Source organism: uncultured Kocuria sp., assembly GCF_947500125.1.
Lineage (GTDB): Bacteria > Actinomycetota > Actinomycetes > Actinomycetales > Micrococcaceae > Kocuria.
The window spans coordinates 1-56,506 of the sequence record NZ_CANMRA010000010.1 but is presented as its reverse complement, the minus strand read 5'-3'; the positions used below and the strand labels follow the sequence as shown (position 1 = coordinate 56,506).

Below are 56,506 nucleotides of genomic sequence, written 5' to 3'. Positions count from 1 at the left end.
TGCCGCCCCCGCCCAGGACGGCGGCCCGCGGCGCGTCCGGCACCGTGCCGGCCGCGAGCACCGCGCCCACGATGCCCGTGACGTCGGTGTTGTGGCCCAGGACCGTCCCGTCGGGGCGGAACAGCAGGGTGTTGACCGCGCCGACCGCCTCCCCCAGCGCCGTCAGCTCGTCGGCGCACTCCGCGGCGACCGACTTGAGGGGCATCGTCACCGACAGCCCGCGCCAGGCGGGGTCGCCGCGGCGGTCGTCGACGAACGCCGGGAGCTGCTCCTCGACCAGGTCGTGGGCGTCGTAGTCCACGGCCTCGCCCAGCACCCCGTACGCGGCGCGGTGCAGGTCCGGGGACCTCGAGTGGCCGATGGGATGGCCCACCACGGCGGCGCGGGCGGGACTCACCCGCACCGGCCCTCGTTCTCGCTGCACCACTGGTTGTACTCCTCCACGTACTCGAGGTGCTGCGCGTAGGTCTCGGAGAACTTCGTCTCGCCCGTGTCGAGGTTCACGGTGACCCAGAAGTAGTAGTCGTTCTCCTGCGGGTCGGCGGCCGCCGCGATGGCGGCGTCGCCCGGCGAGCCGATCGGGCCCACCGGCAGCCCCGGATTGGCGAAGGTGTTGTACCGGTTGGACTCGTCGCGGCGCTCCTCCTCCGTGAAGTCGTAGCTCCTGCGGTCGAGGCCGTAGGTCACGGACGCGTCGGACTGGATGAACCCGGAGGTCTCTCCGTCGGGGTTGTCGAGGCGGTTCTGGATCGCGCCGGCCACCACGTCGTAGTGCTCGGGCTGGACCTCGAACTCGATGATCGAGCCGATGGTGAGCACCTCGAAGATCCTGTCCTCGCCGCTGACGCCGTTGTCCTCGAGGGTCGCCCGGGTGCGGTCCACCATGTCGCGCAGGATCTGCTCCGCGGTGGCGTCCAGCGGGAACCGGTACTCGCCCGGGTGCAGCCAGCCCTCGAGGGTCGGGAAGCGGCCGGGGATCCCGAACGCCTCCGTGTCCTCCGCGTAGGCCTCGAACTCGGAGACCGGGATGCCGGTGGACTCGCTGAGGACCCCGAACACGTCGGACATGCGCAGGGTTCGGTTGACCGCCGCGTAGTGGGTGGCCTCGTCCTCCTCCATGAGCGCGTCCACGGCGGCCTCGGAGCTCATCTCCGTGCGCAGCTCGTACTCGCCCGGCTGGATGAACTGCTCGGCGTGGTCCTCCTGGTAGGTCTCGACGAACGTCTCGGCGTCGGCCACGATCCCCTGCTCCTGGAGAGCCACGGCGATCTGCCCGGTGGTGGCGCCCTCGGCCACGGAGAAGGTCACGGGATCCTTGCCGTCGCCGCGGTAGTCCCGGACCTCGAACCACCCGAAGGTCGAGCCGAGCACGGACACGGTGATCAGCGCGGCGAGCAGGAACAGGGCGATGGCCGTGGTCAGGGACACGCGGCCGCGGCGCTGCCGCCGCTTGACCTGCTCGGGGGTGAGCTCCTCGTGCTCGAAGACGCCGCGCAGGCCCGTGGCGGGCTCGCGCGACGACGGGGCGTCCAGCAGGCTGCCCAGACCGCCGGCGCCGCCGGACGACTCCCGGGGCGCCTCGGGTCGGCGGGACGCCGACTGGTCGTACGGATCGTCGCTCACGAATGCTCTCCGTCCGGATCGGTGGTCGTCAACGGTGCCGTCCGCGCCCGGTGGGGCGCTCCGGCGGTGTCCTCGGCGGTGTCCTCAGCCGTGTCCTCGGCCGTGTTCCCGGCCTCGGTGGAGGGCTGCCCGCCGCGCGCCGCGACGGGGCCGTGCCCGTCGAGGTCACCCCCATTATGCGCGACGGCGGGTTCCGCGGCGCCGGGGACCGGCGGGTCCACCGGCGCGCCGGGCTCCGCTCCGGTCGCCTTGGCCCGGTCCACGGCGCTCTGCAGGATGGTGGCGGCGGCCACCTGGTCGACCTTGTCCATGTGGTCACGGCGGGAGACCCCGGCCTCCAGGAGCGCCCGGTGGGCGTCCACCGTGCTGAGGCGCTCGTCGACCAGCCGCACCGGCACGTCGCGGCCCTTCACGCGCAGCCGCCGCACGAGGGCCTCCGCGTAGTCGCGGGCCATCGCGGTCGAGGCGTTCTCCCCGCCGTCGAGGCTGCGGGGCAGGCCGACGTAGACCGCCACGACGTCGTGCTCCTGGACCAGCCCGGCCAGCAGCTTCACGTCGAAGCCCTTCCGGGGGTCGCGCCGCAGCGTGGTGAGCGGCGTGGCGAGGATGCCGTCGGGGTCGCACAGGGCCACCCCGACGCGGACGAGGCCGACGTCGACCCCCATCCGCCGTCCCCGGGCGAAGGCGTCGCTCACGCGGCGGCGCCGCCCGTCGCCCGGGCGATGTCGGCCAGCACGGCCTCCAGGGCGGCCCCGCACTGCGCGGGGTCCTGCCCGCCGCCCTGGGCGATGTCGTCCTTGCCGCCGCCGCCGCCGCCGAGGACCTGGGCGGCGGTGCGCACGAGCCGGCCGGCCTGCACCCCGGCCTCCCGGGCGCCCTCGGTGGTCGCCACGAGGACCAGGGGCCGGCCCTTGGCGGTGCCCGTGACGGCGACCACGAACGGCTCGGCCGTCATCCGGCCGCGCAGGTCGAGCGCGAGCGAGCGGACGTCGTCGGCCCCGGAGACCTCGCCCATGTCGTGGGTCAGGACCTTGACCGGGCCGACGTCGCGCACCCCGTCGAGCAGGGAGCCGGCCTGCGACTGGAGCTTCTCGCGGCGCAGGACCGCGAGCTCCTTCTCGGCGGACTTCAGCTTCTCGAGGGTGCCCGCCAGGCGCTCGGGCAGCTCCGCGGAGGACTGCACCTTGAGCATGCCGGTGAGCTGGTTCACGAGGGTGCGCTCGGCGGCGAGGTGCCGGAACGAGTCCAGCCCCACGAGCGCCTCGACTCGGCGGTTGCCCGAGCCCACCGACTGCTCGGTGAGCAGGGTGAGCGAGCCGATCTGGGCGGTGCCGCCCACGTGGGTGCCGCCGCACAGCTCCCGGGACCACGGGCCGTTCAGCTCGACCACGCGCACCCGGTCCCCGTACTTCTCGCCGAACAGGGACATGGCGCCCATGGCCTTGGCCTCGGCGAGGTCCATCTCCTGGGTCACGACCTCGTGGTTGGCGTGGATCGCCGCGTTGGAGACCTCCTCGATCTCCTGGCGCTGGGCCTCGCCGAGGCCCTCGCCCCAGGCGAAGTCGAAGCGCAGGTAGCCCTCCTTGTTGAAGGAGCCGCGCTGGACGGCCTCGGGGCCGAGGATGTCGTGCAGGGCCGCGTGGACGATGTGCGTGCCGGTGTGGGCGGCCTCGGCGGCCCGGCGGCGTGCGACGTCCACCTGGGCGAGCACCGTGGCCCCGGAGAGGGCCTCGCCCTCGCGCACGACCGCCTGGTGCACGGACAGCCCCTTCACGGGCTGCTGCACGTCGGTGACCTCCAGCACGAAGCCCTCGCCGGTGATCGTGCCCCGGTCGGCGGCCTGGCCGCCGGCCTCGGCGTAGAACGGCGTCTCGTCCAGGACGACCTCGACGTGCGCCCCCGCCGAGGCCGCGGGGACGGTCACGCCGTCCTGCAGCAGGGCGCGCAGGACCGTCTCGTGGCCCAGCCGGGTGTAGCCGGTGAACACCGAGCCGCCCTCGTCGACGAGCCGGCGGAAGACCGAGAGGTCGGCGTGGGCCCCCTTCTTGGCGCGGGCGTCCTGCTGCGCACGGTGGCGCTGCTCCTCCATGAGACCGCGGAACGCCGTCTCGTCGACCGCGACCCCGGCCTCGCCGGCCATCTCGAGGGTCAGGTCGATGGGGAAGCCGTAGGTGTCGTGGAGGGCGAAGGCCTCCGCGCCGGAGACCGTCCGGCCCTGCCGCCTGGCGCCGGCCACCGCCTCGTTGAGACGGGTGGTCCCGGACTCGATGGTCTTCAGGAACGCCCGCTCCTCGGCGTAGGCGATCCGGGAGATGCGCTCGAAGTCCTCGGCCACGTAGGGGTAGACGCCGCGCATGGCGTCCCGGGACGCGGGCAGCAGCACGGGCAGGCAGGGCTCGGTGACGCCCATCAGGCGCATTGCGCGGATCGCGCGGCGCAGCAGGCGGCGCAGGATGTACCCGCGGCCCTCGTTGGACGGGCTGATCCCGTCCGCGATGAGCATCAGCGAGGAGCGGACGTGGTCGGCGACCACGCGCATCCGCACGTCGTCGTCGTAGCCCTCCTCCTCCGGCTTCTCCGAGCCGCGGTAGCGCTTCCCGGAGAGCTCGGCCGCCCGATCGAGGACGGGCCGGACCTGGTCGGTCTCGTAGAAGTTCTCGACGCCCTGCAGGAGCATGGCCAGGCGCTCCACGCCGAGGCCGGTGTCGATGTTCTTCTCGGGCAGGTCGCCCAGGATCTCGTAGTCCTTGCCCGTGCCCTCGCCGCGCTGGTACTGCATGAAGACGAGGTTCCAGATCTCGATGTACCGGTCGTCGTCGACGGCCGGCCCGCCCTCCCGGCCGTACCGGGGGCCGCGGTCGTAGAAGATCTCGGAGTCGGGGCCCGCGGGGCCGGGCTGGCCGGTGTCCCAGTAGTTCTCGTCCCGGCCCATCCGCTGGATCCGCTCGGCGGGCACGCCCACCGTGTCCTTCCACAGCGTGTAGGACTCCTCGTCGTCCTCGTAGACGGTGACCCACAGCCGGTCCGGGTCCAGCCCGAAGCGGCCCTCGTCCACGGGCCCGGTGAGCAGCTCCCAGGCCATGGGGATGGCCCGCTCCTTGAAGTAGTCGCCGAAGGAGAAGTTGCCGGCCATCTGGAAGAACGTGCCGTGCCGGGCCGTCTTGCCCACCTCGTCGATGTCGAGGGTGCGGATGCACTTCTGGATGGACGTGGCGCGCCGGTAGGGGGCGGTCTCCTGGCCGAGGAAGTACGGGATGAACGGGACCATGCCCGCGATCGTGAACATGGCACCGGGCTGGGAGGAGATCAGCGAGGCGGAGGGCACCACGGTGTGGCCCTGGCCTTCGAAGTAGTCCAGCCAGCGCTTGGTGATTTCCTGAGACAGCATTACCGGTGCTTTCCTTCGCGGTGGGTCGAGGGGGGTGTCGAGGGGTCGGTGGGGTCCGCAGCGGCCCCGGCCGCGCGGGGGCCGGCGGTGCCGTCGAGCACCGGCGGGGCGGCGTCGCGGGGAGCAAGGCGGGGAGCCGACGGCCGGGGCGCGGCCACGCCGAAGGACTCCCGCAGCTCGGCCTCGCGCTCGTCCATGCCCGCTCGCACGGTGGCGGCGAACCGGTAGAGCCGGGAGCGCCAGTCCCCGGCCCGGGGGGTGCGCGCGGGGCCGGAGCCCTCCCGCACGGAGAGGTCCTGGCCGGGTGACCGGGCGAGCCGCGTGGCGGCGGCGCCGAGCACGCCGCCGGCGGCCACGAGGGCGAGCCTGCCCCAGAAGCTCATGGCCGGTCCTCCCCCGGGGTGCCGGGGACCTGCTCGTCGGCGGCCCCGAAGCGGTCGGCCCGGTGGGAGCCCTCCGGCGCGGTGTCACCCGTGAACGCACGGCGCACGCCGTGGGAGAACGCGGCGACCTTGATCAGCGGCTGCCCCACGGTGGAGGCCACCAGGGAGGACAGCGCGGAGACGTTCGCGGAGGCGTCGGAGACGTTGGTCGTGATGCCGTCCACCTTCTCGAGCTGCGAGTTGGTGGTCGAGACGGTGCGGGTGACCTCGTCGATGAGGGGGACGGTCTCGTTGTTGAGCGAGCGGATCGTCAGCCGCAGCTCGTCGAAGACCTTGCCGAGCTTGAGGATCGGCACCGCGAGCAGGAGCACCAGCACGGCGAACACCCCCGCGGCGAGCAGTCCTGCGATTTCTCCACCGGTCATGGGGCGGCGCGCTCCTTGCTGGTCGGGTCGAGGGGACCGGGGCGGCGGGGCCGCCCGGGCGTGCGGGGACGGGCACCGGCGCGGTGCCCGGGGGTCAACTGTACCGAACGGGAGAGCCCGCGGCGCAGGCGCCGCGGGCTCTCCGCAGGGAAGGCCCTGCTCCCGGGGTGTCCCGGGGGCAGGAGCCCGCAGGATCAGGCCATGCGGGCGTAGTACTCCACCACGAGCTGCTCCTCGCAGGTCACGGGGACCTCGGCGCGCTTGGGCTTGCGCACCAGCTTGGCCTGCAGCTTCTCGATCTGCACGTCGAGGTAGCCCGGGGTGTCGGGCAGCACGGCCTGGTGCGCGCCGGCGGCGGCGACCTGGAAGGGCACCATCTTCTCCGACTTGGCGTGCACGTGGATCAGCTGACCCTCCTTGACCTGGTAGGAGGGGCGGTCCACCCGCTCGCCGTCCACCAGGATGTGGCGGTGCACGACCATCTGGCGGGCCTGGGCCATGGTCCGGGCGAAGCCGGAGCGCAGGACCAGGGCGTCCAGGCGGGACTCCAGCAGGGCGACCAGGTTCTCACCGGTCTGACCCTCCTGGCGCTTGGCCTCGACGTAGGCGATGTGCATCTGCTTCTCGCGGATGTTGTACTGCGCCCGGAGACGCTGCTTCTCGCGCAGCCGGACGGCGTAGTCCGAATCGGCCTTCCGGCGGGCACGGCCGTGCTCACCGGGGCCGTAGGGACGGCGCTCGAAGTACTTCTCGGCCTTCGGGGTCAGGGCGATCCCGAGGGCGCGGGACTTGCGCACCTGGCGGCGCGCACGCGTGTTGTTAGCCACGTTTACCTTTCACAATGCGGTGCTCTCCCCCGTCCGGTCTCCGGTGCGGGGGGAGCGTGTTCTGTTCGGTCCGGCCTCCGAGGACGGGATCGGTCCCGCCGGAGAGGTGAGGATCAGCCGCAATCCTCCGGTCCTACAAGCACCGTGACCGCGCGCCGTGCACCGTGGTTGAGGCGGTGCGCCGGGCGTGCGGGAGCACGGGCCTTGCCGGCCGACGTCCCACTATAGCGTGTGCGGGGCCGTTCCGCGCCCCGGTCCCCCGCGCGCCGGAGCGCCGCCGGGGGACCCCGTGCGGCGCTCCGGCTCCGACCCCCCGGAGGGGACGGCGTCAGTCGACGTCCTCGTCCACCCAGTCGAAGGTCTTGGTGACGGCCTTCTGCCAGTTGCGGAACAGCCGCCCGCGCTCGGCGTCCTCCATCTGCGGCTCCCAGCGCTTGTTCTCGGCCCAGTTCGCGGTGACCTCCTCCGTCCCGGACCAGAATCCGACGGCGATGCCCGCGGCGTAGGCGGCGCCGAGGGCCGTGGTCTCGGTGACCTCGGGGCGGATCACGGGCACCCCGAGCTGGTCCGCCTGGAACTGCATGAGCAGCTCGTTGGCGGTCATCCCGCCGTCCACCTTGAGCTCGGTGATGTCCACCCCGGCGTCGGCGTTCATGGCCTCGACCACCTCCCGGGACTGGTAGGCCGTCGCCTCGAGCGCGGCCCGGGCGATGTGGCCCTTGTTGACGTAGCGGGTCAGTCCCACCAGGGCGCCGCGGGCGTCCGAGCGCCAGTACGGGGCGAACAGGCCGCTGAAGGCCGGGACGAAGTAGGCCCCGCCGTTGTCCTCGACCGACGCGGCCAGGGACTCGACCTGCGGCGCGGAGGAGATGATGCCCAGGTTGTCGCGCAGCCACTGGACCAGGGACCCGGTCACGGCGATCGAGCCCTCGAGGGCGTAGACGGCGTCCTGGTCACCGATCTTGTAGCACACGGTGCTCAGCAGCCCGTTCTCCGAGTGCACCACCTCGGTGCCCACGTTCATCAGCACGAAGCTGCCCGTGCCGTAGGTGTTCTTGCCCATGCCCTTCTCGAAGCAGGCCTGCCCGAACATCGCGGCCTGCTGGTCGCCCAGGATGCCGGCGATCGGCACGTCCTTGAGGAAGCCGCGGGTGCGGCCCTTGCCGTAGACCTCGGAGGAGGAGCGGATCTCGGGCAGCATCGACGTGGGGATGCCCATGTCGGCGCAGATCTCCTCGTTCCAGTCGAGGGTCGCCAGGTTCATCAGCATGGTGCGCGAGGCGTTCGTGACGTCGGTGACGTGCACCCCGCCGTCCACGCCACCCGTCATGTTCCACACCAGCCAGGAGTCGGTGTTGCCCATGAGCAGGTCCCCGCGCTCGGCCCGCTCCCGGGCGCCGTCCACGTTGTCCAGGATCCACTTGACCTTCGGGCCCGAGAAGTAGCTGGCCAGGGGCAGCCCCACCCGGTCCTTGTACCGGTCCGGGCCGGCGTCCCCGCCGAGCTCCTCGGCGATCTTCTGGGTCCGGGTGTCCTGCCAGACGATGGCGTTGTAGACGGGCTCCCCGGTGGTGCGGTCCCAGACCACGGTGGTCTCGCGCTGGTTGGTGATGCCCACGGCGGCCAGGTCCCGGGCGTTGATCTCGGCGGAGGCCTCGGCGTCCGCGACGACCTTGCGGACGTTGCGCCAGATCTCCATCGGGTCGTGCTCCACCCATCCGGCGCGCGGGAAGATCTGCTCGTGCTCGAGCTGGCCGGTGCTGACGATCGTGCCCCGGTGGTCGAAGATGATCGCCCGGGTGCTGGTGGTGCCCTGGTCGATGGCCATGACGTGCTGCGGTTCGATGCTCACAGGTGATACCTCACTTCGTTGTGGTGTGCTGCGGGAAGGACGGGTGCGGGCGGCCGGGCTCAGGCCGGCGGGTTGGAGTAGAGCTGGTAGAAGCCGCCGGCGAGCAGGGCGCCGAGGATCGGGCCCACGACCGGGACCCAGGCGTAGGCCCAGTCGCTGGAGCCCTTGCCGCGGATCGGCAGCAGGGCGTGGGCGATGCGGGGTCCGAGGTCACGGGCGGGGTTGATGGCGTAGCCCGTGGGCCCGCCGAGGCTCGCGCCGATGCCGACCACCAGCAGCGCCACGGCCAGCGGGCCGAGCCCGGAGGGGGTGTTGCCGAAGAGCAGGATCACCGCGACGAGCACGAAGGTGCCGATCACCTCGGTGATCACGTTCCAGCCGTAGGAGCGCACCGCCGGTCCGGTCGAGAACACGGCCAGCTTGGTGGCGCCGAGGACCTCCTCCTCGATGTCCTCGTCGAAGTGCTTCTTGTAGGCCAGGAACGCCAGGACCGCGCCCAGGATGCCGCCGAGGAGCTCGCCGGCGAAGTAGACGAGCGTGCTGACCACGGTGATGGCCACGCCGGGGGCGTACTCCTCGGCCCCGCTGGCCCACAGGCCCACGGTCACGGCGGGATTGATGTGGGCGCCGGACTGGTAGGCCACGAACACGCCGGCGAACACGGCCAGGCCCCAGCCGAAGTTGATCATCAGGAATCCGCCGCCGACGCCCTTGGTCCGCGGCAGCACGGCGTTGGCGACCACGCCGCAGCCGAGCAGCAGCAGCATCGCGGTGCCCGCGACCTCGGACCAGAAGACGGTGGACAGTGGGATCGGGACGGCAGGCGCGACCGCCTGGACCACTACGTTCGACATCGACAGCACTTGCGACTCCTCGGTTGGTGCGGACTGGGTGGACCGGCCGCCCGTCGGGCACGGCCGGGGGTGGGGTGGGTGGGACGGGTTGGGGTTCGGTGGGACGGGCAGCCGCGGGACGCCCGGACGTCTCAGTCCTCGGAGGGGCGCACGAGCTCCAGGACGTCCGGGGCGGCGGCGCGCGCGGCGGCCGCCGCGGTGTCGTCGGCGGTTCCGGCGGCCGCGTCCTCCGCCGCGCAGCGCAGCCGGTAGGCCTCGACCTCGGCCCCGCGCCGCGGCCCGTCCCAGCCGAGGCTCTCGGCCGCGAGGTCCGCGACCTCCTCGACCGCGTCGAGCCCGTGGCGGGCCTGCTCCCACGTGAGGCGGGTGCGGGTGTCGAAGAGGTCCTCGAGGTGCAGCGCGCCCTCGTGCGTGCAGGCGTGCACGATCTCGGCCCGCAGGTAGGCCGGGGCGCCCGCGAGGGGGCGGCCCAGGTCGGGGCGGTCCTCGACGAGCTCGGCGATCTCGGTGATCGCCGAGCCGTAGCGGCCGAGCAGGTGCTGCACCCGCTCCTCGTTCCAGTCGTGCCGGGCGCCCAGGGTGCCGGCCTGACGGCTCAGCGCGAGGTAGCCCTCGGCGCCCAGCAGCGGCGTGCGGTCGGTGACCGAGGGCACCGCTTCGGCCCGCTCCTCGCCCAGCGCGAGGTCCACGGCGTCCCTGGCCATCACCCGGTAGGTGGTGAGCTTGCCGCCGGCGATCGAGATGAGCCCGGGGGCGACCTCGGTCACGGTGTGCTCGCGGGAGATCTTCGTGGACTGCGCGTCCCCGCTGCCCTTCTTCGTCCCGGGCTGCAGCAGGGGCCGCAGCCCGGCGTACGTGCCGATGACGTCCTCACGGGTGAGCGGCCGGTCGAGGACCACGTTGGCGTGGTCGATGACGTAGTCGATGTCCTCCGCGGTGGCCACCGGGTTCACGAGGTCCTGGTGGTACGGGGTGTCGGTGGTGCCGATGATCCAGTACCGCGCCCACGGGATGATGAACAGCACGGACTTCTCGGTCTGCAGGATCAGCCCCTTCTCGCCGCGGATCCGCTCGCGGGGCACGATGATGTGGATGCCCTTGGAGGCCAGCACCTTCAGCCCGCCCTCGGCGTGGGCCAGGTCCTGGGTCTGCTCGGTCCACACCCCGGTGGCGGCGATGACGGTCTTCGCCCGCACCGTGCGCTCCTCGCCGGTCTCGAGGTCGCGGACGGTGGCGCCCACGACGCGACCGGAGTCGTCCTTCGGGAAGTCGACCGCCCGCGTCCGGTTGGCGGCGAGGGCGCCGTAGCGCACCGCGGTGCGCACGATGGTCACGACGAGACGGGCGTCGTCCACCTGGCCGTCCCAGTACTGCACGGCGCCCACCATGGAGCCGGGCTTGACGTCGGGGAAGACGCGCTGGACGCCCTTGAAGCCGTAGTGGCGCTGGTAGGGCAGGGTCGCGACCTTGGCGCCGACGTGGGCCAGGGCGTCGTAGAGGCCGATCCCGGCGGTGACGTAGGGCCGCTCCCAGAAGCGGTGGGTCAGCGGGTAGAGGAAGGGCACGGGCTTGACGAGGTGGGGGGCGAGGAAGTCCAGCAGCAGCTCCCGCTCGCGCAGGGCCTCGGAGACGAGCTTGAAGTCGAGCTGCTGGAGGTAGCGCAGGCCGCCGTGGACGAGCTTGGAGGACCACTGAGAGGTGCCGCCGGCCCAGTCCTGGGCCTCCACGATGCCGGTGCGCAGACCGCGGGTCACGGCGTCCAGGGCGATGCCGGCGCCGGTGATGCCTCCTCCGACCACCAGGACGTCGAGCTCCGGGCCGTCGGAGAGCTCGGCGAGCGCTCGGTCCCGTTCGGTGCGGGAGAGTGTGGGGTGGGCCATGGTGGGGAACTCCTCGGGGCGGTGGTTGCGGTCGGGAAGGTGCTCTGCATCACACTCTGTCCGAGGGTGCACCTATGCTCAAAGCAAATGAACGGACGTGCAGGAGAGGGAGTGCAACATGCACGGTGATGCCGAGCTCCACCACGCGGCGGAGCTGTACTACGTGCAGGGCATGACGATGGAGGCGGTGGCGGACCGCTTCGGTGTGTCCCGTCCCACGGTCTCGCGGATGCTGCAGACCGCCCGGGAGCGGGGCATCGTGCGGATCAGCCTCGCCGCTCCCCCGCACGCGGGACACGACCTGTCCCACCGGCTGCGGGAGGCCTTCGGGGTCACGGTGCACGTGGCGGGCACACCGCGCACGGCCACGGAGCCGCAGCGGCTGGAGTCCGTGGCCCGGGCCGCGGCGGGGCTGCTCGGCGACTGGTTCGGGGACGGCATGACCCTGGCGGTCGCCTGGGGGATCACGACCTCGGCGATCGGGGGCCACCTGCAGCCGAAGGCCACACGGGACGCGGTCGTGGTGCAGATGAACGGCGCGGTCAGTGCCCGCTCCACGGGCGCGGCGCAGTCCTCGGCCCTGCTCGGGCAGATGTCGGCGGCCTTCGGGGCCGCCCTGCTCCCCTTCCCCGCCCCGGCGTTCTTCGACCAGGAGGAGACGCGGAGACTGATGTGGCAGGAGTCCTCGGTGCGCCGGGTGCTGGCGGTGCGCAACGCGGCGGACCTGGCGGTGTTCAGCGTGGGGGCCTTCCGGGGGCCGATGATCTCCCAGGTGTACAGCAGCGGCTACCTGCCGGAGGACGCGCTCCGGGAGCTGGCGGCGCACCGCGTGGTCGGGGACGTGTGCACCGTGTTCCTGCGGGAGGACGGGACCTATGCCGACATCGACTACAACCGGCGGGCGAGCGGGCCCACGCCCATGGAGCTGCGGCGGATCCCGCGCCGGCTGTGCGTGGTCGCGGGGGACCACAAGGTGCCGGGCGTGGTGGGCGCCCTGCGGGCGGGCGTGGTCACGGACCTGCTCCTCGACGAGCGCACGGCCGCGGCGGTGGTCCGCCACCTGTTCGGCCGCTGAGCGCGCCGGTCACCGGCTCCCCCGGGGCGCGGCGGAACCCTGCCGGTGAGCACACCCGTCACCGGCCCCGGACGATGCCCCGCAGGATCTCGAGGCGGTGGGCGATCTCGCGCTCGCGGCCGTGCTCGGTGGGCCGGTAGTAGTCGGTGCCCACGAGCTCGTCGGGCGGGTACTGCTGGGCGGCCACGCCGTTGGGCTCGTCGTGGGAGTAGACGTAGCCGCGTCCGTGGCCGAGCTGGCCCGCGCCGGGGTAGTGGGCGTCGCGCAGGTGGAGCGGGACGGGCCCGGCCCGGCCGGCGCGGACGTCGGCGATCGCCTCGTTGATCGCGGTGTAGGCGGCGTTGGACTTCGGGGCGGTCGCCAGGTGCGCCACGGCCTGGGCGAGCGGGATCCGCCCCTCGGGCATCCCGATGAGCTGGACGGCGTCGGCGGCCGCCACCGCGGTCTGCAGGGCGGTCGGGTCGGCGGTGCCGATGTCCTCGGAGGCGGAGATGATGAGCCGGCGGGCGATGAACCGCGGGTCCTCCCCCGCCTCGATCATCCGGGCGAGGTAGTGCATCGCGGCGTCGACGTCCGAGCCGCGGATCGACTTGATGAAGGCGCTGACCACGTCGTAGTGCTGGTCGCCGTTCTTGTCGTAGCGGACCGCCGCCCGGTCGAGCGCCTCCTCGGCGTGCTCCCGGGTGATCACGGGGACCGGCCGCCCGCGGTCCCCGTCGTCGTCCCCGTCGTCGCCCCTGTCGTGGTCCCCGTCGTGGTCCTCCGGCGCCGGCTGCTCCGAGAACGCGACCCCGGCGGCGGCCTCCAGGGAGGTCAGTGCCTTGCGGGCGTCCCCGCCGCACAGCTCCAGCAGGTGCTCGCGGGCCTCCGCGGAGAGCTCCACCTCGCCGTTCAGGCCCCGGGGGTCGAGGACGGCGCGGTCCAGCAGCGCCCCGATGTCGGAGCGTTCCAGCGGCTGCAGGGTCAGCAGCAGCGAGCGCGAGAGCAGGGGCGAGATCACCGAGAAGGACGGGTTCTCCGTGGTCGCGGCCACCAGGACCACCCACTGGTTCTCCACCCCCGGCAGCAGCGCGTCCTGCTGGGCCTTGGTGAAGCGGTGGATCTCGTCGAGGAACAGCACGGTGGTGCGCCCGTGCAGGTCCCGGTCGGTGAGCGCCTCGTCCATCACCTTCCGCACGTCCTTGACCCCGGCGGTGATCGCGGAGAGCTCCACGAACTTCCGGGACACCCCGCGGGCGATCACGTGGGCCAGGGTGGTCTTGCCGGTGCCCGGGGGGCCCCACAGGATGATCGACGACGGTCCGGCCGGCCCGCGGTCCTCCCCCGCGAGGACCTGCAGCGGGGAGCCGGGCTTGAGCAGGTGCTGCTGGCCCACGATCTCGTCGAGCCGGCGCGGGCGCATCCGCACCGCCAGCGGCGCCCGGGAGCGTCGTCCCGCGGGACGGGTCCCGTCGCGCTGCTCGCCCGCGCTGGAGTCGGTGGGGTCGAGGTCGTCGAAGAGGGAGCTGGTCACGCCGTCCAGACTAGTCCCCGCCCCGGACCCCGTGGCCCGCGTCCAGGCGCTGCGGGGCTGGGGGGATCAGCCCCGCCGGGGCCGTTCCAGCTCGGCGCTGTCCAGGACCAGGGTGAACGGGCCGTCGTTGACGAGCTCCACCTGCATCGCGGCCCCGAAGCGGCCGGTCTCCACGTGCGCGCCGAGGTCACGCAGCGCCTGGACGTAGGCCTCGAACACCGGCTCCGAGACGGGCCCGGGCGCGGCGGCCGACCAGGAGGGGCGCCGGCCCCGGCGGGCGTCGCCGTAGAGGGTGAACTGGCTGACCGCGAGCACCGGGGCGCCGAGGTCGGCGCAGGACCGCTCGCCCGCCAGCAGCCGCAGCGTCCAGGTCTTCTCGGCGAGCTTCGCGGCCGTCGCAGCGTCGTCGTCGTGCGTCACGCCCACCAGGGCCACCAGGCCCGGCTCCTCGATCGCCCCCACGACGTCTCCCCCGACGGTCACGGCGGCCCGGGCCGCTCTCTGCAGAACGATGCGCATGCGCTCCAGTCCACCACAGGCGCGGGCGGCTCCGGGACCCCGGCTAGCCTCGTGCCATGGCAGCAGCGCGCACGACCTCCCGATGGAGCACCCTGGTGGCGGAGGCGTTCGCGCCCGCCCCGCTGGTGCTGTCCCTGCTGGTGCTCGCCGGCTGGTCGGGAGCCGGGTGGCCCGGGGTCCTGTGGGGTCTGGGGACCGCGGTGGTCGTGGCGTCCCTGCCCATGCTCGTGCTGCGGCTCCTGGCCCGGCGCGGGCGGGTGGACGGTCACTTCGTGCGCTCCCGGGCCCAGCGGCTGCCGGTCTACGCCGCCACGGGTCTGCTGACGGGCCTCGTGGTGGTCGCCGAGCTCGCGGTGGGCGCCCCTCCGGTCGTGCCGGTGACCACGGCGTTCGTGCTGCTCGGGATCCTCGTGCTGCTGGTCGTGACGCTGTGGTGGAAGGTCTCCGCCCACGTGGCGATGGCGGCGTGCTGGGCCGTGGCCGTCGGCGCCCTGACCACCCCGTGGGCGGCGCCGGCCGCGGCGACGGTGCCGGTCGCGGTGGCCCTCTCCCGGGTGCGCACCGGGGACCACACCCCGGCGCAGACGGTCGTCGGGGCCGTGATCGGCGTGCTCATCGGACTGGGCTACGCGACGGCCGCCCGCACGGTGCTCTGACCGGCGTCCGCGACCCGCGCGCCCCGGACCCGGGCGCGCGGACCGCGTGCCCCCGGGCTCCAGGTGGTCGTGCTGCCGGCGCTCCCGGGCCCCGTTTGCCCGATCACCCCGCCCGGGCCCCGGTTCGGCGAGCGCCCGTGCCCGGACCGGTTCAGGCCAGGACCGAGAACCCCGGCGGCAGCGGCCGCCGGCCCGTGAGCGCCAGCAGGACCCCGGGCAGGTGCCCGCCGTGGGCGGCGAGCTCCAGCGCCGTCCGCCCGGCGTCGGCCAGGACGTGCTCGGGGGGCCTCCGGTCCAGCCCGCAGGCCTGGGCGACGTCCAGGCCGTGGACGGTCAGCTCGAACGTGCGGGTGGGCACGTAGGCGCGCAGCCGGGTGCCGCCGACCACGGTCCGGATCAGGGGGTCCTCGTCGAGCGGCACCTGCGCCAGGGCGTCCCGGGCCCGGTCCAGCGACGCCCGGACGGTGGCGGCCGGGTGCCGGCCCAGCTCACGGCCGGCGGCGACGCCCCGCGCCGCGACCTCCGCGGGGTCCGTGGCCGCGGCGGCGAGCGCGTAGTACTGGGCAGTGCCGGTGCAGGTCTCGTCGTCGGCGGGGACCGTGAGATAGGTGCCGAGCGTCACGAGCGCGCGGTGGGTGTGCCCCACGAGTGCCCGGACGTCCCACGCGCCCAGGCCCGGGCGCGTCCAGTGGTGCGGGCGGAGCTCGTCGACGAGCTCGGCGAACCATGCCCCGGCGTCGAGGAGGGCGGTGCGGTCGGCGGCGGGATCGCGGCTCATGGGCTCCCCTGAGGTCGTGCGGGCGGGGACGGGACACGGCCCCGGGCGTGACGGAAGCCTACTGCGGGGCGCCGGCGGAGGGGCCGATGTTGCTCCCGGTTGCGCCCGCACACCCCGCGGCTCGGCGCGGGGTGTGTGGGCGGTGCCCGCGGTGCGGACACGGCGCGGACCCGCGGCCCCCGGACGGGGCCGGGAGGTCGTACGCTCGGAGGGACCCGCACGGGCGCGCCCGTGCCACCCGTACCGACCGACCCGTGCACCTCGGCCCCGGCGAGGCCCCTGCCCTGCACGGCCCTCGTCCTGCACAGCCGCTGTCCCGCACAGCCCCTGTCCCGCTCTTGTCCCGGAAGGCCCCGCATGCCGCCCCGCCCCTCCTCACGGACCATGGCCGCCGCCTCGATCGGCGCCCTGACGATCGCCCTGACCGGTTGCGGCCAGGAGGCCCAGGACGTGCAGGAGGTGGACTCCGACTACGCCCAGATCTGTGTCGAGGACCCGGACGGGGAGGGCGGCGCCGAGCCCGTCCGGGTCGACGACGACGAGTGCGACGACGACCGCGGGCCGCGGGTGGGCGGCTTCTTCCCCATGTGGGTGCTCATGAGCTCCGCCCGCGCCGCGACCGTGCCCGCCGTGGGCTCGGCCGTGCCGTCCTCGGCGGGCTGGAGCACCGGGCGTCCGCCGGCCTCGGCCACCGTGGCCCGCGGCCTGCCCCGCGACGGGACCGCCGTGGGCAAGAGCGGGGTCTCCCGCGGCTTCGGCGGGTCGAAGAGCGGCTGGGGCTCCTGATGCGGCGCGTCGACGGCCTCGCCCCGCGCCCAGGCTGGGAGCGCACCATCCGCGACGAGGGGCTCACCTACGCCCTCACGGAGAGGCCCGACGGCCGGCGCTTCTCGTACTGGAACGAGACCGCCGCCTACGTCTTCTCCCCGGACGAGGTGGACGAGCTGGAGTCCGTCACGGACGAGCTGCACCGGATGTGCGCCGAGGCCGCCCGGTACCTGGCCACCGGGGCGCTGGGCACCCTGGGGCTGTCGGAGGCGGCGTTCGAGCTGGCCCAGCACTCCCTGCGGCTGCGGGAGCCCTCGATCTACGGCCGCTTCGACCTGGCCTGGGACGGGACCGGCCCGCCGAAGATGCTCGAGCTCAACGGCGACACCCCCACCGGACTGGTGGAGGGGGCGATCTGCCAGTGGAGCCGCATGGAGGCGCTGTTCCCGGGCCTGGGCGAGGACCACCCGGGGTTCGACCAGCTCAACGGCCTGTGGCCCATGCTCGTGGAGCGGTGGCGTCAGCGGCTGCCGTTCTCGGCCACGAAGACCCTGCACGTGGCCTACACCCGCGAGGAGGAGTCCGGGGAGGACGCGGCCAACGCCGCCGTCCTCGCCAACACCGCGGTCGAGGCCGGCTACCGGGCCGTCCTGCTGCCGGTCGAGGACGTCCGCTACGACACCCGGTCCCGCGGCTGGGTGCACGCGACCGGGGACGTGGACGACCCCGTGGTGGTGGGCCCCATCGAGGAGATCTTCGCCCTGCACCCGTGGGAGCACATGCTCGACGACGGGCCCGGCGCGTTCGTGCTCGAGGACCCCACCCTGATCCACCACTGGTACGAGCCGCCGTGGAAGATGTTCCAGTCCAACAAGCTCCTGCTCGTGGCCCTGTGGCGGTGCTTCCCGGGGCACGAGAACCTGCTGGCCGCCCATCCGGACGGACCTCGGGACCTGCGCGAGTGGGTGCGCAAGCCCGTGTTCGGCCGCGAGGGGGACGGCATCGAGGTGCACGCCCGCGACGTGCGGATCCGCTCGGAGCACCCCCACGCCTCCCCGCTGGACGTGTGGCAGGCCTACACGCCCATCCGGAACTTCCCGGGCTCCGACGGCGCCCCCAACCACCCGGTCATCGGCTCCTGGGTGGTGGGCGAGGCGGGCGCGGCGGGCATCGGGATCCGCGAGTCCGACGGCCCCCTCACCGACTACTACTGCCGCTTCGTCCCGAACGTCATCGACAAGAAGGGTCTGCTGTGACCGCCCACCTGCTCCCCCGGTCGATCTCCACGACGACCTCGGCGGTCATCGGGTCCACCTCGATCGCCCCGCTGTACTCGGCCGTGGTCACGGTCGGGCTGATCCACGCCCTGGTGGGGTCCTGGACCCCGGTGGTGCTGGTCGGCGCCGTGCTCCCGATGGTGGTGGTCTCCCTGTGCTTCGCCCGTCTGGACGCGCTCTACGAGGACCAGGGCACCGTCTACCGGTGGGCCCGGGAGGCCTACGGGGCGTTCACCGGGTTCCTGGGCGGCTGGGGGCTGTGGCTCTCGGCGACCCTCGTGCTGGCCTCCCTCGCCTGGGTCACGGCCGACTCCGCCCTGTTCGCCCTCGGGATCGGCGCCGGGCCCTGGACCACCACCGCCGTGGCCGTCCTGCTCATGGCGGTCTTCGCGGCGGTGTCCTCGACCGGGATCAGGGTCTCGGCCGCCGTGCAGTGGGTCCTGGCCGTCCTGCAGCTGATCGGGGTGGGCGTGCTGGTGTGGGCCGTGCGCACCGCCCCGGCCCTCCCGCCCGGTGCGAGCGCGGAGGACGGGGAGTGGACCGGGTTCTACGGCGCCGCGGAGCTCGCGACCGGAGCCGGCGTGACCGCCGGGGACGTGGCCGCCGCCCTGCTGCTGGCTCTGTTCCTGTACTGGGGCTGGGACTCCACGTTCTCGCTCACCGAGGAGTCCACCACCCAGCGGGCGCCCCGGGTCTCGGCGTGGGTCGCGCTGGGCGTGGTGGCCGCCGCCTACGCCGCCATCGGCTGGGCCTACGCGCCGGGGTCCTCGGTGGCCTCCCCGCTGCTGGCCGCGCTCGTGGCGGTCTCCGCGGGCGCGTCCATCGGCACCACGATGATCCCCACCTCCCGCGGCCTGATGTCCATGGCCCGGGGCGGGCACCTGCCGCGCCGCTTCCTGTCCCTGTCCTTCGCCACCTGGACCACCGCCGCGGTCGCGGCCGCGTGGATGGCGTTCTCCGGCCCGCTGTTCGACGACTCGATCGGGATCATCTCGGTGCTCGTGGCCCTCTACTACGGCCTGGCGTGCGCGGCGGTCGCGACGCTGGGCCGGACCGCGGGGGCACGGGCGCTCGGCGTCCTGGGCACCGGCCTCATGGCCGTCGCTCTCTTGCTGACGGGCGCGGAGTACGCGCTGACCGCCTCGTGGATGTGGGTGGGTCTGCTGCTGGCGCTGCTCGTGGTCCCGCTGTGGTTCCTCCTGGGCCGGGGCCGCGAGCCGCTGCCGGGAGCCCACGAGCGCACCCCGCACCTGGAGAGCCTGCTCGACTGACCCTTCGCGACCGGTTCCGCCCGACCGGGCCGCTCGACCGGCGCCTGGACCACCGGGCCCGCCCGACCGGCCCCGCCCGGTCGCCCTGCCCGGCGTCCACTGCTCCAGCTGGCCTGCCCGACGGGGCGGGACCGCGCGAGGGCCGGGCCCCGTCGTCGTCGTGCACGACCGGACCCGGCCCCCGCGGGCGCCGCCGACGGCTCAGGCGTCGACCGGCTTCTTCTCCCGGTTCCCGGGCTGCGCCTCGGTGTCGGGCGCGGCGTTCCCCTTGGTCTCGGGCTTGGCGTCCACCCCGGCCTCCTTGCGCTGCTGCGCGGTGATCGGCGCCGGTGCCGCGGTCAGCGGGTCGAAGCCGTTGCCGGTCTTCGGGAACGCGATGACCTCGCGGATGGAGTCGGTGCCGGCCAGGAGGGCGACCACGCGGTCCCAGCCGAAGGCGATGCCGCCGTGCGGGGGTGCGCCGTACTTGAAGCCCTCGAGCAGGAACCCGAACTTCTCGTCGGCCTCCTCCCGGCCGATGCCCATGACCTCGAAGACCCGCCGCTGCACGTCCTGCTGGTGGATGCGGATCGAGCCGCCGCCGATCTCGTTGCCGTTGCACACGATGTCGTAGGCGTAGGCCAGCGCGTGCTCGGGGTCCTGGTCGAAGGTGTCCAGGAACTCGGGCTTGGGCGAGGTGAACGCGTGGTGCACGGCGGTCCACTGACCGGCGCCCACGGCGACGTCGCCGGACTCGACGGCCTCGGCCGCGGACTCGAACAGGGGCGCGTCCACGATCCACACGAACGCCCAGGCGTCCTCGTCGATCAGCCCGGTGCGGTGGCCGATCTCCACGCGGGCCGCCCCCAGCAGCGCCCGGGAGGTCTTCTTCTCGCCGGCGGCGAAGAAGATGCAGTCCCCGGGCTGCGCGCCGGTCGCGGCGGCGAGGCCCTCGCGCTCGGCCTCGGTGATGTTCTTGGCCACCGGCCCCGTCAGGGTGCCGTCCTCGCCGACGAGCACGTAGGCCAGGCCCTTGGCGCCGCGCTGCTTGGCCCACTCCTGCCAGGCGTCCAGGGTGCGGCGCGGCTGGGAGGCCCCGCCGGGCATGACCACGGCGCCCACGTAGGGGGCCTTGAACACGCGGAAGGTGGTGTCCTGGAAGTACTCGGTCAGCTCGGTGAGCTCCAGGCCGAAGCGCAGGTCCGGCTTGTCCGAGCCGTACTTGGCCATGGCCTCGGCGTAGGTCATCCGGCGGATCGGGGTGGGGATCTCCACGTCGATGAGCTTCCACAGGGCGGCCACGATGCGCTCGCCCAGGGCGATGACGTCGTCCTGCTCCACGAAGGAGGCCTCGATGTCGAGCTGGGTGAACTCGGGCTGGCGGTCGGCGCGGAAGTCCTCGTCCCGGTAGCAGCGGGCGATCTGGTAGTACTTCTCGATCCCGCCCACCTGCAGCAGCTGCTTGAACAGCTGCGGGGACTGGGGCAGGGCGTACCAGGAGCCCGGGGCCAGGCGGGCCGGGACCAGGAAGTCGCGGGCGCCCTCGGGGGTGGAGCGGGTCAGCGTGGGCGTCTCCACCTCGGTGAACCCGTCCTGGTGCAGCATCTCGCGGGCCACCCGGTTGGCGTCGGAGCGCAGGCGCATGATGCGGGCCGGCTCGGGCCGGCGCAGGTCCAGGTAGCGGTGGCGCAGCCGGGCGTCCTCGCCGACCTCCACGTGCTCGTCGATCTGGAAGGGCAGTGCGGCGGCGGTGTTGAGCACGGTCACGGTCTCGGCCATGACCTCGACCTCGCCGGTGGCCAGCGCCGGGTTCTCGTTGCCCTCGGGGCGGCGCCCCACGGTGCCCGTGACCTGCAGCACGAACTCGTTGCGCAGGTGGTGGAAGTCCGCCTCGTCGCGCACCACGATCTGGGCGACCCCGGAGGCGTCGCGCAGGTCCAGGAAGGCCACCCCTCCGTGGTCGCGGCGCCGGCCGACCCAGCCGGCCAGCGTGACGGTCTCTCCGATGTGCTCGGCGCGCAGGGCGCCGAGGTTGTGGGTGCGCAGCACTGAAAAACCCTTCGTTGTTCGGGAGGTGCGGACGGGGCAGCGCCGATTACGCGTTTCCCCGTGGTTCACCGGGGGCCCCTACTCTCGTTCCGGGACGAGTTTACAGCCCGCCCCTCGGGCTCCCGGACGACGACAGGACGACCATGAGCACCTCCCCCGGCCACCCGGCCCTCGCCCGCCGCCTGGGCGTCCTCGACGCAACCGTGATCGGGGTCGGCTCGATGGTCGGCGCCGGGGTGTTCGTGGCCTTCGCCCCGGCCGCGGGATTCGCCGGCCCCTGGCTGCCCCTGGCCCTGCTGCTGGCCGCGGTGGTCGCGTGGTGCAACGCGACCTCCACCGCCCAGCTGGCCGCCGTCCACCCCGCCTCCGGCGGCGCCTACGTCTACGCCAACCGGCAGCTGGGGCCGTGGCCGGGCTTCGTGGCCGGCTGGGGCTTCGTGACCGGCAAGACCGCGTCCGCGGCGGCGATGGCGCTGACCTTCGGCCTCTACGCCGCGGAGCTCACGGGGGCCGACGACGCCGGGGCGCGGCTGCTCGCCGTGGGCGCGGTCCTCGCTCTCACGGCGGTGAACCTGGGCGGGGTCACCCGCACCGCCCGGCTGACGAAGCTGCTGGTCGCCCCGGTGCTCGTGGTCCTGCTGGCCCTGGTCGTGCTGCTGTTCGCGGGCACGGGCCCCGGAGCGGGCGGCGCCGGTTCGGGTGCCTCCGGTTCGGGCGGAGCCTCCGCAGGGAACGACGGTGCGGCGTGGACCGGCGCGGTGTGGGACGGCACCGGGTGGGGCGTGCTGCCAGCGGCGGGCACCCTCTTCTTCGCCTTCGCCGGCTACGCCCGCGTGGCCACGATGGGCGAGGAGGTCCGGGACCCGGCCCGCACCATCCCCCGAGCCGTGCTGGGGGCGCTGGCGTTCACGCTCCTGCTCTACGGGCTGCTGGGCCTCGGGCTGCTGCGCTTCCTCGGGGTCGACCGGCTGGCCGCGTCGACCGCTCCGCTCCTGGCCGTGGTGCGGGAGGCCGGCTGGGCGGCGGGGCCGGCGACCGCGGGCGCCGTCGTCGTCACCGCGGCCGCCGCCCTGGCGACGCTGGGGGCCCTGCTGGCGCTGGTCGCCGGGATCTCCCGCACGGCCCTGGCCATGTCCCGCGAGCGTGACCTCCCGGGGCCCCTGGGCGCGGTGTCGGAGAAGCACCGGGTGCCGTGGGCGGCGGAGCTGGCCGTGGCCGGTCTCGTGGTGGTGCTCGTGCTGGCCGGCGACGTGCGCACGGTCATCGGGTTCTCGAGCTTCGGGGTGCTCGTCTACTACGCGCTGGCCAACCTCTCGGCGCTCACGCTCGAGCAGCGTCCGGGGTGGGCGCCGCGAGCCGTCAACGGGCTCGGCCTGCTCGGCTGCCTGGTGCTGGCGTTCACGCTGCCGTGGCAGTCGGTGCTCACCATGCTCGGGGTCTTCGCCGTGGGCCTGACCGGCCGCGCGCTGGTCCTGGCGCGGCGGCGCTGAGGCCTCCCGCGCCGAGCCCCCAGCCGCCGCCCCCGCCACTGGACACCACCCCGCGCCGATCTCCCACAGCTCGCCACCACCGCGCGCCGAGTCCCCAGCCGCCCGCCACCACCGCGCGCCGAGTCCCCAACCACCCGCCACCATCGCGCGCGAGTCCCCACAGTCCGTTCCTCTCCAGCGCCGAGTCCCCACCCACGTCGCAATTTCCCAGAAAAAGTCGGGGGAATTGCGCCGTGAGTGGGGGCTCAACGAAACGGGCGGCCGGAGGATGGGGACTCGACGGGACCACGGGGCGGTCGGACCGTTGGGCCGACGGGACCGGTGGGGACCGGTGGGGACCGGTGGGGGCGGGGCGGGTCAGGACCCGACGGCCCGCACCACCGGGCGGAGGTCCTCGGCCGGCGGGGCCCAGGAGGCCGGGTCGGCGGGGACCTGCTCGCCGGAGCGGATGTCCTTGACCTCGTGGGCGAGCGAGCCGTCCTCGCCGCGCACCGTGAACCACACGTAGGGGATGCCGCGGCGCTCGGCGTACTTGATCTGCTTGCCGAACTTCGCCGCGCTCGCCGAGACCTCGCAGGCGATGCCGCGCTCGCGCAGCTGCTGGGCCACGTCCTGGGCCGAGGACCAGGACTCCTCGTCCACGAGGGAGACCAGCACGGCGGTGGGGACCTTGCGGGAGGGCGCGGCCATGCCCTGGGACAGCATGCGGGAGACGAGCCGGGTGACGCCCACGGACAGGCCCACGCCGGGGTAGGTCTTCTTGCCGGTGGACGCGAGGGACTCGTAGCGCCCGCCGGAGCACACGGAGCCCAGCTGCTCGTGGCCCACGAGCACGGTCTCGTAGACGGTGCCGGTGTAGTAGTCGAGGCCGCGGGCGATCGAGAGGTCGGCGACCACCGTGCCGGGGGCGCGGCGGGAGGCCTCCCCCACCACCTCGGCGAGCTCGCGCAGCCCCTCTTCGAGCAGCTGGGTGTTCACCCCGAGCGCGCGGACCTGGTCCACGAAGGAGGTGTCCTCGGTGCGGATCGCCGCCAGCTGCAGCGCGGCCTGCGCCTGCTCGGGGGTGGCGCCGACCTCGTCGCACAGGGCCTGGGCCACCCGTTCGGGGCCGATCTTCTCGAGCTTGTCGATGTTGCGGAGCACCCCGGCGGTGTCCTGCAGCCCGATGCCCTGGTAGAACCCCTCGGCGAGCTTGCGGTTGTTGACGCGCAGCACGAACGGCGGGATGGGCAGCTTCGACAGGGCGTCGATCATCACGAGGGCGAGCTCCACGTCGTAGCGGAACGGCAGGGCGCCGTCGCCCACGACGTCGATGTCCGCCTGGGTGAACTCGCGGGCGCGGCCCTCCTGGGGCCGCTCGCCGCGCCACACCTTCTGGATCTGGTAGCGGCGGAACGGGAAGGCGAGGTGCCCGCCGTTCTCCACCACGTACCGGGCGAAGGGCACGGTGAGGTCGAAGTGCAGCGCCAGCTGGTCGTCGCCGCGCTCGGCGGGGCCCGCGTCCTCGTCCTCCTGGAGGCGGGAGACCACGTAGACCTCCTTGTCGATCTCGCCCTTGCGAAGCAGCTGCCCGACCGTCTCGACGGCGCGGGTCTCGATCGAGGAGAAGCCGTGCAGCTCGAAGCTCTCCCGCAGGACGTCGAGGACGTGCAGCTCGACCAGACGCTCCTCCGGAAGCCATTCGGGGAAACCGGACAGGGAGGTCTTGCGGGCCATGGGGACGTGCTCCTCGGGTGGGTCGGCGACGGGACGGGTGGACGGTCGGCCCGGGCGGGCCCGACGGTTCCGCACTCATCCTAGGGATCTCCCGGCGCCCGGCCCAAAGCCCCGCGGTGCACCCGGACCTGCACCCGGCCGTCCGCCGCCGGGCGCACCGCGGGCGCGCGGCGGCCGGAGGAGGTGGCCTCGGTAGTATGGGGCTGACGATTGTCCGGAGCCGGACGACGACGCCGGGCACGTTCCCGGGGCCGCCGCCGGCGAGAGCGAAAGAGTTTCAGCGGTGACAGAACGTCTCGAATCCGACGACCAGCCCACGCCCCGCCCCGTCCCCTCCCCGGGATCCGTGCCGAAGCCGGGGGTCCCCAAGCCGGGTGCCCCGGCGGCACCGGCGGCGCCGGCGCAGGCCTCCCCCGGCCCGGCCCCCACCCCCGCGGCGGTCCCGCCGCCCACGACCCCGGGGAACCCTGCAGCGGCGTCCCCGGCACCGTCGGCACCGGCCCTCGCCTCCCCGGAGTCCGTGGCACGCGCCCGGGCCTTTGGCCGGGTCACCGAGGACGGTCACGTCTACGTGGTCGTCGACGGCGAGGAGGTCCTCTGCGGGCAGTTCCCGGACGCGACCGAGGACGAGGCACTGGGCTACTTCGCCCGGAAGTTCGACGACGTCGAGGCGCAGGTCGCCCTGCTCGAGCAGCGGGTGGCCGCGGCCGCGCCCTCGGCGGACATGCTGAGCACGGTGGAGCACCTCGCCGAGCAGGTCGGCCAGCGCAAGATGCTCGGGGACGTCAAGGCCCTCGAGTCCCGCCTGGAGGCTCTGCGCCCGGCGATCCGGGAGCTCGAGGCCGCCGAGCGGGCCGCCCACGAGGCCCAGCGCGCCCAGAACGTCGCCGCGCGGGAGGCGATCGTCGCGGAGGCGGAGCAGATCGCCGCCCAGGACCCCCAGCGCACGCAGTGGAAGCAGTCCTCGGCCCGGATGGCCGAGCTCTTCGACCAGTGGAAGACCCACCAGAAGTCCGGCATCCGCCTCGGCCGGGCCGCGGAGGACGCCCTGTGGAAGCGGTTCCGCACCGCGCGCACCACCTTCGATCGGCACCGCCGGGCGTTCTTCTCGCAGCTGGACGCCGACAACGCCGAGGCCAAGAAGGCCAAGGAGGCGCTCATCGCCGAGGCGGAGGCCCTGTCCGGCTCCACGGACTGGGGTGCCACGGCCGCGGAGTACCGCCGGCTGATGGACCGGTGGAAGGAGTCCAAGCGCGCGTCCAAGAAGGACGACGACGCCCTGTGGGCGCGGTTCCGCGCCGCCCAGGACACCTTCTTCGCGGCGCGCAAGGCCGACAACGACCGGATCGACGAGGAGTTCGAGGGCAACCTCGCCGTGAAGGAGCAGCTGCTCGCCGAGGCGAAGGCGCTGCTGCCGATCACGGACCTCAAGGCCGCCAAGCGGACGCTGGGCGACATCCTGGACCGGTGGGAGCAGGCGGGGAAGGTCCCGCGCGCCCACATGCGCCGGGTGGAGGCCGAGCTGCGCACCGTGGAGGACGCCGTGCGCCAGGCCGAGGACGAGAAGTGGCAGCGCTCCAACCCGGAGACGAAGGCCCGGTCGAACTCGATGCTCACGCAGCTCGAGTCGAAGATCGAGGACCAGGAGGCGGCGCTGGCCCGGGCACAGGCCACCGGGGACACCAAGCGCGCGGGCAAGCTGGAGGGCGAGCTCGCCACCAGCCGCCAGTGGCTCGAGACCCTGCGCCGTTCCGCGGCGGACCTGCGCTGACCGCTGGCGCACCAGGAGGCCCCGCGGCCGCGCTGTCCACAGCGCGCCGCGGGGCCTTTCCCGTGCCGGGGCCGTGGACGAGAGTGGGCCCATGGACGCCCCGCCCTGGCACCCCGACACCCTGTACCTGCCCGCGCGGCCCTTCTCGCGCGCGGAGCTCTCGGCCCTCGTCACGGACGGGGTGCTCGTGCCCGTGGTGCTGGAGGCCCACGTGCTGCGCGGCCGCCCGGTGACCCGGGCGGTGAAGGTCGCGGCGCTGGAGGCGCAGCTGCCCCCGCACCTGCTGCGGCGCGGGGTGCTCGGGCGGCTGTCCGCCGCCTGGTTCTACGACTGCGCGGGGCGCCCCAGCATCCTGCCGGTGCTGCTGGACAAGCTGCGCCGCACCACGATGTCCCCGGTGCCCGAGGGCCTGGCGCTGCACCAGGTCACGCTGGGCGGCTACGACGTCCACGACGCCGGACCCGTGCACGTCACCACGCCGCTGCGCACCGCCGTGGACCTGGCCCTGCACGTGCCGGGGCAAGAGGGACTCGCCGCCCTGGAGAAGCTCATGCACGCCCCGCACCTGCACTGCCCGCCCCCGCTGGTGCAGGCCGCGCTCGAGAGCTTCGAGCGGATGCCCGGCCGGCAGGCGGCGCTGCTGCGGGTCCGTCGCGCCGCCCGGGCCGTCGGCCGCCCGCTCCGCTGACGTGAGCGGGCGGACCGCTCCGGCGCGGCACCGGCGCGGCCACCGGTGAGCCCAGCGGGAGGAAGACACAGCGGTGGGGCGGCCCTGCGTTCGGACCGCACGGCCGCCGGGGACCTCAGCGGACCGACGGCTGACCGCCCGGCCGGCTCACCGCCCGGACGGCTCCGAGATGGGCCGGTTGCCGGAGGTGCGGTAGACGTCGTAGACGCCGTCGATGCGGCGGACCTGGTTGAGCACGTGGTCCAGGTAGCGCGGGTCGCCCATCTCGAACGCGAAGCGGGAGATCGCCAGCCGCGACTTCGAGGTGTGCACCGAGGCGGAGAGGATGTTGACGTGGTTCTCCGAGAGCACCCGGGTGACGTCCGAGAGCAGGGACTTGCGGTCGAGGGCCTCCACCTGGATCTCGACCAGGAACACGCTGGACTGGGTGGGTGCCCACTCGACCTCGACCACCCGCTCGGTGGACGGCAGGGCGAGCATGTTGGCGCAGTCCTTGCGGTGCACGGAGATGCCGGTGCCGCGGGTCACGAAGCCCATGATCTCGTCCGGCGGCACCGGGGTGCAGCAGCGGGCGAGCTTGACGTAGACGTCCGAGGCCCCCTGGACCGTCACCCCGGAGTCGGACACGCGCGGGCGCACCGGCTGGGTGGCGATGGTGGTCTCCGCGAAGTCCTCCTCCGCGCCGTCCGCCCCGCCGAGGTCGCCCACGATCTTCTCGACCACGTCGTGGGCGCTGACCACGTCGGAGCCGATCGCCTCGTAGAGGGAGCTGATGTCGGTGCGGTGGAAGTCCTGCGCCACCGCGAGCAGGGACTCCTGGGTCAGCGTGCGCTGCAGCGGCAGGTGGTGCTTGCGCAGGGCGCGGGTGAGCGCGTCCTTGCCCTTCTCGATCGCCTCCTCGCGGCGCTCCTTGGAGAACCACTGCCGGATCTTGTTGCGGGCCCGCGGGGACTGCACGAACTTCAGCCAGTCCTGCGAGGGCCCGGCGTGCTCGGACTTGGAGGTCAGCACCTCCACCCAGTCCCCGTGCTGCAGCTCCGAGGACAGCGGCACGAGCTTGCCGTTCACCCGGGCCCCGATGGTCTTGTGCCCCACCTCGGTGTGCACGGCGTAGGCGAAGTCCACGGGCGTGGAGCCGGCGGGCAGGGCCATGACCTCGCCCTTGGGGGTGAACACGTACACCTCGGACGTGTTGATCTGGTAGCGCAGGGAGTCGAGGAACTCGGAGGAGTCCTGGGTCTCCTCCTGCCAGGACACCAGCGAGCTCAGCCAGGCGAGGTCGCCCTCCATGGCCTTCGGGGTCGCGGAGTTGGCCTGGTTGGCCTGGTCCTTGTACTTCCAGTGCGCGGCCACGCCGTACTCGGCCCGGCGGTGCATCTCGTGGGTGCGGATCTGGATCTCCACGGGGCGCCCGTCCGGACCGATGACCGTGGTGTGCAGGGACTGGTACATGTTGAACTTCGGCATGGCGATGTAGTCCTTGAACCGCCCCGGCAGCGGCCGCCACCGCGCGTGCAGGGCGCCCAGCGCCGCGTAGCACTCGCGCACCGTGTTCACCAGGACCCGCACCGCCTGCAGGTCCTGGATCTCGTCGAAGTCCTTCCCGCGCACGATCATCTTCTGGTAGATCGAGTAGTAGTGCTTGGGCCGGCCGGTGATGGTCGCCTCGATGCCCGCCTCGGAGAGGTCCAGGGCGATCCGCTCCCGGATCTTGGCCAGGGACCGCTCGCGCTGGGGCTGGCGCTCCCCCACCATCCGCACGATCTCCTCGTAGACCTTGGGGTAGAGCGCCGCGAAGGCGAGGTCCTCGAGCTCCCACTTGATGGTGTTCATGCCGAGGCGGTGGGCCAGCGGGGCGAAGATCTCGAGGGTCTCGCGGGCCTTCTTCGAGGAGGAGCTCTGGGAGACGAAGCGCCAGGTGCGGGCGTTGTGCAGACGGTCGGCGAGCTTGATGACGAGCACGCGGATGTCCTTGGCCATCGCCACGATCATCTTGCGCACGGTCTCGGCCTGCGCGGCGTCCCCGTACTGGACCTTGTCCAGCTTCGTCACGCCGTCCACGAGGGCGGCGACCTCCTCGCCGAACTCGGCGCGCAGCTGGTCGAGGGTGTAGTCCGTGTCCTCCACGGTGTCGTGGAGCAGGGCCGCGACCAGGGTGGCGCCGGTCATGCCGAGCTCGGCGAGGATCGTGGTCACGGCCACGGGGTGGGTGATGTAGGGGTCGCCGCTCTTGCGCTTCTGGCCCTCGTGGCACTTCTCCGCGACCTTGAAGGCGCGCTGCAGCACCTCGAGGTCCTCCTCGGGGTGGGTGGCGCGCACGGTGTGCAGCAGCGGCTCGAGGATCGGCGAGTGGTCCATGGGCCGCCCGGACAGGTAGGACAGGCTCGACCGGGTGCGGTCGCTGCGTCCCGGGAACACGGCCCGGCCCAGGAGCGGCCGGGACGCGGGCACCACGTAGTGCGTGCCGGCCATGTCGGACCGGCGCGGCGGGGTCGGTGCAGCACCCTGGTCCGTGGGGACGGCTCCGTCGTCGGACGAGCTCATGACCGAGACTTCCTTCCCATCGATGCACGCGGGGCGGCGGCCGTGTGGCCGCCGCCCCGGTCGCCGAGTCCGGATCGGGCTCGGCGTGTGCTGCTGTGCGGCGGGCCGCTCCTGCACGACCCGCCCTACGGTGGCTACAGTCTAGTGCGCCGCGGCCTCCTCGGCGGCACGCTCGACGGGCGCCCCCGCGCGGGCCTCCTGCTCCTGGATCGCGGGCTCGCCGCGGCGCAGGAGGGCGTAGAGGGGCGCGGCCACGAACAGGGTGGCCGCGGTGCCCACGATGATGCCGACGAACAGGGACAGCGACAGGTCCTTGAGCGTGCCCGCGCCCAGGACGAGCCAGCCGATGAACAGGATCGAGCCGACCGGGAGGATGCCGACCACGGAGGTGTTGATCGAGCGCACCAGCGTCTGGTTGACGGCGAGGTTCACCTGGTCGGAGAACCTCCGGCCGGCCCGCTCCGGCGGTGCCGTGCCGTCGAGCAGGCCCTCGGTGTTCTCCCGGACCTTGTCGAAGACCACCACGGAGTCGTAGAGCGAGTAGCTGAGCACCGTGAGGAAGCCGATCACCGCGGACGGGGTGACCTCGAAGCCCACGAGCGAGTAGATCCCGGCGGTGATCGCCACCGAGGCGAGCATGCCGGCGACCGCCGAGACCGACATCTTCCAGGTCCGGAAGTACAGGGCCATCAGGACGGTGGCCAGGACCACGAAGACCACGAGGCCCTGCAGGGCCTGGCTGGTGACGCCGGCGCCCCAGGTGGGACCCACGAAGTTGGAGGTGACCTCGTCCTCGCTCACGCCGTAGGCCTCGACCAGGGCGTCCTTGACGGCGAGCGTCTGGTCGTCGTCGAGCTGCTCGGTGCGCACCCGGACGGTCTCCGGGGCGATGTTGGTGACCTCCACGCCGGCGGCGTCCGAGGACCCGGCGACGGCCTCCCGGCCGGTCTCGATGTCCGGATCGGCCACGGAGGACACGGTGAACTCGGATCCGCCGGTGAAGTCGATGCCGAGGTTGAAGCCGCCCTTGGCCACGGGCACGAGCAGGGAGAGCAGCACGAGGACGCCCACGACCGCGAGCCACTGCTTGGCCCGGCCCACGAAGGGGTAGGAGGTCCGCCCGCTGTGCAGGGCGTTGCCGAAATCTGCGAACCGGGACATCAGGCGTTCTCCTCGGGGGTGCGGGCGGCGGACGACGACGCGCCGACCGGCGCGTCCTCCGGTGCCGCCGCGGACGGGGGGTCCTGCGGCGCGGTCTGCCCCGCGCGCCGGCGCCGCTCGGCGATGGTCAGGCCGTCGTGCTCCGCCTGCGGCTCGCGCAGCCGTCCGGCGCCCCGGTACAGGGGCACCGCGTCGAGGGCCTCGGGGCTGAGTCCCGAGTGCTTGCCGCCGCCGCCGAAGTAGCGGGTGCGGGCGAGCATGACCATCACCGGGTGCGTGAAGAGGAAGACGACGAGCAGGTCGGCGATCGCGGTCAGGCCGAGGGTGAAGGCGAAGCCGCGCACGTTGCCCACCGCCACGAAGTACAGGACCGCCGCGGCCAGCAGGTTCACGGCCTTGGACGCGAGCACGGTCTGGCGGGCGCGCTGCCAGCCGTGGTCGACCGCCGCGGGGATGGAGCGGCCGCTGCGGATCTCGTCGCGGATGCGCTCGAAGTAGACGATGAACGAGTCGGCGGTCTGGCCGATCGCCACGATCAGGCCCGCCACGCCGGCCAGGGACAGGCGGTAGTTCGCGGACCAGCCCAGCAGGGTGATCGCCAGCCAGGTCAGCACGCCCGCGACCACGAGCGAGCTGATGGTCACGAGCCCCAGCAGCCGGTATTGGAAGAGCGAGTACACGCACACGAGCACCAGGCCGATGATCCCGGCGATGATGCCCATCCGGAGCTGGTCGGCGCCCAGGGTCGCGGAGATCTGCTGCTCGGACTGGATGTCGAAGCTCATCGGGAGCGCGCCGTACTTGAGCTGCTCGGCGAGGAACTTCGCCTGCTCCTCGGTGAACTGGCCCGTGATCTGAGCCTGGCCATCGGAGATCACCGCGTTCATCGACGGGGCGGAGACCACCTGGCCGTCGAGCAGGATGGCGAACTGGCTGCGGGGGTCGCCGGGCGTGGCGGTGCCGATCCCGTAGAGCCGCTCGGAGAGCTGCCGGAAGGTGTCGGTGGCCTCCGGGCCGAACTGGAGGTTCACGGCGAACTGGTTCAGGGACACGCCCTGGGAGTTCTGGGCGGTGCCGTAGGAGGCGTCCTCGATCCCGGTGCCCTGGATCTCGACCGGGCCCAGGAGGTACTTGGTGCCGGTCTCGGGCTCGCACGCGACGACGGGCGCGTCGGCGTCCTGGGCCTCCCGCTCCTCGGGGGACTGCGGGGCGGTGCAGTCGGCCGCCTCGAACTCCCGGAACAGCTCCGGGGTGATCCAGTTGGGGTCGGAGGCGTCGGTGGGCTCGGCGGTGGGCTCGGGCACCTCGTCGTCGGCGACGCGCTGGTCCTCGGGCACCGGCTCCGCCGCGGCGGTGGTGAGCACGGGTCGGAAGTTCATCTGCGCCGAGGTCTGGATGAGCTCACGGGTCTGGGCGGAGGGCACACCGGGCATGGAGACCACGATGTTGTTGCCGGACTGGGTGGCGATCTCCGCCTCCGCCACGCCCGAGCCGTCGACGCGCTGGCGGATGATCTCCACGGCCTGGTCCAGCTGCTCGGGGGTGACCTCCTGCCCGGCGTCCTCCCCCTGCAGGGACGGGGAGAGGATCATCTGCGTGCCGCCCTCGAGGTCGAGGGCCAGCTTGGGCCCCCAGCCGGTGCGGTCGGTGCCCGTCCCCCAGGCCAGCAGCCCGCCCAGCAGGGCCAGGAGCACGAGCAGCCCGAGCAGGGACCGCCGGGCGGTCGAGAGGGCGGCCCGCACCCCCGAGCGTGCCGGCGCTGTCGAGCCGCCCCGCCCGGACGTGCCGTCCGGTGCGGCGGGTCCCGGCTCACCGGGGGTCTTGCGTGTGGTCAGTGCCATGGTCTTCCTTACGAACGACGGCCCGGTGGTGCCGGGCCTGTGCATGGGAACGGGCCGACCAGTGGTCGGCCCGTCGTCCCGTGTGGGGGGTCAGTCGTTGCGCTGCCCGGGATCGCGCCGGACGTCGTCGTCGAGGGGATCGACCTGGGTCGACCCCGCGCCGGGGGCGTCGGGCTCGATCACCGACGGCTCCGCCTCGGTCTCGGGCGCGGCGGCGGGCACCGTCTCGTCCTCGACGACCGTGGTGACGGTCTGCAGGTGCACGGTCACCGCGGTGCCGGGGGCGATCTCGAGGACGACCTTGTTGGCGTCCCGGTCGATCGAGCGCACCGTGCCGTAGAGGCCGTAGTTCGTCATGACCTCCGTGCCGGGGCCCATGGCCGCCTGCTTCTCCTTGACCTGGGCCATGGCCTTCTTCTGCCGGCGCATGGGCAACCAGAGCAGGAGCACCATGGCCACGAGCATCAGGGGCAGCAGCCAGGCGGTGCTGCCTCCCGTGGACTGGGGGGCCTGGGCGGCGAGGGACTGGGCGACGAGGAGCGGGCTCACGGACTTCCGTTCGATCGGTGGTGGGTGTTCTCACCATGGTAGGTGATCCAGCCCGTCAGCGTCCTGGACGGCGCCCGGGAGGCAGCCCCCGGGTCTGCGGCCGCGCTCAGTCCTCGAACAGCGGCGGAACGTCCTCGGCCGCGGCCGGGGCCGCCGCGGTCCCCCCGAAGGCCGCCCGCAGCCCGGGATCCTTGAACGCGGCGTGCTCCGGCGGGCGCAGGCCCAGGTGGTCCCAGGCCGCCGCCATCGCGATCCGGCCCCGGGGCGTCCGGCCGAGCAGGCCCTCGCGGACCAGGTAGGGCTCGGCGACGGTCTCGACCGTCTCGGTCTCCTCGCCCACGGCGATCGCGAGGGTGGACAGGCCCACCGGCCCGCCGCCGAACTTCGTCACGAGCGCCTCGAGCACCGATCGGTCCAGACGGTCGAGGCCGCGGGTGTCGACCTCGTACATGTCCAGGGCGGCGGAGGACGTGCGGGAGTCGATCCGGTCGATGCCGTGCACCAGGGCCCAGTCCCGCACCCGGCGCAGCAGCCGGTTGGCGATGCGCGGGGTGCCCCGGGACCGGGAGGCGACCTCGGCGAAGCCCTCGGCGGTCATCGCGAGATCCATCAGCCCGGCGGAGCGGCGCAGCACGAGCTCGAGCTCCTCCACGGAGTAGAACTCGAGGTGGCCGGTGAAGCCGAAGCGGTCGCGCAGCGGGCCGGGCAGCAGACCTGCCCGGGTGGTGGCGCCCACGAGGGTGAAGGGCGGCAGGTCCAGCGGGATGGACGTGGCGCCGGCGCCCTTGCCGACCACGATGTCCACCCGGAAGTCCTCCATGGCCATGTAGAGCATCTCCTCGGCGGGCCGGGACATGCGGTGGATCTCGTCGAGGAAGAGCACCTCCCCCTCGGTCAGGGAGGAGAGGATCGCGGCGAGGTCCCCGGCGTGCTGGATGGCCGGACCGGAGGAGATCCGCAGGGGCGCGCCCATCTCCTCGGCGATGATCATGGCCAGGGTCGTCTTGCCGAGCCCGGGCGGACCCGAGAGCAGGACGTGGTCCGCGGAGCGGCCCCGCAGCCGGGAGGCCTCGAGGACCAGGGAGAGCTGCTGACGGACCCGCTTCTGCCCGACGAACTCGTCGAGGTTCGCAGGGCGCAGGGCCGACTCGAGCTGCTTCTCGTCGGGCTCGTCCTCCGCCGAGACCAGCCGGTCCCGGGAGTTCACGGCGGCGCCGTCCTCGTGGGCCATGACGCTCAGGCCCCTCGCTCCGCCGGGACCCGGGGCCCGGCCTTGGCCGCGCCGAGCCACCCGAGCACGGTGCGCAGGATCGCCGGGACGTCACCGGAGGCGGCGAGCTCCTCCCGGTCGGAGAGGGCGTCGGCGATGCCCCGTGCGGCGTCCTTCTCGTTCCAGCCCAGGCCCACGAGGGCCTCGAGCACCTGCTCCCGCCACGGCTCCATCGGGGCGGCGGCGGCCGGCTGGGCGGGACGATCCGGGACGATGAGCTTGTCGGCGAGCTCCAGCACGATCCGGCGGGCGCCCTTGGGCCCGATGCCGGGGACGGTGGTGAACGCCTTGGCGTCCCCCTGCGCGATGGCGCGGTGGACGGCGTCCGGGCCGAGCACGGAGAGCACCGCCAGCGCGGTGCGGGGGCCCACGCCGCTGACGCCGAGCATGATCTCGAAGACCTCGCGCTCGGCGGGGCTGCGGAAGCCGAACAGCAGCGGGGACTCGTCCTTGCGCGCCACGTACGCCGTGTCGAGCCGGACCTCTCCGCCGATCCGCAGGCCGGACAGGGTCTCCGGCGTCGCCTGGACCTGGACGCCGAACCCGCCCACCGCCACGACGGCGGTGCTGAGGCCGACGTGCTCGACCTGTCCCGTGATGGACGCGATCACCGCGCAACTCCTTCCCGTGCCCCGGCGGGGGCCGTGCACGGTCGATCGAACAGATCTACGAATGACGACCACTGTAGCAGTGGGCACCGACTCAGCCGCGCCGTCCCCGTTTGGCGCGGTGCTCCGCCTCGGCCCAGGCCCGCTGGGCGGGGGTCATGCCGCTGCGGGCGGCGGCCAGCGGGCGGGCGCCCTGGTGCGTCTCGGTCCGTGCCGTCGCGTCCACGCCCGTGCCGCCCCCGCGCCAGCCGTGGCAGATGGCGATGGCCAGGGCGTCGGCGGCGTCGGCGGGACGGGGCGCCTCGTCGAGCCGGAGGATGCGCACCACCATGCGGGCGACGGACGCCTTGTCGGCGCGTCCCTCCCCCGTCACCGCGGCCTTGACCTCGGACGGGGTGTGCCAGGCGACCGGCACGCTGTGGCGGGCGGCCGAGGCGATGACGGCGCCGGAGGCGTGGGCCGTGCCGATGACCGTGTTCACGTTGGTCTGGGCGAACACGCGCTCCAGGGCGAGGGCGTCGGGACGGTACCGCTCGATCCACCGCTCGGTGGCCTCCCAGATCCGCAGCACGCGCACGTCGAGCGGGTCGGCGGCGTCCGTGCCGGCCACGCCGACGTCCACGAAGGACGCGGTGCGGTTGCCGGCCATGTCGATCAGGCCGAACCCGCACCGCGTCAGTCCGGGGTCGACCCCGAGGATCCGCTGCGTGGCCGTGGTCAGTCCTCGGAGTCGAGCTCGGCCAGGACCCCGGCGGGGATGTCCGCGTTGGAGTAGACGTTCTGCACGTCGTCGAGCTCCTCGACGGCGTCGACGAGGCGCAGGAACTTCCGGGCGCCCTCGGCGTCCAGCTCCACGAGCATGCTCGGGCGGAACTGCGGGTCGTCGTTGTTGTACTCGAGCCCGGCCTCGTCGAGGGCCGTGCGGATCGCGGGGAGGTCCGTGGCCTCCGAGACGACCTCGAAGACGTCCTCCTGCTCCACGACCTCGTCGGCGCCGGCGTCCAGCACGGCCATCAGGACGTCGTCCTCGGTCAGCCCGTCGGTGCGGGTGACCTCCACGACGCCCTTGCGCTCGAAGAGGAACGCCACGGAGCCGGAGTCGGCCATGGTCCCGCCGTTGCGGGTCACGGCCACGCGCACCTCGGAGGCCGCGCGGTTCTTGTTGTCGGTGAGGCACTCGATGTACAGCGCCGTGCCCTGGGGGCCGCGGGCCTCGTAGAGGATCTCGGTGTAGTCGACGACCTCACCGGTCAGGCCCGCGCCGCGCTTGATGGCGCGGTCGATGTTCGCCACCGGCACCGAGTTCTTCTTCGCCTTGGACACGGCGAGGTCCAGCGCCGGGTTGCCGGCGGTGTCGGGCCCGCCCATGCGCGCCGCCACCTCGATGCCCTTGATGTACTTGGCGAAGGCCTTCGCGCGCTTGGCGTCGATCGCGGCCTTCTTGTGCTTGGTCGTGGCCCACTTGGAGTGTCCTGACATGCGTCCCTCCTCGGGAAGTCGTTCGCGGTCGGCCGGGACGCGTCGGTCGTCGTCCCGGCACGGCCCGCCCCGGCGGTGGCCGGGACGGGCCGGAGAAGTCCTGCCCCATTCTACCGGGTGCGCCGGCCCCCGGCCCGGGGGGTCTAGCGCGGCCGGGCCTGCGCGACCTCCCGGGCCCGCTCGGCCAGGGTGTCGTCCAGCGGTGCGGCGTCGAAGACCCCGAGCCGGCGTTCCACGGCGGCGCGGATGAGGTGGTCGGCCACGGCGGGGTTCTTGGGCAGCATCGAGCCGTGCAGGTAGGAGCCCACCACGTGGTGCACGCGCGCGCCCTCGGTGCCGTCCTCGCCGTTGTTCCCCGCCCCCTTGAGCACCTTCCCCAGCGGCGCCTGGCCGGGGCCCAGGCGGGTGACCCCGGAGTGGTTCTCGTAGCCGACGACGGTCCCGAACTCCGGGGACTCCAGCACGATGTTGCCGATCAGGCGCGTCGGCCCGCCCACGGTGGTGAGGTCGAGGATGCCGATGCCGGGCAGGGTCTCGCCGGCGCCGGTGCGGAACTCGTGGCCGAAGAGCTGGTAGAGGCCGCAGATCGCGAGCATGGGCAAGCCGTCGGCCGCCATGGCCCGCAGCTCGGGGGCGATCCGCTGCAGGTCCTCCTGGACGCGGAACTGCCCGGAGTCCTGGCCGCCGCCGCCCACCAGGAGGTCGGCGTCGGACGGAAAGGGGTCTCCGGGGTCGTGGTCGCTCAGCCGCACGGCGTAGCCGTACCTCTCGAGCCGGCGCTTGAGGGTGAGGGTGTTGCCCCAGTCCCCGTAGATGTTCATGTCCCGGGGATAGAGCTGGACGAGGTGGACGGTGCGGTCGGTCATGGGGGCTCCGCTCAGATCTCGGCGACCTCGGCCACGCGGGAGAGCTCCCGGCGCAGCTCGAGCATGGACGTGTAGGTGCAGAAGACGCGCATGGGCCGCTCCCCGGCCCCGGCGAGGAAGCGCCGGAGGGCGTCGCCGAGACCCGGGACCACCTCGCGCACGGCGACCTCGTCGTAGTCCAGGCGCAGGGCCATGTCCCACGCCCGGGTGCCGGCCACCACGTCCACACCGCCCGAGCGCAGGGAGTGGAAGTCGACGTCCCACAGCCAGGAGACGTCGCGGCCGTCGGCGTACTCGTCGTTGATGGCGATCATCGTGGCGTAGTCGCCCGGCCGCGCCGACGCCAGCGAGAGGCGGAACCCGGCGGGGTTCTTCACGAGCAGCAGCTGCAGCGGCCGGCCGTCCACGGTGATGGTCTCCCCGCGCCCGAAGGCGGGGGTGACCCGGGAGAGCTCGTCCACCAGCGCGGCCCGGTCGGCGTCGGGCCCGGCCACGGCGAGCGCCAGCGCCAGGGCGGCCGCCGCGTTGTACATGTTGTAGACGCCGTAGAGTGCCACGGTGGTCTCGACGGCCTCCCCGCCCACCGTGAGCCGGACCCGGTTCGCCTCGAAGGACGTCAGCTCCACGTCGGCGGCCGGCCGGGGCGCCGGCTCCTGCTCGTGGTCGGACTCGGCGTCGGGCCCGCCGGCCGAGCGCATGTCGTCGTCGGACGGGAACATGGGCCGCAGGGGCGCGGAGAGGCCGAACCAGCGGGTCTGCGTGCCCTCCGGGACGTGCTCCGCGAGGGACACGATCCGGGGGTCCTCCCGGTTGAGCACCACGGTGCCCGTGGTGGCCGCGGCGATCTGGGCCAGCATCCGGCGGGTGGTGTCGATCTCGCCGAAGCGGTCGAGCTGGTCGCGCATGACGTTGAGCAGCAGCGCGTGGCGGGGCTTGACCTGCTTCACGAAGTGCACGGCGTGGGCCTCGTCGAGCTCGAGCACGGCGATGTCCGCGTCGAGGCGGCCGGTGAGGCTCATCTCCCCGAGCAGGGCGGCGGCCACGCCGCGCACGAAGTTGGAGCCCGTGCGGTTGGTGAAGACCTTGTACCCCTGCGAGCGCAGCAGCTGGACGGCCATCTTGGTGGTGGTCGTCTTGCCGTTGGTGCCGCTGATGAGCACCACGCCGTGCGGGAGCTTCGCGAGCTCCTCGGCCACGAACCCGGGGTGCAGCCGCTCCATCACGAGGCCGGGGAAGGCGGAGCCTCCGCCGCGCAGTGTGGTCAGGTACCGGATGCCTTGGCCGAGCAGGCGCACGTGGGGTCTGGACATGCGCTCCATCCTATGGTCTGCGCCCCGGCCGCGGCGGGCACCCGCGTGCGCCCCGGGGCGCCCTGAGCGACTCCTCCGCAGGTCGCACGGGGAACGGGCGACGACGACGGAGACCTCACCGTCGCGGCCGCGTGCTGTAGGAGGTGCGGTGCTGCACCCGTAGGGTCGGGGGATGAACGCCGCCGGCCCCACCCCTCCTCCGTCCGTTCCGCATCGTCGACCGCCCCGGTGGTGGGTGGTCCTGGCCTCCCTGGGCGGGGTGCTGGTGCTGAGCGGAGCGCTGCTGGTGCTGCTCAACCCGGCGGAGGCGACGTTCGGGTGGTTCGCGGACGCCCCGTTGAGCGGTGAGACGTTCCCTGCCATGGCTCTGGTGACCCCGGAGGCCACCGCGGGGTGGGCGGGCGTGGTGGCCGGTCTCGTCCTGTGGGCTTTCTGCGCCGGCTGGCTCGTGGGCCGGCGCCGTCACGGGCCGCGGCGGTGATCGGAGCGGCGGTGCTGCGGAGCCCCGCGGGACACGGGTCAGGTGTGGGAGGATGCCGTCCGTGCCCGGTCCTGGATCCTGGTCCCGGGCGCCGTGGAGGAGGCGCTGTCGGGGATGCGCTGGGCCCGGAGCGCCCAGCCGGGTACGCCTGAGACCGTCGAGGGACAGCCGGCGCGGTGGCGCCACGGCGGCGCCGCGCGGCGGCACGCCATCGCCCGCCACCGGCCACGCGGTGGACCTGTGGGTCCATCTGGAGGATCTTCCCACGGTCATCGAGGCCGCCCGCCGGCCCGGTGCGGCAGTGCCTGCCGATGCCGGGGCCGTGCCGTGGGGCGTGCCCCCGAGGAGCCAGCAGAGGAGTCAACGCCTGTGGAGACGGATACCGGCCCGGTCCCCCGGGAGGAGGCAGCCCCTCCCCCGCCCGCACGCGGGGAGCGTCCCCCGCCGGCCCCGCGGCCTTCCGCCGGAGCCGCCGCGCAGCGGCGGGAGGTCCAGGCCGCCCTGGGCCGGCGGACCGCTCCGCTGTGGCCGGCTCATGCGGCGGTGCGCCCGACGACGGCGGGGGCGACCCGTCAGGACTGGCGGCGGGTCTACCGTCTGGCCGGGTGGGAGCTCCAGCACCACGCGCTGGTGCTGCGCGGGATCACCACCGCCTACGTCGTGGCCGTGGCCGAGGCCCACTTCGAGGCCGAGTGGAGCATCGCCAACGTCCTGCACGCCCTGGACTGGACCCCAGAGGGTGTTCGCTATGCCCACGACGCGGTGACCGGGATCGAGAATCCCGGGGCCTGGTTCGCGGCCCGTCTGCGCGCCTGGACCCACCAGGACGGAACCCCGATGCGCTCTCCCGGCCGGCGTCAGATGGCTGAGGTCGAGCAGCGCCGGGCCGAGGCCGTCGCCGCCGCCCGGCGCCACGCCGCCCGCAGTACCCAACAGCAGACCGCCGGGGTGGAGGCCGGGGCCGCCGGCGCCACCGGTCACTCGCAGGGCGAGACGGACCGGGACCGGCGGCCGTTCCGGGTGCGCTGGGCCGACCAGATCGCAGCCGGCCGCGCTGAGGCGAGCCGGGTGGCGGAAGATCGGTGAACCGGGGCGCGGGCCGTTGCCGGCACGGGGACCAGTGGTGCGGATGTCGGCGGTCGCGCGGGGACCGTCCTGGTGTCCGGGGCCCCAGCTCGTGCACCAGCAGCACCCCTCCCGCCGCGGGCAGTTTTCCTTGTCGCTTCGTGGAGGTTCTCGCCAGGTCCGCCTGCTCTGCTGGAGCCGGAACCGTCACGCAGCGAGCAGAGGCAGGTGTGTCATCGTCGGCAGGATCGCCGTGATCGGCGTCGTCGGATCAGCCCCGACCCGTGCGCCCGCCGTTCCCCGCGCCCACGGGGTCACGGTGCTGCCTGCGCGTCCGGGCTCGCGATGACCGGCGAGGAGACGCCTCGGCGCCGGCACCGCGCCGGCCGAGCGCTCGTGGGCCTTCTTCTCCTGCTCGGGATGCTCGCGGCGGCGCTGGTGCTCCTCGGGCCCGGTGTTCTCGGCGGCCTGCGCACCGGGGACGGCTGGTGGCGCTGGGGCGCGGAGTGCACGGTCGAGACGTCGGAGGGGGAGGTCGGGCTCGACCGTGACGAGGCGAAGCTGGCGACGACGGCGGTGGCGCTCTCCGCCCGCGGGATGGAGGCCCCGGACACCTCCGGCATCGACGAGGCGGTGCTGCAGCGGCTGGCCGACGGGCCGCCCGGGGACGCCGGTGCGAGCCTGGCCTGCCGGGGCTCGGCCGCCGCCGACCTGCCGGAGCAGCAGCTGACCGGCACCGGTCTGACACCGCGCGCCGAGCGGCTCCGCCGGTCGATGACCGAGGTGTTCGGTGACCAGAGCCTGGGCGGGTTCGCCCCGGGCGGCGTCGGCCAGGGACACGGCGCGGAGTCGACGCACTACGACGGCCGCGCCGTCGACGTCTTCTTCCGTCCGGTGACCGAGGAGAACCGGCGCGAGGGCTGGCTGCTGGCCCACTGGCTGGTCGCGCACGCCGAGGACCTGGACGTCCAGTACGTCATCTTCGACGACCGGTTCTGGAGCGCCCACAGCTCACGCGGGCAGTGGCGGGACTACGACGCGCCCGAGCCCGGCAACGAGATCCTGCGCCACCTCGACCACGTGCACGTGGACGTGCTGCGCGGAGATCCTGGCTGAGGAGCAGGTCGCGGCCCCGGGCAGGGGAACCTGGTCCGCGGCCGGGCGGAGCCGGCGAGCGCGTGAGCCGCTGTCGCAGCACCCGGCCCGTGCCGCCGGGACTTCCAGGCCCAGGCCTCGTGGAACCGGAGGCGGCCGTCGGCGAGCACCTCGATCGTCGAGGTGCACTTCCCACTGGCGGTCTCGCCCGTCACGTTGAGGTGGGAGCAGCGGAACTCCAGGGTGTCCCCGGTACGCGTGCCCACGAGGAAACCCTTGCGGACCGCTCCGCCGGCATGGTCCGCCCAGACCGTCCCGTCCCCCTGGTGATCGGTGAAGATCGTGGTGGAGCCGACCTCCCCCTCGGTCGAGTTGGTGACTCCGGCGAACCGGCGTCCGTCGATGCGTGCGGTCCTCGGGGCCGGCACCCGGCAGCCGCGCGGCCGCCTCGCCTCCACGGTGGCGCGGCAGGAGCCGCCAGGGCTCATGGCCTGTCGGGACGGCCCTGGAGACCCCTAGAACGCGTCGTGGATGACTTCTCGGCGGCCGCTCTCATCGCGGTAGAAGGTGGCGCCGTCGACCGATCCGGTCAGCGTGTCCTGGAAGGGCTGCCGGGTGCGGCGGTCCAGGTGCGGACCGTGGTGACCGTCGGGCAGGGCACAGACGAGGTTCCCCGCCGGGTTCTGCAGAACGCAGCCAGGCCCCTGGCGCAGGAGAGGGTCGCGGGGACCGGCACGGCGCACCAGGACCACGAGGCTGCCGAGGACGAGGAAGACACCGAGGAGCAGCAGCGCCCCGGTCAGGTCGTGGGGTCGGGTGACGCGCATCGAGGCGAAGAGCGCGCCGCACACGGCCACGACACGGAGTGCGCTGCTGATGGTGGCGCGGGAGGACAGGTGGGACCGAGGGGGGCGGGGGGCGTACACGTCGGCCTTTCCCGACCGGACTCGCCGATCGATGGAACAGGGGGATCAATGCAGATGGGGAAACGGGTGACTCCATTGTGGACCCCGGCCCGAGCGCGTGCCCCGGTGGGAACACGCGTGGTGCAGGGTCCGCTCAGCCGGGCCCGCCGATCCGGGTCGGCGGGCCGGCTGCGACCCCAGCCACCGGACGAGAAGCTGCTCGCCGGTGACCGAGCCCGCCGCAGGGGCGACGGCCCAGAGAGTAGAGTGTCGGGATCGCCGCCCCACCCCCTCGTGTTCCCCTGTGTTCTCCCTGCTCGGGCGGCCTTTCAGGAGGTCCCGCATGCCGGCCACGATCGGTCAGTCCGTCAACGCGTCCGCGCTGGACACCCCCGGTGTGGAGCCGGCCACGGCCCGGCGGGTGGCCCGGTACGCGGGGTTCCGCCCGGAGGTGCAGGGCCTGCGGTTCGTGGCGGTGCTGCTGGTGGTGGTCTACCACGTGTTCCTCGGCCGGGTCTCCGGGGGCGTGGACGTCTTCCTGCTGATCTCGGCGTTCTTCCTCACCCTGTCCTTCGTGCGCAAGCTCGAGGGAGGACGGCCGCTGGCCCTGGGGCGGTACTGGCTGCACGTGTTCAAGCGGCTGCTGCCCCTGGCGGTGCTCACCATCCTGGGCACCCTCGTCATGGTGGCCGCCGTCTACCCGGGCTCCGACGTCGACCGGTGGCGGACCGAGGCGCTGGCCTCGGTGCTCTACGCGGAGAACTGGGCACTGGCCTTCGGCGCGGTGGACTACTACGCCGCCGACCACTCGACGGCCTCCCCGTTCCAGCACTTCTGGTCCCTGTCGGTGCAGGGGCAGGTGTTCCTGCTGTGGCCGCTGATCTTCGCCGCCGCCTGGCTGCTCACGCGGCGGGGGACCCGCCGGCCCGTCCCCGTCCTGGTCGCGATGTTCGGCACGGTGTTCCTGGCCTCCCTGGCGTGGTCCGTGCACTCCACGGCCACGCAGCAGGAGTTCGCCTACTTCGACACCCGCACCCGGCTGTGGGAGTTCGCCCTCGGATCGCTGCTCGCCCTCGCCCTGCCGTACCTGGATCTGCCGCGGGCCGCCCGGGTGGCCCTGGGCTGGCTGGGGCTGCTGAGCATGGTCTCGGTCGGGGTGCTCGTCGACGTGCAGGGGGCGTTCCCCGGGTGGATCGCGCTGTGGCCGCTGCTCTCGGCGGCGGCGATCATCGTGGCCGGCCGCTCGGGATCACCGTTCGGACTGGACCGGATCCTCGCCTCGCGTCCCCTGGTGCGGCTGGGGGACTCGGCCTACGCGCTGTACCTCGTGCACTGGCCGCTGCTGATCACGTATCTCGTGCTGCGGGACCGGCCCATGGCCGGCCCTCGCTCCGGGGTGCTGATCATCGTCGTCTCCCTGGTGCTCGCGGTGCTGGTCACCCGGCTGGTCGAGGACCCGTTGAAGTCCTGGGCGTGGCCCGAGCGCAACAAGCGACGTCTCGCCGGGGTCGTGCTGGTCTGCCTCGCCCTGGTCGCCGCCCCCGTGCTCGCCTGGCAGCAGGTCGAGGACCGGCGTGCCGCCCAGATCCAGGCCGATGCCGCCCGGAACAACCCCGGGGCCGCCGCCCTGGAGCCCGGATTCGAGTTCCGCGGCGACCCGGACGCCCCGACCCTGCCCCTGCCCGAGGACCTGCCGAAACAGCCGGCCTCCCTCGGTGAGCCCTGCCCCGAAGACCTCGACCTGCCGGAGGACCACCGCCGCTTCTGCCACGAGAGCGTCGCGCAGGAGGCCCCCGAGCGGACGGTGCTCGTGGTCGGCAACAGCCACCTGCAGCACTGGCTGCCCGCCCTGCGGCCCCTCGCGGAGGCCGAGCAGTGGCGGGTGCTGACCTGGATCCAGCCGGGCTGCTTCTACGCCTCCGCCGAGGACCAGCCCGGCTCCGAGAGCTGCCGGGCCTGGTTCGAGGGCGCCGAGCAGATGATCGGCACCACCGACCCCGATCTCGTCGTGATCCAGTCGACCTTCACCGATCTGGAGGGCGAGTTCCTCCGGCCCGGGCTGGAGCAGCGCGTGCGCGAGCTCACCGCCCGAGGGATCCCCGTCGTCGGGATCCGCGACACCCCGCGCTTCCCGGAGGCACCGGCCCAGTGCGCGGTCGCGAACGGCGCGGACGACCCCCGGTGCACCTTCACACACCCTGTGGTGGACACGCCCGACCCCGCGCTGCCGCTCGCCCGAGAGCTGCCGCTCTACTCGACCGTGGACTTCACCGACCTGATCTGCCCCGGCGGACAGTGCCCGCCCGTCATCGGCAACGTCTACGTGTACTGGGACGACGACCACCTCAGCCGGGTCTACTCGGAGAGCGCCGCTCCGGCCTTCGGCCGGCGCCTCCTCGAAGCCCTGGCCACCGACGGCATCACCCGGTGATCCGCCCTGCGGCATGACGACAGGCCGCAACGCAGCACCGGGCCTGTTGGCCGGTTCCGGGCCATCAGGTGCCGGTGACGTCGAACTCCTGGCCGTCGTGGGTGGCCGGCAACCGGGACGTGCTGGTGTCCCAGCCGTCGCCTGCCACGGCGACGTCCTCGGGGAGGACGTCGGCCGCCGTCTGCTCGCGCTCGGAGAGGTCACTCGCGGATGGGGCCCACCCGGACAGGGCCAGGGCTGCGCCGGCCGGCCGGAGCGGGCCGCGGTTCGCCAGCGGGTCCGACCCCGTCAGCTGGCGGGGTCGAAGTGGAACGCGCGCACCTCCTGCGCGCATCGGCAGGCGACCGCGAACTTCGCGGCCCATTCCAGTGCCGCCTCGCGGGAGGGCAGCTCCAGCACCGAGTAGCCGCCTTCCAGCTGCGTCGTCTGCGGGTAGGTACCCGCTGTCACGGTTCCGTCGCCATCGACCATCACCGGCGGAATGCTCTCGTCGATGCCGCCACCGAACACCCACACGCCGGCGTCCTTCGCGTCCTGCACCACCGCGTGCGAGGCATCCGAGACTGCCTGCAGATCCCCCTCGGGAAGGACCATGGCGGCACTCGGGAACGAGATCAGGTACTTCGTCATCGCGTCGACTCCTTGGCGTTCTGCAGCGACTCGCCCGACGAGGACAGCGCGACGAGACACCCGGACGGAGAATCCCCGCGGGACCCCACGGATCGGCGGGGTTCCTTCTTGCCCTCCGAGGTCGGCCACTGATTACAGGGACCGGTGTCGTGGGCTATGAATGGAAGGACCACAGATGCACCCCCCAGGAGGACAACGGTGACGAAGCACGACGACTCCCATCCCATCACCTCGGTGATCACCACGGACGAGTTGATGCGGCAGGTGGCTCAACGGGAAGCCGACCATCAACGACGGGTCCGGTCCTGGACGGCCGACCGGGTGAAGGAGGTGACGGGTGCGGCGGACCTGCTCGACATCGCCTTGCACCACAGTGACGTGGACGTCGCGGTGGCCGCGCTCAGCAATGACCACATGACCGCCGACGACCGTCGCTATGTCGCCGACAATGCCACCGACACGCGAGTGCGTGCTGCCGCGACGGCGGAGGCGGCCCGCCGCGGCGAGGACCGGGACGGGCACCGCTGACGACCCACCGCCGGACGCACTCAGGACCTCGGATCCACTGCCCCTCTTGTGCCCGGGCAGCCCCGGGGGGTTGAGTGGCGGCATGGGGAAAGTGATCTACTCCGTCGCCTCCTCGTTGGACGGCTACAACTCGGACGAGCGGGGCAGCTTCTCCTGGGCCGTGCCCGACGAAGCCGTCGTCGCCGCCCTGACCACGGACCTGGCATCGGTCAGCACCTACCTCTACGGGCGGCGCATGTACGAGACCATGGCCGTCTGGGAGACCGATCCGACCGCCGCGACATGGTCCCCGGAGTCGGCACGCTTCGCCGAGACCTGGAAGCGCGCCGAGAAGGTCGTCTTCTCCTCCTCCCTCGGCCGGACCTGGACCGAGCGCACCCGACTCGAGCGGGAGTTCACCGTCGAGGCCGTCGAGCGTGCCAAGTCCGAGGCGTCCGGCGACCTCACGATCGAGGGCCCGACCCTGGCCGGCAGCGCCCTGCTGCTGGGGCTGGTCGACGTGGTCGAGCTCCTGCTGTGCCCGGTCACCGTGGGAGGCGGCACCGCGGTCTTCCCCGACGGACTATCCCTGGAGCTGCGTCTCGTCCGGGAGCGCCGCTTCGACAACGGCATGGTCCAGGTCCGCTACGAGGTCCACGGACCCCGGCCCGCCGGATAGGAGCCGGAGGCGCACCAGCCGGCCCATGTCGCCGTGCCGCGGATCCGGCCGCGGATCCGGCCGCGGAGCAGGGAATCAGCATCGCCCGCGGGCAGGTCCGGTGGCCCGAGAAGATCACGGAGTCTGTCGGGGCGGTGGCGGAGTCAGTGCTCGTCCGGTGGTGTCGGCCGGCTTCGTCGAGCGGCTTCGCGCAGCGCCGTCAGGCTCGTGTGGATCAGCCGCGACCGGGTGGGGTGGGTGCGGGAGTGGGCGACGATGCGCCGGTGGACGGCCGGATCGACCAGCGGCCTCGTCGTGAGGCTGCCGGGCAGCCCGGTGAGCGCGATCCGGGGCAGCACCGTGATGCCCAGCCCGGCCGCGGCGAGACTGGTGGCTGCGTGGTGGTCGTCGAGGCGGGCGACGTAGTGCGGGGTGAAGCCGGCGGCGTGACAGGCGCGGGTGATGATGCGCCCGGTGGGACCGTCGTGGATGTCGTGGTCGATCCAGGGCTCGTCGCGCAGCTGGGCCATGGTCACCGTGGGATGTTCGGCCAGGGGGTGGCCGAGCGGCAGCACCACGCAGAAGTCCTCCTCGTGCAGGACGTGGCGCTGGTATCCCTCCAGGTGGACGAGTGGCCCGTCGAGGGATTCGTTGCGCACGTCGACGTCCGGGGCCCGGCGGCCTCCGGTGGGGTGCAGTTCGTTGATGCTGATCTCCACCACCACGTCCGGGGACCCGGCCCGCAGGGCGGTCACCACCTCGGGCATCCAGGCCTGGGCCAGGGACGCGAAGCAGGCGATGGCGATCTGCTCGGCCCGGCCCTGCCGCAGGTCCTCCACGGTGCGCTCGAGGCGTTCCAGGCTGGTGAGGGTGTCCGCGCTGGCCTCGCACAGGTGCCGGGCGGCGGGTGTGGCCTCGATGCCCCGCCCGCTCTTCTCGAACAGCACCAGTCCGGTCTGCCGGGCCAGGGCCCGCAGGTGCTGACTGACGGTGGCCGGGGCCAGGTGCAGGTTCCGGGCGGCGGCGTGGACCGAGCCGGCGGCGATGACGGCGCGCAGGATGGTGAGCCGGTGCGGATCGAGCATGCCCCAATTGTACGCTTTCACCTGTCAATGATGCGGAAATCATTGCTGGTGCTGAAGGGTTGGGGGGTGTCACGGTAGAGGTCACGGATCATCGACCGACAAGGAGCGTCCCGTGGACACCTCGAGCTATCTGGCCCTGCTGGGAGTGGCCGTGGTCCTCGCCGTCACCCCGGGACCGGACACCGTCCTGACCCTGGGCTGCGCCCTGCGCCGGCGGCGAGCCGGGATGCTGGCCGCCGCCGGGGCCGCACTGGGGGTCCTCGTCTGGGCCGGGCTGGTCGCGGTGGGCGTGGCCGCCTTCCTGGACAGCTCCCCGGCCGCCTTCCAGACCCTGCGCCTGCTCGGGGGCGCCTACTTGTTCTACCTGGGCTACCGGGCGCTCACCGCCCACGTCCCCGCCCCGGCCACCGCGGTCCCGGCCACCGTCGGCGCCGCTCCGGCCGCCGACTCGACCGTCGCAGCCGTCCCGGCCCGCCCGGAGCCGTCGCCCGCGACGGGACGGTCCGCCTTCGCCGCGGGGCTGGCGTGCTGCCTGACCAACCCGAAGACCGGGCTGTTCTTCCTGGCACTGCTGCCCCAGTTCACCCCGCCCGGGGCCGGGACGCTGTTCGTCGTGGTGGTCATGGGCGGGACGGTGGCGGCGACCATCGGGATCTACCTGCTCATCGTGGCCCTGGCCGCCCACACCGCCCGCACCTGGCTCAACCGGCCCACCGTGACCCGCAGGATCGAGCTCACCTCCGGGGCGGTGTTCGTGGTGCTGGGACTGGTGACCACCGTGCCCGTGCTCGCCTCCTGGATCTGAGCGGACTCCGCCGCGCGACGGGGGAACCCCGGACGTGCGGTGGTCGGTCCCCTACGTCGTGCACCCGATCGGCTACGGTGTGGCGACCGCGAGAGGCAGTCCCACAGACAGACCCCAGTCAGTGTCCGGATGTCGAGAACGAGGCGCCGGCTCCGTCCCGGGTGCACCAGTGGCCAGGACAGGCCACGCCATGACGAAGGAGAACCACCATGACGATTCAGCGGATGGACCACGTGGGCGTCGTCGTCGACGACCTCGAGGCTGCCGTGGCGTTCTTCGTCGACCTCGGCATGGAGCTCGAGGGCCGGGCGCCGATCGAGGGGCACTGGGTGGACCGTGTCGTGGGGCTCGGCGGCGTCCGGGTCGACGTCGCGATGCTGCGCACCCCGGACGGCCACGGCCGGCTCGAGCTGACGAAGTTCCACGCCCCGAGAGCGGTCAGCCCCGTGCCGGAGAACGCACCGGGGAACACGCTGGGGCTGCGCAGCATCATGTTCGCCGTCGACGACGTCGACGCCGCTGTCGCCGCCCTGCGAGCCCACGGCGCGGAGCTCGTCGGGGAGGTGGCGCAGTACCAGGACGACTACCGGCTCTGCTACGTCCGCGGGCCCGAGGGCATCATCGTCGCGCTGGCCGAGCAGCTCAGCTGACGGGCCGTCACGCCCGACCCGCGACCGACCGGAACGATCCGTGTGGAGGGCCTGAGCACGCCGGCGGAACCCGGCCTCGTCCACCACCGGCGCCGCCGGGCAGAGACGCTGGTGCCGCGGGGCACGGAGAGGTTGACCTGCCGACGGTCGGACTGGATCATCGGCTACGAACGGGGCATCGGGCGCCCCATGGCGTCGTCCATTCCTCACCGCCCGGCAGCGCCGGGGCACCAGAGAGGCATCCCATGGACCTGATCGAGCTGGCCCACATCACCCCGCAGGCGCACGAGCTCGTCGGGGGCAAGGCCGTCGGCCTCGGGGCCCTCATCTCCGCCGGCGAGCGGGTGCCGGACGGGTTCTGCCTCACCACCGAGGCCTACCGCTCGGGCACCGTCCCCGAACGGGCCGTCCTGAGGGCCTACGAGCACCTCGGCGGTGGCCCCGTCGCCGTCCGCTCCAGCGCCACGGCCGAGGACCTGCCGGACGCCAGCTTCGCCGGCCAGCAGGACACCGTCCTCGGCGTCGAGGGCGAGGGCGCACTGCTCGCGGCCATCCGGCAGTGCTGGGACTCCGTGCACAGCGAGCGCGCCGTCGCCTACCGGGCCGGGCAGGAGCTGGAGACCGGCGACCTGGCGATGGCCGTCGTCGTGCAGCGCATGATCACCCCGGCGGCCGCCGGGGTGATGTTCACGGCCAACCCCCTGACCGGCACGCGCACCGAGACCGTCATCGACGCGGTACCGGGGATGGGCACCGGAGTCGTGGACGGCACCATGGACACCGACCACTACGTCCTGCCCGGGCCCGGCCCGCTCCCCGGGCCCCAGGATCACGGCTGCCTCTCCCCCGACCAGCTCCGCGAGCTCCAGCAGGCCGGGCAGCGGGTGCAGCGCGCCCTCGGCGGCCCGCAGGACATCGAGTTCGCCTACGACGCCGAGGGCACGCTCTGGCTGCTGCAGTCCCGGGCCATCACCACGCTCTTCCCGCTCCCGCCCGGGACCGACCCGGTGGAGGGCGACCCGCGTGTCTACATGGAGGTCGGCCACATGCAGGGCCTGCGGCGCCCGGTCACCCCCATGGGCGTGTCCGTGCTGCGGGAGACGACCCGCCGCTGGATGCAGATCATCGGCGTCGACGACGCCGTGGTCGATCCGTTCCTCGTGGACATCGGCGGCCGGCTGTTCACGGACCTCACGGGGTTCGTCCGCAGCCCGCGTCTGCACTCCCGTGTCCCCGCCATGGTGCAGGTCTACGGTCCGGCCGTGGCGCGGGGCGTGCGGCGCGTCCTGGACGACCCCCGCTACGCGCCCCGTCCCGCTCGCCCCGGTCAGCGCGCGTTCTCCGCCGGTGCGACCGCGCGGCTGCTCCTGGCCACCGTGCCCGCCTCGCTGCTCGGCGCGCTGCGGGCCCTGGCACGGCCCGCGGCCGCCCGCGAGCGGGCGTTCCACGAACTCGAGCAGGTCCGCCGGCAGCCCCGGACCGAACCGGCGGACACGGCGAGCCGGATCCGCTCCGCCGCCGGTCTGCAGGACGCGACGATGACCGGACCGATGATGCGCTCCCTGCCACCGCTGTGGGCGGCGCTCATCGCTCAGGGGGTGGCCGGCTGGCTGCTGGACGGCGTCCTGCAGCCCGGCGAGCTGAACGCGACGCTGCGCGGGATGCCCCACAACGTCACCACCCAGATGGACCTGAAGCTCTGGTCCGTGGCTGAAGCGGCCCGTCCGCACCGCGAGCTGCTGGTCAGCGCTACCCCGGACGAGCTCGCCGCGCGCTTCTCGCGCGGCGAGCTGCCCGAGTTCGGCCTGACGGCCTTCCTGGCGGAGTACGGGATCCGCGGCAGCGCCGAGATCGACGTCGGCTCCCCCCGGTGGGCCGACGACCCCACCCCTGTGTTCGCCGCCTTGGCCGGGTACCTGCAGGTGACCGATCCGGACCAAGCCCCGCCGGCTCGGTTCGCCCGCGCCGCCGTCGAGGCCGAGGCCGCTCTGGCGGACGTCGTCGACCGTGCGAGACGCACCCGGCCGCTGCGGGGCCGCCTGGCCGGCTTCCTGCTGCGCCGCAGCCGGGAGCTGGCCGGCCTGCGCGAGCTGCCCAAGTTCCTCTGGCTGACCCCGCTGGCCGAGGTGCGCCGGCAGCTGCTCACCGCGGGGGCCGAACTCACCGGGCTCGGGCTGCTGGAGCAGCCGGAGGACATCATGTTCCTGACCCTGGACGAGGCCCTCGACGCCTCGCACGGCGCGGACCTGCGCACGGTGGTGACCGGCCGGCGCAGGGTGCACCGCCGCGAGGCCCGGCGGCGGCAGGTCCCGGGCCTGCTGCTGTCCGACGGCACGAACCCCCTGGCCCTGCCCGACGGCACCGCGGCCGAGTACGGGCCGGACGTGCTGGTCGGCCAGCCCGCGGCCACGGGGACAGCGACCGGGCCGGTGCGGATCGTCCACCACCCGTCCGAGGCGAGGCTGCAGCCCGGCGACATCCTCGTCGCCCCGACCACCGACCCGGGCTGGACCCCGCTGTTCCTGACCCTCGGCGGACTCATCACGGAGACCGGCTCCACCATCGCTCACGGCCCGACCGTGGCCCGCGAGTACGGCATCCCGGCCGTCATCTGCGTGCCCGACGCCACCACCCGGCTGACCGAGGGCCAGGTGGTCACCATCGACGGTGCCACGGGGCTGATCCGCCTGCAGGACACGGGCGGCGAAGTGCGGCGTCCGGACGCTCCGGAGGCTCCGGAGGCTCCGGAAGAACGGGCCGGAAGGCCGGGCCGGGCCGCACCAGGAGACTAGGTCCAGGTCAGAACGATTCGCATGGGTACCTGCCATCGAGCGGGGCGAGTGGCTTCGCCCGATGGAAGCCGAGCCCCCGGGCAGCATCCTGGCGGTGGTTCCGCGTGGCTTCGAGGCGTGTGCGCGCGTGGTCCATCCTGTCGAGCGCGATCGGCCGCGGCAGACGAAGTCCTGGCACGGCTTCGACGAGATGCCGTCCTCCGAGGGCGCGGCCTGGGGCTGCTGGTCGACGAGCAGCGAGGCGTGACCGACCGGGTCCCCCGATGCTGGGTCCAACCCGGTCCAGTACTGTCATTGCTCATTCTGCAGGTAGTTCGCCAACTGCCGTCGATCCAGGGGCCAGACGAAGGTGCACCCCGTGCCTCAGGATCACGCCCACCAGGCTGACACACAGGGGGCCGGGAAAATCCATCCCCAACCCTGGTCTTCAGGGGCCAAGACACGCAAAGCTGGCCAGGTGAAGGTCACCGCGACGCCGCCAGCACCAGGACCGGGCAACCCTGCCCCGTTCGCAACCAGCGGCCCGCTCCTCGTGAGTCGGCCACCATGGGCATTGCCGCCTGTCTGCCGAGGGAGTCCGTCCCGTTGCTCGATGGCACGGGAAACTCGTCGACAGCACAACCGGAGCGGCCGGCTCCTGGCCAGTCGACCTTGCCCCGACCCGAGTAGGGGTATCCCGACCGCACCTCGTGAACCCAGCAGTCCACCGAAGCGTCAGCAGTCCCCTACGCACCCACAGCCGAGCAGACGGAGCGAGCAGATGACACGGACCCGCATTCACAACCTCTCCATATCGCTGGACGGTTTCGCGACCGGCGAGGGCCAGTCACTCGACGCGCCCATGGGTCATGCCGGCCAACGGCTGCACGAGTGGATGATGGCCACCCGCTTCGGTGCCCCGATCCTGGGACGCCAGGGCGGCACTGCAGGCGTCGACGATGCGTTCGCCCAGCAGCACGAACCGGGCATCGGCGCCGAGATCATGGGCGCGGGCAAGTTCGGCCCACCAGGCTGGCAGGACGACGCCGACTGGAAGGGGTGGTGGGGCCCGAACCCCCCGTTCCACACGCCGGCCTTCGTGCTGACCCACCACCCGCGACCTTCGATCGAGATGGAGGGTGGCACCACCTTCCACTTCCTCGACGCCGCACCGGCCGAGGCACTCCACGCCGCCCGCGCGGCGGCCGAGGGCCAGGATGTCCGCATCGGAGGTGGCCCCACCGTCGTGCGCGACTTCCTCGCCGCAGGCCTGGTCGACCACATGCACGTGGTGCAGGTGCCGATCGTGCTGGGCCGCGGCGTCCGGGTGTGGGACGGACTGGAGGCGCTGGAGACGAACTACGAGATCGATGCCGTCTCGGCGCCCAGCGGGGTCACCCACCTGACCTTCGACCGGAGCACCTCATGATCACGGCCGCCGCGGGACCTGTGGTGGCACCGTCCCCACGGCAGCAATTCCGCAGCGCTGTCGGCCAAGCAGTCGATCACCTTCTCTGCCGGGCCGGGCTCTCGTCGGCGACCCGACGCTCCAGGCCCTCCAGCAGCAGCTCCAACCCGTCGTCGAACTCGTCCGCGAACGCGTAGACGCCATCGCTCAGCAGCTCGGCGCGCGAGCGCGGCGCTGAAGCCCTCGGTCATCAGCGCCGAGGAGACGGTCGTGGTGCTGCAGCAGCGCCGGGCCGGCGTTGGGGCGCGATTCCATGTCCAGGATCTGTGGCTGTACGTGGCCGCGACGGTCGTGATCGTCCTGCTGTTCGTCGCCGTGGCCTTCCTGCTCCTCGAGGTGTCGAGATGGACCCTCTCGTAGGTTCGTGCGGTCTTCAGTCGGCACCTGCCCGCGTCTCGACCACCACTTTGCCGAGCGCGTGGCCGTCGCCGACGTAGGTGAGCGCTTCGGGCACCTGCTCGAGTGGGAACACGCGGTCGATGTGGATGTGGACATCTCCCGCGATGCATCGGTCGGCAAGAGGCGTGAAATGCGCCGGACCCGGCTTGACAGCGAGAACCCCCAAACGCCGACCCGTCATCGTGCCGATCAGTGCGCCGACCGTCACCACTCGCAGCAGGGCGCGCGTCGTCCCGCCGACGATCAGGTAGGTGCCACCGGGGGCGAGTGCACGGCGATACGCGAACACCGACCGCCGGGCGACGAGGTCGATGATGAGGTCGTACGGACCGGTGCGCGTGAAGTCGTCGGCGCGATAGTCGATGACTTCGGCGGCCCCCAGGGATCGCATGAAGTCGAGCTTGCCGGCGTTGTCCACGCCGGTGACATGGATGCCGGAAGCAGCGGCGAGCTGGAGCGCGAACGCCCCAGTTCCTCCGCCGGCGCCGTTGATCAGCATCCGCTCACCGGGTTTCGCGCGCGCAACTGCTTGCACCGCGATCGCCCCCGACTGCGGCAGTGTCGACGCCTCGGCGAAGGACAGTCCGGTCGGCTTGAGCGCGAGAGCGTGCTCGGGCGCCACGGCGTACTCCGCGAAGCCGCCTTTAAGAGTGAGGTTGTCGCCGTAGACATCGTCACCGCGCCGGAACAGCGTGACCCCTGCGCCCACTGCCTGGACCACTCCCGCGATGTCCGAACCGAGTGTGCGGCGGGCGGGACTGAACAGGCCGCCGAGTCGGGCATAGGCGGGCGACCCGTGCAGCCCCTCCCAATCGCTCAGATTGACCGAGGTTGCGATCACCCGCACGAGCACCTGGCCTCTCCCCGGTGTCGGCGTGGCGATGTCGTCGAGCCGCAGCACATCGGGCGACCCGTAGCGGTCATGGACGATCGCTCTCATGTCCGCACGACCATGCGCTAACGCTCGCCGAGCGCGGGGCTCTCGTCGGCGACCCGTCGCTCCAGGCCCTCCAGCAGCAGCTCCAGCCCGTAGTCGAACTCGTCCGCGAACGCGTAAACGCCATCGCCGAACAGCTCTGCGCGCGAGCGGGCAATGTGCGGATACAGCTCCGCCGACGCCGCGACCTTGACGGCGAACGCTTCCTCGGCGCCGTCCCCCGGTTCGAACGGCAGGCTCGTCCAGGTCAGCGCGAACCCGTACACGTAGGCGTCGATCGCGGAGAACGCGTGTGTTGCCAGCGCGGCGCTGAATCCCTCGGCCATCAGCACGCCGAGGAGGCGGTCGTGGTGCTGCAGCAGGGCTGGGCCGGGGTTGGGGCGCGATTCCATCATCCCGAGCGCCCACGGATGGGCGGTGAGCACCGACCGTGCCGATCGTGCCCGGCCGCTCAGCGCCTCTCGCCAGGTGGCGCCGACCTGGGGCAGTTCGATCCTCTCGAAGACCCAGTCGGCGAGGTCGTCGAGCAGCGCCTCCTTGCTGGGGACGTGATGGTAGAGCGACATCGCCTCGACGCCGAGCTCCTTCGCGACACTGCGCATGCTCACGGCGGCGACACCCGCGCGGTCGGCGACTGCGGCGGCGGCGTCGATGATCCTCTCCCTGCTCAGTGATTTGCGTCGAGTCATTTTCCCATCCTTGCGCACTTACATTTGTAAGTCTACGCTGGTGATTACCCCTTACAGCCGTAAGTCGTACGTTCGACGGAACCCGAGGACCTGCCGGTCCTCACCACCACAACGGAGCCCACGATGAGAACACGGCAATCCACCACCACGCTGGAGAACCTGCGGACCCCGGTGCAGGCCAAGCTCGCGGCAACCTGGACCAGCTTGATGTTCTTCTACATCTACATCGACTACTTCCACCTCTACCAGCCCGGCGCCATCGACCAGATCCGGGGTGGCGGCATCTTCGAGTTCGACATCACCCCGACGTTGATGACCCTTTTCGTCGTGGTCATCGGGATCCCGGCCCTGATGGTGATGCTCTCCATGACGCTGCCCGCCCGGGTGAACCGCGCCACGAACCTCGTCGTGGCATCGCTCTACATCCCCGTCACGGTGTTCAACGCGGTCGGGACGTCCTGGGACTGGGCCTTCTACTACGGCTTCCACATCACCATCGAGGTGCTGCTCCTGGCCTTCATCCTGCGCTCCGCCTGGACCTGGCCCCGCACCGCGTCGCCGGCGACCATGGCGACCGGCCCGGACCGGGAAGCCGCTCGCATCCAGCAGCAAGCGTGAACCCAAGAGCAGTCCCCGTCCCGTGCGGAGCCCTTTGCCTCGGTGCCGCGGTGTGGACCTCCTGGCGGTGGGACACCAACGACCACTGGGACGTCGCGTAGGGGCCTGCCAAGGCCCCTACCGGCAGGTCAGGTCATCGGAGGCGCGCACAGGCCCACCGCATCGTCGACACCGGCCCCGAGCCCGGCTACGTCGTCGTCCGCCGCACCGACCCGCCACGACGAGCACGTCGAGCCGCCGTATCGGATCCGCCTGTCCCAGCATCGCCCCGGAAGGCCCCGGTCATGATCGAGGCACGCGAGCTCACCAAACGCTACGGCCACACCAATACCGACCCGCCCTGGCTGTTCCCCAGCGTCCGAGCAGGCCAGCACCTACACGCAAACACCCTCTCCCACAGGCTCAAAGTCCTCGGCATCGACGCCCAACGGGCCCGCAACGCCACCCTCCGAGACCTGACCCAAGAAGTCGACGCACGAACCCTGATCGATCTCCTCGGCTACAGCCCCAGGGTCATCGCCCAGCACGCCGCCCGATCCGCCACACCCATGTCCGACTACATCGATCTGAAGCGTCAACAGCACCAATAAAACGCGATTACCGAAGAACCGGATAACGCATTTCCCCATCGGGATGGCGTGCGGCTGTTCTTGTACCTGCTGTCCACCGGAAACTACCCGGCCAGTCCCCAGCCTGGGGTCCGGGCGGCCCCCCAGGGCGCAGGGCGCCCACAGGGGACTCCTAAGTGCGACGTGGCGGAAGCACTAGGCAACCGAGACGTGTCCTGTTTCGCAGGGTGTGCGCGGTTCAACTCTGGCGGGGCCAGGTCAAGCCCCCGGGAGTGGTGTAGCGATCCTTCGTACGGGGATCAGGCCGTGAGGGCGGTCAAGGGATCGGGGTTC

At 72.9% G+C, this 56,506-nt stretch carries 52 protein-coding genes (1 of these 52 cut by a window edge); 21 read left to right on the top strand and 31 right to left on the bottom strand.

Translation table 11 applies throughout. The annotated features are described in order from the left end of the window. From Q0817_RS08665 to Q0817_RS08620, 10 genes are all read right to left on the bottom strand, one after another. Positions 1-424 carry the beginning of a shikimate dehydrogenase gene (locus Q0817_RS08665; RefSeq protein WP_298585792.1) on the bottom strand. The gene continues 491 nt to the left of window position 1, outside the view, so the window shows 424 of its 915 coding nt (coding positions 1-424); it begins with the start codon at positions 422-424; the stop codon falls past the left edge of the window. Next, positions 394-1,623, bottom strand: coding sequence for an endolytic transglycosylase MltG (locus Q0817_RS08660; protein WP_298585789.1), 1,230 nt, complete (start codon positions 1,621-1,623; stop codon positions 394-396). Before Q0817_RS08660 ends, Q0817_RS08665 begins: the two co-directional genes overlap by 31 nt. Further along, complete coding sequence (gene ruvX / locus Q0817_RS08655) at positions 1,620-2,318, bottom strand: Holliday junction resolvase RuvX (protein WP_298585786.1); 699 nt, start codon at positions 2,316-2,318, stop codon at positions 1,620-1,622. Before ruvX ends, Q0817_RS08660 begins: the two co-directional genes overlap by 4 nt. After that, positions 2,315-5,011: an alanine--tRNA ligase gene (gene alaS / locus Q0817_RS08650; protein ID WP_298585783.1), complete on the bottom strand. Its 2,697-nt coding sequence runs from the start codon at positions 5,009-5,011 to the stop codon at positions 2,315-2,317. The genes ruvX and alaS overlap by 4 nt, the downstream gene beginning before the upstream one ends. Beyond that, positions 5,011-5,394, bottom strand: a complete 384-nt coding sequence (locus Q0817_RS08645; protein ID WP_298585781.1) for a hypothetical protein — start codon at positions 5,392-5,394, stop codon at positions 5,011-5,013. The genes alaS and Q0817_RS08645 overlap by 1 nt, the downstream gene beginning before the upstream one ends. Continuing rightward, positions 5,391-5,819 (bottom strand): DUF948 domain-containing protein, encoded by a 429-nt coding sequence (locus Q0817_RS08640; protein WP_298585778.1) that lies wholly within the window; start codon positions 5,817-5,819, stop codon positions 5,391-5,393. The genes Q0817_RS08645 and Q0817_RS08640 overlap by 4 nt, the downstream gene beginning before the upstream one ends. Before the next feature lie 194 nt (positions 5,820-6,013). After that, the gene (gene rpsD, locus Q0817_RS08635) at positions 6,014-6,646 is read right to left on the bottom strand and encodes a 30S ribosomal protein S4 (RefSeq protein ID WP_017832285.1); all 633 of its coding nucleotides are present in this window, start codon (positions 6,644-6,646) and stop codon (positions 6,014-6,016) included. Between the two features lie 328 nt (positions 6,647-6,974). After that, positions 6,975-8,474, bottom strand: coding sequence for a glycerol kinase GlpK (gene glpK, locus Q0817_RS08630; protein ID WP_298586001.1), 1,500 nt, complete (start codon positions 8,472-8,474; stop codon positions 6,975-6,977). 83 nt (positions 8,475-8,557) lie between these two features. Beyond that, the gene (locus Q0817_RS08625) at positions 8,558-9,352 is read right to left on the bottom strand and encodes an MIP/aquaporin family protein (RefSeq protein ID WP_298585999.1); all 795 of its coding nucleotides are present in this window, start codon (positions 9,350-9,352) and stop codon (positions 8,558-8,560) included. A 131-nt stretch (positions 9,353-9,483) separates the two neighbouring features. Then, a complete protein-coding gene (locus Q0817_RS08620) occupies positions 9,484-11,232 on the bottom strand; it encodes a glycerol-3-phosphate dehydrogenase/oxidase (RefSeq protein WP_298585771.1) in 1,749 nt (582 codons plus the stop codon). Between the two features lie 118 nt (positions 11,233-11,350). Between Q0817_RS08620 and Q0817_RS08615 the strand changes: the two genes are divergently transcribed. Beyond that, on the top strand, positions 11,351-12,307 hold the full coding sequence (locus Q0817_RS08615; protein ID WP_298585769.1) for a sugar-binding transcriptional regulator: 957 nt from the start codon (positions 11,351-11,353) through the stop codon (positions 12,305-12,307). Between the two features lie 58 nt (positions 12,308-12,365). Here Q0817_RS08615 and Q0817_RS08610 read toward each other — a convergent pair whose 3' ends face one another. Then, positions 12,366-13,820 carry a replication-associated recombination protein A gene (locus tag Q0817_RS08610; protein WP_298585767.1) on the bottom strand — a complete coding sequence of 485 codons (1,455 nt, stop codon included), beginning with the start codon at positions 13,818-13,820 and terminating at the stop codon, positions 12,366-12,368. Between the two features lie 66 nt (positions 13,821-13,886). Continuing rightward, positions 13,887-14,339: a D-aminoacyl-tRNA deacylase gene (gene dtd, locus Q0817_RS08605; protein ID WP_298585765.1), complete on the bottom strand. Its 453-nt coding sequence runs from the start codon at positions 14,337-14,339 to the stop codon at positions 13,887-13,889. A 56-nt stretch (positions 14,340-14,395) separates the two neighbouring features. Here dtd and Q0817_RS08600 point away from each other — a divergent pair, with 56 nt between their 5' ends. Next, on the top strand, positions 14,396-14,995 hold the full coding sequence (locus Q0817_RS08600) for a hypothetical protein (protein ID WP_298585763.1): 600 nt from the start codon (positions 14,396-14,398) through the stop codon (positions 14,993-14,995). Between the two features lie 151 nt (positions 14,996-15,146). Here Q0817_RS08600 and Q0817_RS08595 read toward each other — a convergent pair whose 3' ends face one another. Continuing rightward, positions 15,147-15,773: a maleylpyruvate isomerase family mycothiol-dependent enzyme gene (locus tag Q0817_RS08595; RefSeq protein WP_298585761.1), complete on the bottom strand. Its 627-nt coding sequence runs from the start codon at positions 15,771-15,773 to the stop codon at positions 15,147-15,149. Positions 15,774-16,130: 357 nt separating this feature from the next. Here Q0817_RS08595 and Q0817_RS08590 point away from each other — a divergent pair, with 357 nt between their 5' ends. The 3 genes from Q0817_RS08590 to Q0817_RS08580 are packed head-to-tail and all read left to right on the top strand — an operon-like array spanning position 16,131 to position 19,089. After that, complete coding sequence (locus Q0817_RS08590; protein ID WP_298585759.1) at positions 16,131-16,559, top strand: hypothetical protein; 429 nt, start codon at positions 16,131-16,133, stop codon at positions 16,557-16,559. Next, positions 16,559-17,797: a glutathionylspermidine synthase family protein gene (locus tag Q0817_RS08585; RefSeq protein WP_298585757.1), complete on the top strand. Its 1,239-nt coding sequence runs from the start codon at positions 16,559-16,561 to the stop codon at positions 17,795-17,797. The genes Q0817_RS08590 and Q0817_RS08585 overlap by 1 nt, the downstream gene beginning before the upstream one ends. Next, positions 17,794-19,089, top strand: coding sequence for an APC family permease (locus Q0817_RS08580; protein WP_298585755.1), 1,296 nt, complete (start codon positions 17,794-17,796; stop codon positions 19,087-19,089). The genes Q0817_RS08585 and Q0817_RS08580 overlap by 4 nt, the downstream gene beginning before the upstream one ends. A 201-nt stretch (positions 19,090-19,290) precedes the next feature. Here the strand turns inward: Q0817_RS08580 and aspS are convergent, their stop codons facing one another. Next, a complete protein-coding gene (gene aspS, locus Q0817_RS08575; RefSeq protein WP_298585753.1) occupies positions 19,291-21,117 on the bottom strand; it encodes an aspartate--tRNA ligase in 1,827 nt (608 codons plus the stop codon). Between the two features lie 143 nt (positions 21,118-21,260). Here aspS and Q0817_RS08570 point away from each other — a divergent pair, with 143 nt between their 5' ends. Beyond that, a complete protein-coding gene (locus tag Q0817_RS08570) occupies positions 21,261-22,607 on the top strand; it encodes an APC family permease (protein WP_298585751.1) in 1,347 nt (448 codons plus the stop codon). A gap of 357 nt (positions 22,608-22,964) precedes the next feature. Here the strand turns inward: Q0817_RS08570 and hisS are convergent, their stop codons facing one another. Continuing rightward, positions 22,965-24,323 carry a histidine--tRNA ligase gene (gene hisS / locus Q0817_RS08565; RefSeq protein WP_298585749.1) on the bottom strand — a complete coding sequence of 453 codons (1,359 nt, stop codon included), beginning with the start codon at positions 24,321-24,323 and terminating at the stop codon, positions 22,965-22,967. Positions 24,324-24,669: 346 nt separating this feature from the next. On the opposite strand from hisS, the gene Q0817_RS08560 reads away from it, so the two are divergent. Both Q0817_RS08560 and Q0817_RS08555 read left to right on the top strand, forming a co-directional pair. Next, on the top strand, positions 24,670-26,094 hold the full coding sequence (locus Q0817_RS08560) for a DUF349 domain-containing protein (protein ID WP_298585997.1): 1,425 nt from the start codon (positions 24,670-24,672) through the stop codon (positions 26,092-26,094). Between the two features lie 91 nt (positions 26,095-26,185). After that, a complete protein-coding gene (locus Q0817_RS08555) occupies positions 26,186-26,782 on the top strand; it encodes a type IV toxin-antitoxin system AbiEi family antitoxin (RefSeq protein WP_298585747.1) in 597 nt (198 codons plus the stop codon). 147 nt (positions 26,783-26,929) lie between these two features. Here Q0817_RS08555 and Q0817_RS08550 read toward each other — a convergent pair whose 3' ends face one another. The 10 genes from Q0817_RS08550 to Q0817_RS08505 all read right to left on the bottom strand — a co-directional run bounded on the left by Q0817_RS08550 (position 26,930) and on the right by Q0817_RS08505 (position 38,419). Further along, on the bottom strand, positions 26,930-29,254 hold the full coding sequence (locus tag Q0817_RS08550; RefSeq protein ID WP_298585995.1) for a bifunctional (p)ppGpp synthetase/guanosine-3',5'-bis(diphosphate) 3'-pyrophosphohydrolase: 2,325 nt from the start codon (positions 29,252-29,254) through the stop codon (positions 26,930-26,932). A gap of 213 nt (positions 29,255-29,467) precedes the next feature. Further along, positions 29,468-30,487 carry a protein translocase subunit SecF gene (gene secF / locus Q0817_RS08545; RefSeq protein WP_298585745.1) on the bottom strand — a complete coding sequence of 340 codons (1,020 nt, stop codon included), beginning with the start codon at positions 30,485-30,487 and terminating at the stop codon, positions 29,468-29,470. Then, on the bottom strand, positions 30,487-32,328 hold the full coding sequence (gene secD, locus Q0817_RS08540) for a protein translocase subunit SecD (protein ID WP_298585743.1): 1,842 nt from the start codon (positions 32,326-32,328) through the stop codon (positions 30,487-30,489). Before secD ends, secF begins: the two co-directional genes overlap by 1 nt. Positions 32,329-32,418: 90 nt before the next feature. Beyond that, positions 32,419-32,877, bottom strand: a complete 459-nt coding sequence (gene yajC, locus Q0817_RS08535) for a preprotein translocase subunit YajC (protein ID WP_298585741.1) — start codon at positions 32,875-32,877, stop codon at positions 32,419-32,421. A gap of 106 nt (positions 32,878-32,983) precedes the next feature. Beyond that, positions 32,984-34,108, bottom strand: coding sequence for a Holliday junction branch migration DNA helicase RuvB (ruvB, locus tag Q0817_RS08530; RefSeq protein ID WP_298585740.1), 1,125 nt, complete (start codon positions 34,106-34,108; stop codon positions 32,984-32,986). A 5-nt stretch (positions 34,109-34,113) separates the two neighbouring features. After that, a complete protein-coding gene (ruvA, locus tag Q0817_RS08525; RefSeq protein ID WP_298585739.1) occupies positions 34,114-34,758 on the bottom strand; it encodes a Holliday junction branch migration protein RuvA in 645 nt (214 codons plus the stop codon). Positions 34,759-34,849: 91 nt separating this feature from the next. Further along, the gene (gene ruvC / locus Q0817_RS08520; protein WP_298585993.1) at positions 34,850-35,476 is read right to left on the bottom strand and encodes a crossover junction endodeoxyribonuclease RuvC; all 627 of its coding nucleotides are present in this window, start codon (positions 35,474-35,476) and stop codon (positions 34,850-34,852) included. Further along, positions 35,473-36,234 carry a YebC/PmpR family DNA-binding transcriptional regulator gene (locus tag Q0817_RS08515; protein ID WP_298585738.1) on the bottom strand — a complete coding sequence of 254 codons (762 nt, stop codon included), beginning with the start codon at positions 36,232-36,234 and terminating at the stop codon, positions 35,473-35,475. Before Q0817_RS08515 ends, ruvC begins: the two co-directional genes overlap by 4 nt. 143 nt (positions 36,235-36,377) lie before the next feature. Continuing rightward, positions 36,378-37,100, bottom strand: coding sequence for a type 1 glutamine amidotransferase (locus Q0817_RS08510; RefSeq protein WP_298585737.1), 723 nt, complete (start codon positions 37,098-37,100; stop codon positions 36,378-36,380). A gap of 11 nt (positions 37,101-37,111) precedes the next feature. After that, positions 37,112-38,419, bottom strand: coding sequence for a Mur ligase family protein (locus Q0817_RS08505; RefSeq protein ID WP_298585736.1), 1,308 nt, complete (start codon positions 38,417-38,419; stop codon positions 37,112-37,114). Positions 38,420-38,582: 163 nt separating this feature from the next. On the opposite strand from Q0817_RS08505, the gene Q0817_RS08500 reads away from it, so the two are divergent. The 3 genes from Q0817_RS08500 (at position 38,583) to Q0817_RS08490 (ending at position 41,072) form a co-directional block, all read left to right on the top strand. After that, positions 38,583-38,891: a hypothetical protein gene (locus Q0817_RS08500; protein ID WP_298585735.1), complete on the top strand. Its 309-nt coding sequence runs from the start codon at positions 38,583-38,585 to the stop codon at positions 38,889-38,891. A gap of 543 nt (positions 38,892-39,434) precedes the next feature. Continuing rightward, positions 39,435-39,977: a hypothetical protein gene (locus tag Q0817_RS08495; protein WP_298585734.1), complete on the top strand. Its 543-nt coding sequence runs from the start codon at positions 39,435-39,437 to the stop codon at positions 39,975-39,977. 324 nt (positions 39,978-40,301) lie between these two features. Beyond that, on the top strand, positions 40,302-41,072 hold the full coding sequence (locus tag Q0817_RS08490) for a hypothetical protein (protein WP_298585733.1): 771 nt from the start codon (positions 40,302-40,304) through the stop codon (positions 41,070-41,072). A gap of 494 nt (positions 41,073-41,566) precedes the next feature. Here Q0817_RS08490 and Q0817_RS08485 read toward each other — a convergent pair whose 3' ends face one another. After that, positions 41,567-41,977: a hypothetical protein gene (locus tag Q0817_RS08485; RefSeq protein WP_298585732.1), complete on the bottom strand. Its 411-nt coding sequence runs from the start codon at positions 41,975-41,977 to the stop codon at positions 41,567-41,569. Positions 41,978-42,299: 322 nt separating this feature from the next. On the opposite strand from Q0817_RS08485, the gene Q0817_RS08480 reads away from it, so the two are divergent. Then, a complete protein-coding gene (locus Q0817_RS08480; protein WP_298585731.1) occupies positions 42,300-44,387 on the top strand; it encodes an acyltransferase family protein in 2,088 nt (695 codons plus the stop codon). Between the two features lie 64 nt (positions 44,388-44,451). Here the strand turns inward: Q0817_RS08480 and Q0817_RS08475 are convergent, their stop codons facing one another. After that, positions 44,452-44,721, bottom strand: a complete 270-nt coding sequence (locus Q0817_RS08475; RefSeq protein ID WP_298585730.1) for a hypothetical protein — start codon at positions 44,719-44,721, stop codon at positions 44,452-44,454. Further along, on the bottom strand, positions 44,676-45,017 hold the full coding sequence (locus Q0817_RS08470) for a YciI family protein (RefSeq protein WP_298585729.1): 342 nt from the start codon (positions 45,015-45,017) through the stop codon (positions 44,676-44,678). The genes Q0817_RS08475 and Q0817_RS08470 overlap by 46 nt, the downstream gene beginning before the upstream one ends. Before the next feature lie 198 nt (positions 45,018-45,215). On the opposite strand from Q0817_RS08470, the gene Q0817_RS08465 reads away from it, so the two are divergent. Next, positions 45,216-45,545 carry a hypothetical protein gene (locus Q0817_RS08465; RefSeq protein WP_298585728.1) on the top strand — a complete coding sequence of 110 codons (330 nt, stop codon included), beginning with the start codon at positions 45,216-45,218 and terminating at the stop codon, positions 45,543-45,545. Between the two features lie 82 nt (positions 45,546-45,627). After that, positions 45,628-46,203: a dihydrofolate reductase family protein gene (locus Q0817_RS08460; RefSeq protein WP_298585727.1), complete on the top strand. Its 576-nt coding sequence runs from the start codon at positions 45,628-45,630 to the stop codon at positions 46,201-46,203. Positions 46,204-46,346: 143 nt separating this feature from the next. Here Q0817_RS08460 and Q0817_RS08455 read toward each other — a convergent pair whose 3' ends face one another. Continuing rightward, complete coding sequence (locus Q0817_RS08455; protein ID WP_298585726.1) at positions 46,347-47,267, bottom strand: LysR family transcriptional regulator; 921 nt, start codon at positions 47,265-47,267, stop codon at positions 46,347-46,349. A 112-nt stretch (positions 47,268-47,379) separates the two neighbouring features. Here Q0817_RS08455 and Q0817_RS08450 point away from each other — a divergent pair, with 112 nt between their 5' ends. The 5 genes from Q0817_RS08450 to Q0817_RS08430 all read left to right on the top strand — a co-directional run bounded on the left by Q0817_RS08450 (position 47,380) and on the right by Q0817_RS08430 (position 53,321). Beyond that, entirely contained in the window at positions 47,380-48,072 is a 693-nt protein-coding gene (locus Q0817_RS08450; RefSeq protein WP_298585725.1) for a LysE family translocator, read from the top strand. A 209-nt stretch (positions 48,073-48,281) separates the two neighbouring features. Continuing rightward, positions 48,282-48,722 (top strand): VOC family protein, encoded by a 441-nt coding sequence (locus Q0817_RS08445; protein WP_298585724.1) that lies wholly within the window; start codon positions 48,282-48,284, stop codon positions 48,720-48,722. A 245-nt stretch (positions 48,723-48,967) separates the two neighbouring features. Then, positions 48,968-51,514: a PEP/pyruvate-binding domain-containing protein gene (locus tag Q0817_RS08440; RefSeq protein ID WP_298585723.1), complete on the top strand. Its 2,547-nt coding sequence runs from the start codon at positions 48,968-48,970 to the stop codon at positions 51,512-51,514. A gap of 760 nt (positions 51,515-52,274) precedes the next feature. Continuing rightward, positions 52,275-52,922: a dihydrofolate reductase family protein gene (locus Q0817_RS08435; protein WP_298585722.1), complete on the top strand. Its 648-nt coding sequence runs from the start codon at positions 52,275-52,277 to the stop codon at positions 52,920-52,922. Between the two features lie 249 nt (positions 52,923-53,171). Beyond that, on the top strand, positions 53,172-53,321 hold the full coding sequence (locus Q0817_RS08430; RefSeq protein WP_298585721.1) for a hypothetical protein: 150 nt from the start codon (positions 53,172-53,174) through the stop codon (positions 53,319-53,321). A 13-nt stretch (positions 53,322-53,334) separates the two neighbouring features. Here the strand turns inward: Q0817_RS08430 and Q0817_RS08425 are convergent, their stop codons facing one another. Both Q0817_RS08425 and Q0817_RS08420 read right to left on the bottom strand, forming a co-directional pair. Further along, complete coding sequence (locus Q0817_RS08425; protein ID WP_298585720.1) at positions 53,335-54,300, bottom strand: NAD(P)-dependent alcohol dehydrogenase; 966 nt, start codon at positions 54,298-54,300, stop codon at positions 53,335-53,337. A gap of 17 nt (positions 54,301-54,317) precedes the next feature. Next, positions 54,318-54,986, bottom strand: a complete 669-nt coding sequence (locus Q0817_RS08420; protein WP_298585719.1) for a TetR/AcrR family transcriptional regulator — start codon at positions 54,984-54,986, stop codon at positions 54,318-54,320. 123 nt (positions 54,987-55,109) lie between these two features. Between Q0817_RS08420 and Q0817_RS08415 the strand changes: the two genes are divergently transcribed. Further along, entirely contained in the window at positions 55,110-55,604 is a 495-nt protein-coding gene (locus Q0817_RS08415) for a DUF6326 family protein (protein ID WP_298585718.1), read from the top strand. A gap of 284 nt (positions 55,605-55,888) precedes the next feature. Further along, on the top strand, positions 55,889-56,194 hold the full coding sequence (locus tag Q0817_RS08410) for a hypothetical protein (protein ID WP_298585717.1): 306 nt from the start codon (positions 55,889-55,891) through the stop codon (positions 56,192-56,194). Positions 56,195-56,506: the final 312 nt, after the last annotated feature.

Coding starts and splice junctions, on each gene's coding strand:
- Q0817_RS08645 (WP_298585781.1), bottom strand. CDS start 5,394: ATGAGCTTCTGGGGCAGGCTCGCCCTCGTGGCCGCCGGCGGCGTGCTC.
- Q0817_RS08480 (WP_298585731.1), top strand. CDS start 42,300: ATGCCGGCCACGATCGGTCAGTCCGTCAACGCGTCCGCGCTGGACACC.
- Q0817_RS08410 (WP_298585717.1), top strand. CDS start 55,889: ATGATCGAGGCACGCGAGCTCACCAAACGCTACGGCCACACCAATACC.
- alaS (WP_298585783.1), bottom strand. CDS start 5,011: ATGCTGTCTCAGGAAATCACCAAGCGCTGGCTGGACTACTTCGAAGGC.
- Q0817_RS08475 (WP_298585730.1), bottom strand. CDS start 44,721: ATGCGCGCAGGAGGTGCGCGCGTTCCACTTCGACCCCGCCAGCTGACG.
- Q0817_RS08515 (WP_298585738.1), bottom strand. CDS start 36,234: ATGTCAGGACACTCCAAGTGGGCCACGACCAAGCACAAGAAGGCCGCG.
- hisS (WP_298585749.1), bottom strand. CDS start 24,323: ATGGCCCGCAAGACCTCCCTGTCCGGTTTCCCCGAATGGCTTCCGGAG.
- Q0817_RS08415 (WP_298585718.1), top strand. CDS start 55,110: ATGAGAACACGGCAATCCACCACCACGCTGGAGAACCTGCGGACCCCG.
- Q0817_RS08585 (WP_298585757.1), top strand. CDS start 16,559: ATGCGGCGCGTCGACGGCCTCGCCCCGCGCCCAGGCTGGGAGCGCACC.
- Q0817_RS08440 (WP_298585723.1), top strand. CDS start 48,968: ATGGACCTGATCGAGCTGGCCCACATCACCCCGCAGGCGCACGAGCTC.
- secD (WP_298585743.1), bottom strand. CDS start 32,328: ATGGCACTGACCACACGCAAGACCCCCGGTGAGCCGGGACCCGCCGCA.
- Q0817_RS08625 (WP_298585999.1), bottom strand. CDS start 9,352: ATGTCGAACGTAGTGGTCCAGGCGGTCGCGCCTGCCGTCCCGATCCCA.
- Q0817_RS08505 (WP_298585736.1), bottom strand. CDS start 38,419: ATGGAGCGCATGTCCAGACCCCACGTGCGCCTGCTCGGCCAAGGCATC.
- Q0817_RS08460 (WP_298585727.1), top strand. CDS start 45,628: ATGGGGAAAGTGATCTACTCCGTCGCCTCCTCGTTGGACGGCTACAAC.
- Q0817_RS08620 (WP_298585771.1), bottom strand. CDS start 11,232: ATGGCCCACCCCACACTCTCCCGCACCGAACGGGACCGAGCGCTCGCC.
- Q0817_RS08600 (WP_298585763.1), top strand. CDS start 14,396: ATGGCAGCAGCGCGCACGACCTCCCGATGGAGCACCCTGGTGGCGGAG.
- Q0817_RS08500 (WP_298585735.1), top strand. CDS start 38,583: ATGAACGCCGCCGGCCCCACCCCTCCTCCGTCCGTTCCGCATCGTCGA.
- Q0817_RS08510 (WP_298585737.1), bottom strand. CDS start 37,100: ATGACCGACCGCACCGTCCACCTCGTCCAGCTCTATCCCCGGGACATG.
- Q0817_RS08555 (WP_298585747.1), top strand. CDS start 26,186: ATGGACGCCCCGCCCTGGCACCCCGACACCCTGTACCTGCCCGCGCGG.
- Q0817_RS08615 (WP_298585769.1), top strand. CDS start 11,351: ATGCACGGTGATGCCGAGCTCCACCACGCGGCGGAGCTGTACTACGTG.
- Q0817_RS08435 (WP_298585722.1), top strand. CDS start 52,275: ATGACACGGACCCGCATTCACAACCTCTCCATATCGCTGGACGGTTTC.
- glpK (WP_298586001.1), bottom strand. CDS start 8,474: ATGGCCATCGACCAGGGCACCACCAGCACCCGGGCGATCATCTTCGAC.
- Q0817_RS08455 (WP_298585726.1), bottom strand. CDS start 47,267: ATGCTCGATCCGCACCGGCTCACCATCCTGCGCGCCGTCATCGCCGCC.
- Q0817_RS08425 (WP_298585720.1), bottom strand. CDS start 54,300: ATGAGAGCGATCGTCCATGACCGCTACGGGTCGCCCGATGTGCTGCGG.
- Q0817_RS08590 (WP_298585759.1), top strand. CDS start 16,131: ATGCCGCCCCGCCCCTCCTCACGGACCATGGCCGCCGCCTCGATCGGC.
- dtd (WP_298585765.1), bottom strand. CDS start 14,339: ATGCGCATCGTTCTGCAGAGAGCGGCCCGGGCCGCCGTGACCGTCGGG.
- secF (WP_298585745.1), bottom strand. CDS start 30,487: ATGTCCCGGTTCGCAGATTTCGGCAACGCCCTGCACAGCGGGCGGACC.
- Q0817_RS08595 (WP_298585761.1), bottom strand. CDS start 15,773: ATGAGCCGCGATCCCGCCGCCGACCGCACCGCCCTCCTCGACGCCGGG.
- Q0817_RS08570 (WP_298585751.1), top strand. CDS start 21,261: ATGAGCACCTCCCCCGGCCACCCGGCCCTCGCCCGCCGCCTGGGCGTC.
- ruvB (WP_298585740.1), bottom strand. CDS start 34,108: ATGGCCCACGAGGACGGCGCCGCCGTGAACTCCCGGGACCGGCTGGTC.
- Q0817_RS08420 (WP_298585719.1), bottom strand. CDS start 54,986: ATGACTCGACGCAAATCACTGAGCAGGGAGAGGATCATCGACGCCGCC.
- Q0817_RS08445 (WP_298585724.1), top strand. CDS start 48,282: ATGACGATTCAGCGGATGGACCACGTGGGCGTCGTCGTCGACGACCTC.
- Q0817_RS08550 (WP_298585995.1), bottom strand. CDS start 29,254: ATGGCCGGCACGCACTACGTGGTGCCCGCGTCCCGGCCGCTCCTGGGC.
- Q0817_RS08490 (WP_298585733.1), top strand. CDS start 40,302: ATGACCGGCGAGGAGACGCCTCGGCGCCGGCACCGCGCCGGCCGAGCG.
- Q0817_RS08640 (WP_298585778.1), bottom strand. CDS start 5,819: ATGACCGGTGGAGAAATCGCAGGACTGCTCGCCGCGGGGGTGTTCGCC.
- Q0817_RS08470 (WP_298585729.1), bottom strand. CDS start 45,017: ATGACGAAGTACCTGATCTCGTTCCCGAGTGCCGCCATGGTCCTTCCC.